The organism is Marinobacterium sp. LSUCC0821, assembly GCF_012848475.1.
Taxonomy (GTDB): domain Bacteria; phylum Pseudomonadota; class Gammaproteobacteria; order Pseudomonadales; family Balneatricaceae; genus Marinobacterium_E.
Genome location: NZ_CP051666.1, coordinates 5,001 through 62,671 on the forward strand (window position 1 = coordinate 5,001; position 57,671 = coordinate 62,671).

Sequence of the window (57,671 nt, forward strand, 5' to 3'; positions counted from 1 at the left end):
TCGGGTAAGTTCCGACCTGCACGAATGGCGTAACGATGGCCACACTGTCTCCACCCGAGACTCAGTGAAATTGAACTCGCTGTGAAGATGCAGCGTACCCGCGGCTAGACGGAAAGACCCCGTGAACCTTTACTATAGCTTCACACTGGACTTTGACCTTACTTGTGTAGGATAGCTGGGAGGCTTTGAAACTTGGACGCCAGTTCGAGTGGAGCCAATCTTGAAATACCAGCCTGGTAATGTTGAGGTTCTAACTCTGGTCCGTAATCCGGATCGAGGACAGTGTGTGGTGGGTAGTTTGACTGGGGCGGTCTCCTCCCAAAGAGTAACGGAGGAGCACGAAGGTACCCTCAGCATGGTCGGAAATCATGCAATGAGCGCAAGAGTATAAGGGTGCTTGACTGCGACACAGACACGTGGAGCAGGTACGAAAGTAGGTTCTAGTGATCCGGTGGTTCTGTATGGAAGGGCCATCGCTCAACGGATAAAAGGTACTCCGGGGATAACAGGCTGATACCGCCCAAGAGTTCACATCGACGGCGGTGTTTGGCACCTCGATGTCGGCTCATCACATCCTGGGGCTGAAGCCGGTCCCAAGGGTATGGCTGTTCGCCATTTAAAGTGGTACGCGAGCTGGGTTTAGAACGTCGTGAGACAGTTCGGTCCCTATCTGCCGTGGGCGTTTGAGATTTGAGAAGAGTTGCTCCTAGTACGAGAGGACCGGAGTGAACGAACCTCTGGTGTTCCGGTTGTTTCGCCAGAAGCATTGCCGGGTAGCTACGTTCGGACGGGATAACCGCTGAAAGCATCTAAGCGGGAAGCCTCCTTCAAGATGAGATCTCACTGGGGCCTTGAGCCCCCTAAAGAGCCGTTCAAGACTAGGACGTTGATAGGCTGGGTGTGTAAGCGTTGTGAGGCGTTGAGCTAACCAGTACTAATTGCTCGTGAGGCTTGACCATATAACGCCAAAGCTGTCTGAGTGCATAACATCAGATGAACAGCTGAATGGTAACGTAAGATCGCAAGATCAGATCGATCCGGTTGTAGCTTGTATGATCGATACAGACAATTGATTACAGTTTCAAGGTTAACGTGAAAGCGGTAACCAACCAGTTTTGCCTGGTGACAATAGAGACATGGAACCACCTGATCCCATCCCGAACTCAGTCGTGAAACGTGTCATCGCCGATGGTAGTGTGGGGTTTCCCCATGTGAGAGTAGGTCATTGCCAGGCACCTAATAAACAAAGAACCCCAGTACCGAAAGGTCCTGGGGTTTTTTGTTTATCATGGGCAATGCCCCACTCTGCACTACAACGGGTCCATGTGACAAACCGATGCTCTGCAAGAGCAGGTTTGGACGTTGGCTATGCCAACGCCCGTAGGGTCAGAACCAACGGTTCTGATCATTGTAGGTCATTGCCCACTCCGTAAGATAAACTCGGCACCTGTCCAAAACACAAACACCGCTGCGCGGTGATCGCGGCTTCAGCTACGCTGAATGCGCTCCTACGTCCGTGCGAAGTAGGCAATCTCTGCAAATGGCTCCAGCGGTTGACAGGATAAATCCAGTCACGATCGCACCGTTGCTAGGTTCATACACCAGTGGCTCAAATATTGCTTCTGTATTTCCAGCATACACGCCATCCGTGGCGATAACAGGCATTCAGCCTGTCATCTGCATTCTAATTACGCTCGATTTATTTACTCTCAAATCTTCCCACAATGATCAACAGGCTCGGTCTCAGGTGTAAAGATGATGTAGTCTGCAATCGGATTATCTTGATAGCTCTCAGGTATATATTTCCCTGGATCCATCTCTGGTCCAGCGCTCACCATCAGAATTGTTTTACTATTTAACTCGCCTAGTAGGGGTATCCCTGTGTCGTAGCGCGTATGCATAGTCCCAGCTATGAATACATCTAGCTTGTTGGTGCGGTTGTTTATCAAGGCACTATGCATCGCTTTATCGCGTGCTATCTGGACACGGAGCATATTCGATAGCTGTGATTTGGGTAACTTGCCACAGTGGCTCTCGTACAGAATAGCATCCATAAATTCACGGTAAGGGCCGGTTGGTAACTCTATCTCACTATCCATGTAGGCTTGCATCTGCTGATCTCTTGTGAGATCTGTAGCTATAACGCGTTGTGCCTCTGCTAGTGCAGTTTTAACCAGTTCTCCATACCAATCCCATGGCCAGCCGCTACTCCAATTCAGCGCCTCTTTAGTAACCTCCTGATTGTTAAGGTGATTATCGAGTACATCTTGTTGCTTCTGATTTGCCATCTCTAAGGCTACATTGCCTAGCTTTTTTGCATCTGAAATCGCCTCTATTAGATTCTGCTCGATAGCGTGGTGCTCTTCATTCTCGTGATTCTCTCCTAAGAGGACCCAATCACTTTTAGCTATTACAGAAACTAATACCTCCTCGGTTATGAAGTGGCGATTGTTTAGGTCCCATATCTTCCCTGCCAACGTAGTTGAACTCTCAAAATTGGGGATGATCGACTGTTGTTCACGGGCTAGTGATGTCGAAGAGTGAATTAAAATTTGGAACAGAAATAGTAGGCTGAATATTTTCTTTCGTAGCTTCACGGTGGTTCTCAAATACTGACTCTATTTAATTTCTCATTTTTTACGCAATATGCAGAGCTATGGAGCTATTCTAAGATGCATCACACTTTTTAAGCTGGCATACTTCTCTGATCTATCGGTATTAGGAAAGCTTTTAGATGGAAAATCTAATCGACGATAACATAGAGACGCTACCGCTCAAGACATTTACTGAGAAAGCGTATCTAGACTACTCAATGTACGTCATCCTTGATCGTGCACTGCCTCACCTGGGTGATGGTATGAAGCCCGTTCAACGTCGTATTGTCTATGCGATGTCTGAGCTTGGTTTAAAGGCATCCGCCAAGTATAAAAAATCTGCTCGTACTGTCGGTGACGTACTAGGTAAGTTCCATCCACACGGTGATTCGGCTTGTTATGAAGCGATGGTGTTGATGGCCCAGCCGTTTAGCTATCGCTATCCGCTTGTAGATGGGCAGGGTAACTGGGGTTCGCCTGATGATCCTAAGTCATTCGCTGCTATGCGTTATACCGAATCAAGGCTCTCGAAATATGCTGAGGTTCTGCTTAAGGAGCTTGGGCAAGGGACTGTTAATTGGGTGCCTAACTTTGATGGCACCATGGATGAGCCTGAAGTGCTACCAGCGCGCCTTCCAAACGTGCTTCTTAACGGCTCGACCGGTATTGCTGTTGGTATGGCGACTGACATTCTGCCGCATAACCTTAAAGAGGTCGCTAAGGCGTGTATCTACCTATTGGATAATCCGGATGCGAGCGTGGCTCGACTCTTCCAAAAGGTTAAAGGCCCAGATTTCCCAACAGCAGCAGAGATTATTACAGCAACAGAAGACCTTAAGAAGATATATGAAACGGGTCGTGGTTCTGTCAAAGCCCGTGCAATCTATGAAATGGAAGATGGTGAAGTTGTTATAACGGCACTGCCTTACCAGGTCTCTGGTGCAAAAGTACTTGAGCAAATTGCAGCTCAGATGCAGCAGAAGAAGTTACCTATGGTGAGTGATCTTCGTGATGAGTCTGATCACGAAAATCCAACTCGCCTGGTTATCGTGCCTCGTTCTAATCGTATTGATGTTGAACAGCTCATGGCACACCTTTTTGCCACGACTGATTTGGAGAGAAGTTACCGCGTTAACTTTAATATGATCGGTATCGATGGTCGTCCTCAGGTTAAAGATCTACGTCAGATTCTGACCGAGTGGCTCACCTGGCGAACACAGGTCGTGCGTCGTCGTCTTGAACACCGTTTGCAAAAGGTTCTTGATCGTTTACACATTCTCGAAGGTTTGATTATCGCCTACCTCAATATCGATGAGGTGATTGCGATCATTCGTAACGAGGATGAGCCTAAGCAGGAGCTGATGAGTCGGTTTGGCCTCTCGCCTGTTCAGGCTGATGCAATCCTAGATCTTAAACTTCGTCATTTAGCGAAGCTTGAAGAGTTTCAGATTCGTAGTGAGCAGTCTGAGCTCGACGAAGAGCGCCAGAAACTTGAAGCAATTCTGGGTTCTGACGAGCTGATGCGAAATCTCATTAAAGAGGAGATTGAAGAGGCTGCTGCTGAGTTTGGTGATGATCGCCGCTCACCAATTGTTGAGCGTCAGGAGTCGCAGGCATTCAGTGAGAAAGAGCTACTTACCTCTGATCCAGTCACTGTTGTTCTCTCTAAACAGGGTTGGATTCGTGCCGCGAAAGGTCACGATATCGATCCTGCGGGTCTGAGTTATAAAGCGGGTGACGGGTTCAAACTAGCCTTTGCTGGCAGAATGAATCAACCGACTATCCTGTTAGATAGCGAAGGTCGAGGTTACACCTTAGAGACGCATAATCTGCCGTCAGCTCGTGGTCAGGGTGAACCTGTCACAGGCAGTATATCGTTGCAGAAAGGCGCTTCTATCGAGGCGCTTACTGGTGGTAAGGATGCAGATCAAGTGTTGCTAGCTTCTGATGCCGGTTATGGTTTTGTTGCTAAATTTGGTGATCTGACCAGTAAAACTAAGAATGGTAAGGCAGTACTCAGTCTTCCTAAGGGTGCCAATGTCGTAGCCCCAACGCCAATTAGTGATGCTGCGAATGGCCTCATCGCTGCAGTAACAACCGAAGGTCGACTGCTTGTATTCCCTGTCTCTGAGCTGCCTGAATTGGCAAGAGGTAAGGGGAACAAGATTATCAATATTCCATCTGCTCGCGCACAGTCTCGTGAAGAGTTGATGGTTGCTGTTGCTGTCCTAACTGAAGGGCAATCTCTGCTTGTTCATGCAGGCAAACAGTACTTGAAGATGTCGTTGGCAGATCTAGAGCACTACAAAGGCGAGCGTGGTCGCCGTGGTAACAAACTGCCAAGAGGATATCAGCGAGTTAGTTCGTTAACAGTGGAGTAATGATACTTAACTGAAACAGATAATCCGAAAACGTAAAAAGGAGCCTAGGCTCCTTTTTTTTTTGACGTTATTTGTTCGCTGTCTCTAGAGCTGTTTTATCTGAGAACTACTGCTGTTGCGCCTGTTGAGCAAGTTTAGCTAGTAGGTATCGAGCCTGTTTATCGAGTAGTTCTTGATAGCTCTTACCTAGGCCCATAATGAGTACCTTATCCTCATCTTCACGCTTAATCTCGCCCTCTTCTAGTACTGAGGCTTTCAGGTCTGGTACCTCTGTCAGAGCTGTATGGCTGATTAGACGATCGCTCTTGGTTGAGCGAGTTAGGAAGCGAGCTTCATCAGAAGTGCGATCTAAGCGATTTACTTGGCCACGCACTATTGCGGTGTGTACCTCTAGAATTGGGACTTGTTGCGCTGCTCTGCTGCGGTTGTATGAGCGTACCAATGAGGCAAAGAGCATGGCAGCACAGATTGCATTGACTCCATGTTCATCATCTTCACGTGCCTCAGTAAAGAGAATCTGAATATCTTCACCTAGGGATTCAACCTCACCACCATAGATATTGGCCACTGAGTTGGCGAGCGTTCGATAGGTCCTTCTGATCTGTTGTGCAAGCTCAAAGGAGACGATACCGGAATTTGGACTGGTCGCATCAATCAATACAAGGTAACCCGCTTCATGAGCTGGTAGAACTAAATCTAGCTCCTGTTCGATCGTGTAAAGATCGAGCTGCTCTTCGGTGATGATCGGTAGCTTTCTTGCACGGCGGTGAATTGCGTCGATATCAACTGTCTCAAAGCGTGGCTCACGTCGCTCATTGAGATCAGTCGGCTTGCTTGGAGTAAATCGAGGTATGGTTGGCTCGCGACGCTCAGGCTTCAGAAGATCGACAATGTCGACTTCATCATCAGCCTGGGTGTTAACTGCCATTTTGATTGTGGGGATCTGCTCTTCATCCACATCTTCATCGATTGCCTGTTCGCCATTCTCTAGCACAGACTCTATCTCTGACCGTTGAGTCTCTTCTGGTTGCGCTAGATCTTCCCAAGGAGGGGTATCATCAATAGCATCTAGATCTGGTGCTATTGGCTCCGCTTCATCATCTGAATAGTGCTCATCTTCAAAAGATTTTGCAGGGTATTCATCATACGCTGAGCCAAGATCGATGTGTGGCTCTTCAGCTACATTGTCTCGATCATCGATCTCTTCTTCATACTCTTCGGACTCATCCTCACTTGGATCGCCTAAGTGTTCGTTCTCATCAATGTCATCATCTGATTCGTCATCAATAGCGTCGTCATCTAGCTCTCCGCTTGGTAACTCGTTTTCATCAAATGACTCGTCATTCTCGCTATCTAGATCGAGCTCGTCTCGAGTATGTTCGTCGTCTTGTTCGTACTCTTCGTCATACTGATCTTCATCGGGTAGAAGTTGTGTTTGGCGTCTGTAGATGAGTATTGAGAAGAGCAGGGCAACTAGGGTGCCTGCAACCATTAAAACAGTTTGGTAGTTAAGTTGTTGTTGGACAGGTTTTGGATCTATCCATACCTCAAGCTGTGCGATCTCTTCGCCATTAGGTGCAATTTTATAGGCAGCATGGACACCCTCAGTTTTTCCCGCTGCAGCTATGCGCATCTTGTGTTGGTCGGTTATCTGAATACCTGCAACAAAGGGGTCGTCTGCGATCTGATTGGTGACGAAGTTCAAACTGACAAGATCTTTAGAAAGAATTAGAGGTGTCACTAGCACCGAAGCGCTGTTGGTCCAAATAGCTGCCTGCTTTTGAGCATCAATTAAAGCTGCGCGCTTAGCTAACAGATAGGAACCAGCTAGGGTAATAGTTAGCAATAGGCCGAGCGCAGCTACCGCAGCAAGTGCAGGGCGTTGGTACCATCTAAGTGGGGAAGGATGTTTAGAGAACCGCTCAAACATCGATTGAGTATCCAGTCGATTAAAAATTATCGCCCAATCATACCAGCGCAGGTCTGATCGGGCGATCTTTCAGCTGTTTTTTAATCAGTTTCTTTTGCTTGCTCCATTTGTGCCTCAAGCTCTCTCGATACCCTTTCTGGTGACCCAGCGTTGCGAGCGAGTAGGTTGTAGGTGAGAGGCGTCACAATGAGAGTTAAAAAAGTGACCAGCGTTACACCAGAGAAAACTACGATACCAATCGCCTGACGACTTTCAGCACCGGCTCCTGATGCCATTATCAGCGGAAGTGCGCCCAGTATGGTTGTCAGTGCAGTCATCAATATTGGGCGTAAGCGGCGAACAGATGCGTCAATGACTGCGTCATCGAAGCTTTCGCCTCGGTCTCGCAACTGGTTAGCAAACTCGACAATTAAAATGCCGTTTTTAGCCCCCAGGCCTATCAGCATGATCAAAGCGAGTTGTGCATATATAGTTAGCGCCTCACCCATGTAGAGAAGCCCTAAGAGTCCACCTAAGATTCCAAGTGGGACTGTTAGCATCACGATAAACGGGTTAACGAAGCTCTCAAACTGTGCAGCTAAGACAAGGAAAACAACTAGGAGGGCAAAAAGGAATACCATCTCAATTGAGCTGCTGTCAGTTTTATAGTCCAGTGATTCACCTTGGTAGTCGATAACCGCTTCAGGTGGAAGCACCTCGGCCGCGATTTTATCTAGATAATCGATCGCTTCACCAAGGGTATAGCCTTTAGCGAGCCCCGCTTCGATTGTGATGGCACGGGTCCGGTTGTAGTGGGGAAGACGTGGTGCTTCGCCCACAGTTTTAAACGATACGATGTTGTCGAGAGGGATGAGTTCGCCGGTTGTGCTTGAACGAACAGTCAAACGAGAAAGTTGTTCAATACGGGATAGCTGGTCAGATTGCCCTTGCACCCATACATCATATTGGCGGCCACGCTCCATAAATTGGGTAACAGTTGAACCACCCAGCATCAGCTCAAGTGTGGCGCCTAGTGATTGTGCCGAAACGCCCAATGCTGCAGCACGCTCACGATCAAATTCGGCTCGAATCTGTGGCTGGTTGCGTCTGAAATCGATATCCAAATCAGTTAATCCGGGATTCTCCTCAGCTTTTGCAATAATCGCTTCAGTCCACTGCTCCATCTGCTCATAACTGCCGCCACCCACTACAAACTGCACGGGAGTTCTCGAACCCACACGAAGAGCAGAGCGAAGAATAGGTACAACGTTTACATCTGGAATTCCGCCAAACTGCTTACGAAGATCGCCAACCAGTTCTGACGCATGAACAGAGCGTTGATCCCAGGGTTTTAGGGTCAAGATCATAAAGCCTGAGTTGTCGCCATTAGTGCCAAAGCCAGGTGTGCGCAGCAGGGTGCTTTCAACTCCGTTTGCCTCTAGCCAAGGCTGAATGCGCTTCTCAACCTGAAGCATGGCGCTTTGCATGCTTTTTGCACTGGCACCCTCTTGCCCCTTAACCAATACGAAAATAGATCCCCTATCTTCTGTCGGCATCAATGTGCGTGGCAGGAACTGCATTGAGTAGTAGATGCCACCAAAAGCACCCGCGATGATGACAACAGCCAGCCAGCGATGATTGAGTGCTCTTTTAAGGAAGCGCCCATAGAAGTTTTCGACTGGATGGAGTAGGCGTGCCAACCCAGCTTCAGGGTGATTTTTGTCGTGTCTGTGGAGCAGTTTGGCACTGAGTACAGGGCCAAGTGTCAGCGCCACAACGCTAGAGAATATTACGGCTGCTGTTAATGTAAGCGCGTACTCCCTGAAAAACTGCCCAATAGTTCCTGGTAGGAAAACGATCGGAACGAAAGTCGCTACAAGAACTAGGGTGGTAGCGATGACAGCAAATCCAACCTCACGAATACCATCCCAAGCAGCCAATAGAGCGGGCTTTCCTTTGTTGAGATGACGGTGAATATTCTCAACCACCACAATGGTGTCATCGACCACTAGGCCGACTGCAAGCACCATCGCTAAAAGGGTGAGTAGGTTTATCGAAAAGCCAAAGGCCAATACAGCGGTACATGCTGCAATGAGAGAGATAGGAACAGTCACTGCAGGAATTAGAGTCGCTTTAAAGTCCCCTAGGAATGCCCAGATCACAAGTACTACAAGCACTGCGGCAATCGCGAGTGTTGAGTAGACCTCAGAGATGGCACTCTTGATGAACACAGAGATGTCGTAGGAAGTTCTTAGGTCAGTCCCCTCCGGAAGAAACGGACGGAACTGCTCTACCTCACGCTTTACAGCGTCAATGACAGTTAATGGGTTTGCAGTTGATATTGGCTCAATACCGATCGCGATAACCTCTTCACCATCTGCGCGGAACATCTCATCGGTGTCCTGTGGGCCAGTAAAGATATTGGCTACATCGGATAGGCGGACTAACGGACCTGGCGCTTGGCGGATTACCAGAGAGTTAAAGTCAGCAATCTGGTTGTAACTGCGTGGAATCTGTATCTGCAGTGTGCGTTGTGGACCACTTAATTCACCACCACGCAACTCAAGGTTCTCCCGTTTAAGGGCGTTAACAACCTCGGTGGGGGTAAGGTTTAATGCATTTAAACGATCGGGATCTAACTCGACACGCAGGACATAATCGCGTGCACCTAAGATCGATACTGCACTCACTCCATCGACCCGTTCCATGCGTTCTTTAAGTGTGCGCTCTGCATAGTCGGTAAGCTCTACACCGTTCATTTTGCTTGAGCTTGCGATGATATAGAGAATCATATCTCCGCGTAGGCCGCTTTTAGAAACAAGTGGTGTGGCTGCATCATCAGGCAAATTACGTGCGGCACGTGCCACCGCTTCTCGGACATCATTTGCAGCATCATCTAGACTGCGGCTTGTATCGAAAGTGATTGTGATGCGTGAGAGGTTGCGAGCACTTGTAGATTCAATGAATCGAACCCCTTCAATACCGCTTAAACGATCTTCGATAGGTGATGTAACCCTCAACTCAACCACCTCAGGCGCTGCACCCGTATATGAAGTGGATACGTTGATTTGTGGTCTTGATACGTCTGGGTATTCACGAAGCGGCAGGTTTAGCCAGGCTAAAATACCAAACACCACAAGTAATAGACTGATAACCGCCGCAAAAACGGGGCGGCGAACTGACACTTCACTTAGGATCATGATTTAGACCCTTTGCCGCCAAGCTCCTTAACCGGTTGGTTCGGCTTTGCTTTAAGGCGCCCGCGATCGATAATTTTATCGCCAGCGTTCAGTCCTTTTGTGACTTCAATCCACTCCTCAAGCTCTGTACCAATCGAGACAACTGCTGGTTTCGCTTTTCCCTCGGCGTCTATTCGCATGACGGTCGCTTTGTCGCCCTGGTAGGTGATGCTACGAGCGGGCACAAGTAGTGCGTTTTCATTTTTCGTAATTGCGAGTGACACCTTTACGCTCATGCCTGGGCGAAGCAGTTGCTCGCGATTGTCGATTGCAGCCTCAATATCGATGGTGCCTCGATCTTGATTAATACGTGTACCGATGTAGTTAATGTTTCCGGTGAATAGTTTGTCCGGCCAGGCAACGCTCGATAGTGAGACCTCAGATCCAGAGTGAATCGCGGCGAGGTGCTTTTCTGGAACCGCAAAGCTCAGGGTCAGCGTATCTGTTGCATCCAACGTTGCGATAGTTGAGTTGGAATTTAACCACTCGCCAACCACAACTGCGCTTGAGCCGATGTGGCCTGTGAATGGTGATTTAATCTCTAGTTTCTCTATATCGATTTTAGCAATGGCGATAGAGGCCTCTAATCCAGCGACCTCAGCTAGGCGAATGTCACGCTGCTCCATCGACGCAGCGCGGTTTTTTATTAGCTGTTCTTGGCGTTGAAGTTGCTGTTTTGCCAGAGCAAGTTGCGCTTCTAGTTTGGCGAGTAGTGCAGAGGCTTCACGTTTATCGAGACGAGCAAGAGTGTCGCCTTTTGATACCTTTTGCCCGGCAGAGAAGAGAATTTCCGTCACTTTGCCTGCTACATCAGTTCTTATTTGTGTGGCTTTTTCTGATTTTAGAATGCCACTGGTATAGAAGTGTGTATCAAGCTGTTGGGCCTTTACTTCGTAGGTTGTGACTGCAGGAGCGGGTCTGCCTGCAGCAATAGTTTGGTGGCTTATGAACGCTGAACTTAGGGTCAGAATTGCGATTGCGTATCTCTGCATTTGGCTGTTCCAAACTTATTTGAATAAAAGCGTAATATCCTCCAAAGCCATGACTTTGCATAGATCTAAATAATAAGATTTTTAATTTTAAAAAGGCGCTAAAAATCACCTTCAGAACGTGAGATAAAGTGACTCTTCAGGCTATAATGAGCGGCTTAGATTTAATTAGAGTTATTGCGACATGAATGTAGCTGAATACATGCAAAAAATGGGTGCTAATGCCCGCCAAGCATCACGCGTTATCGCTCGCGCTTCAACCGAGGTTAAAAACCGTGCGCTGCTTGCAATGGCTGACGCTTTGGATGCCTCGCGTGCTGCTGTCGAAGCGGCCAATCAGATAGATCTTGCTGCAGGTAAGGAGCGTGGTTTAGATGATGCTATGTTGGATCGTTTGGCACTGACTCCCGCTCGTATCGATGGAATGATTGAAGGTCTGCGTCAGGTTGCAGCGCTTCCTGATCCAGTCGGCGACATCTCTGATATGCGATTTATGCCATCTGGTATTCAGCTAGGTAAAATGCGTGTTCCTCTTGGTGTTATCGGGATTATTTATGAATCACGTCCGAATGTGACCATGGAAGCGGCAAGCCTCTGTTTAAAATCGGGTAATGCCACTATTTTGCGTGGTGGTTCTGAAGCAATTCACTCTAATCAAGCCATCGCTAAAACAATTGCGGTTGGACTTGAAGCTGCAGGTCTCCCTGCTGAAGTTGTTCAGGTAGTTGAAACGACTGATCGTGAAGCGGTTGGCCAGCTTATTACGATGCCGGAGTTTGTAGACGTTATCGTGCCGCGCGGTGGTAAAGGTCTGATTGAGCGAATCGCTAACGATGCACGTGTTCCTGTTATTAAGCACCTAGATGGCATCTGTCATGTATACATCGATGCGGAAGCCGATTTAGGTAAAGCTGTAAACATCGCTATTAATGCGAAAACCCACCGCTACGGAACCTGTAACACGATGGAGACTCTGTTGGTTCATGAAACTGTCGCGCAGGAAGTGCTCAAAGAGCTGTTGGTTGCATACAACCAAGCAGGTGTTGAGCTGCGTGGCTGTGAAAAAACCTGTGTGCTTATACCATCCGCTAAAGCAGCGACCGAAGAGGATTGGGCAACTGAGTATCTTGCGCCAATTCTGTCGATTAAGGTTGTCTCTGGAATCGATGAAGCTATCGAACACATCAACCACTATGGCTCGCACCACACGGATGCCATCGTGACTGAAAACTACACGCTATCGCGCCAGTTCCTACGTGAAGTTGATTCAAGCTCAGTGATGATCAATGCATCAACGCGCTTTGCAGACGGTTTTGAGTATGGTCTGGGTGCTGAGATCGGTATCTCCACAGATAAGATTCATGCACGTGGCCCGGTAGGTCTTGAGGGGCTTACTTCACAGAAATATATCGTGTTTGGTGAAGGTCAGGTTCGTCGTTAATGACTAAAGCCCCCGTTGTTATCTTTGGCGGTACCTTTGATCCTATTCATATAGGGCATCTAAGAACCGCGATTGAGTTGGGGGATTGGTTACAGGTTCCTGAAGTTAGGTTGGTCCCTTCGGGTGACCCTGTGCATCGAGTTGGAACTCAGGCGAGCGCCCAGCAGCGCTTGGCGATGGTTTCGTTGGCAACAGAGTATGATGACTGTTTAGTTGCTGACGATATTGAGGTGAACTCTGAGAGTGCCTCATACACAGTAGTAACACTTGAAAAAATTCGCCAAAAGGTTGGGCCGTCGCGCCCCGTCGTTTTGGTTATGGGGATGGATGCATTTATGCATCTCACAAGCTGGCATCGTTGGCAGGAGCTTTTTGGTTTGGCTCACCTCTTAGTGGTGGCTAGACCAGGTTACTCCCCAGAGATGAATTCAGAACTCAAAGAAGAGGTTGGACCTCGAGTTACTGAGTTCAAAGATGAGCTTAAATTAACCCCCTCAGGAAGTGTGGTGTTTCACCAGTTAACCCCTTTGGGTGTTTCTGCAACTCAAATTAGATCCCTCATTGTAAAAGGGCAAAACCCAAGATTTCTTTTGCCTGAATCAGTGTGGGAATTTATTAAACTAGAGAAACTTTACGGTTTCAAAGAAGGATAGAAAACCTTTGATGCAAGATGATCAATTGATCGCGTTGGTGCAAGATGCACTCGACAATATGAAAGCGAAAGAGATAGTTGTACTGGATGTTCGTGGCCGTTCATCAGTCACTGATTACATGATTGTGGCCAGCGGTACCTCTAAGCGCCAGGTCTCATCAGCAGCTCAAGAAGTTGTTGAAAAAGCAAAAGCGAGTGGCCTTCAGCCTATGGGTGTAGAGGGTGAGCAGGTTGGTGACTGGGTACTTGTTGACCTTGGTAGCGTCATTGTTCATGTGATGATGCCGGATGCCCGCAGCTTCTATGATATCGAACGCCTCTGGTCACCGGAGTTGGACGCTTAATTATGCGTATTAGGCTGCTTGCCGTTGGAACCAAAATGCCTAAGTGGGTAACTGATGGCTTCCAAGAGTACTGCAAGCGCCTGCCTAGTGATTTCCAGTTGGAGCTTGTTGAGCTCCAGCCTGGTCATCGCGGCAAGGGTGCGGATATCAGCAGGGCGATGCGTTCTGAAGGCGACGCAATGCTGGCGGCGATTCCAAAGGGCGATCGTATTATTGCGCTCTGCGTTGATGGCAAAAACTGGTCAACTGAAAAGCTGGCAGAGCAAGCGGAAGATTGGCGAATGGGTGGTTCAAACATTACGCTGCTGGTCGGTGGGCCTGATGGTCTAGATCCTCGCTGTATTGCTGCCGCTGATCAGCGCTGGTCTCTTTCAGCACTCACTTTGCCACACCCGTTGGTAAGAATTATTCTAGCAGAACAGATCTACCGTGCTTGGACGCTACTCCAAGGTCACCCTTATCACAAGTAAGCTGAGGCTAGATCAAATTTAATGAAACAGAATCGCTTCAACGACTATAAACAGGAGAATCGATTTTTCCTGAGTCGAGCTATCATCGCCTTTCTATTTGTATTGGTGTTGATGGGCGTTCTGATTTCACGTATCTACTATCTGCAGGTTGTAGAGCACGATCGCTTCAAGCTGATGTCAGAGAATAACCGTATTCAGCTTCAACCTGTCGCGCCACGTCGTGGTCTTATTTACGATCGTAACGGTGAAATTCTTGCCGATAACCGGCCGAACTTCAGTTTGACGCTCCTCAAGGAGGAGGTTGAAGATCTAGACCTTCTGCTTGCTGAGATTGGTACGATTGTTGAACTCTCTAATGATGAGATTGAGAGTTTTAAAAAACGGCTCAATCAGCGTCGTCGTCCACATACTACCGTTGCCTTAAAAGCGCGCCTAACCGAAGAGCAGATTGCTCAGTTGTCGGTTAACTTATACCGTTTGCCGGGTGCTCAGATTGAGGCTGATCTAGTACGACACTATCCAAAAGCTGATTCACTTGTGCATGCTTTGGGGTATGTTGGGCGAATAAATGAGCGTGAGCTTCGTTCCGTTGATCCTGAAAACTATGCGGCGACAAACTACATCGGTAAGTTAGGTGTTGAGCGTTATTATGAGCCGCTATTGCATGGCCAGGTGGGTCTGCAGAAGGTTGAAACTAACGTGCGTGGGCGCGTTATGCGTGTATTGGAACAGCAAGATCCCGTCCCAGGCGTTGATATTCAACTCAGCCTAGATCTTAAACTGCAGCAGTTTACGGGCACGCTGATTAAGAATAAGCGCGCGGCTGTCGTTGCCATCGAACCGAAAACGGGCGAGATTTTGGCGCTGGTAAGTAACCCCTCTTATGATCCTAATGAGTTTGTAACGGGCATCTCGTTTAAAGACTACAAGTCACTGCAAGACAACCCGGACCTGCCCCTATACAACCGAGCAATTCGTGGTATGTATCCCCCTGGTTCGACTCTCAAACCTTTTACTGCGTTAGCATCTATTGATAGTGAGAGTGTATCTGTCGATCATAAAGTTTGGGACCCTGGTTTCTACCAACTGACAGATGGTGGGCGTAAATACCGAGATTGGAAAAAAGGTGGTCACGGACGTGTTGATCTAAACCACGCACTAGCTGAGTCATGTGACGTTTGGTTTTACGATACCGCCAGCAAAACCAGTATCGACGTCTATTCGGACTACCTAGGCCGTTTTGGATTTGGTGAGGTGACCTCACTTGATCTACCTGAGGCCTCGAAAGCGATACTGCCATCAAGAGATTGGAAGCAGGCGCGTGAAAAACAGCCATGGTACCCAGGTGATTCACTTAACCTAAGTATCGGACAGGGTTTTATGGTTGCGACCCCTCTGCAGTTAGCTACGGCAACTGCGGTGCTAGCTAACCGAGGTAAGTGGGTTAGACCACAAATGATTCGCAGTTTCATCGCAGAGAATGGCGTAACTCCTGAACAGCAAACTCTAATGGAAGAGCTGCAGCAAAAAGCAACGCCGCCCAATGTTGAGTTGAACCATCCTGAATATTTTGAAAAAGTGATTCAGGGCATGGTTGATGTGGTGAACTCCTCTTACGGTACTGCCCGAAAAGCCGGCGCTGGTGCACAGTATAAGATGGCAGGTAAAACGGGTACTGCTCAGGTTGTTGGTATCGCTCAAGATGCAGAGTATGACTCTGATGCGCTACTTGAGCGTCAACGTGACCATGCGTTGTTTGTTGCATTTGCTCCTTACGACGACCCTAAAATTGCTGTTGCTGTCATTGTTGAGAATGGGGAGGGTGGCTCTAGAGCTGCAGCGCCTGTTGCGCGTGAGGTGATGGATGCTTGGTTGTTGGGTGATTACGAGAGTGAGCTTGGAGATGATTGATGAGTAGATTCAATGACTTCTCACGCACTGTCAGTTCTCATCAAGGGATTCGACGAGAGAACTCCTGGTGGAGCTACACCCATTTAGATCTGTCGCTACTGCTTATGTTGCTGGCGCTCTGTTCTGCGGGCTTGGTGATTCTCTACAGCGCCTCCGGACAAGATATTGGCTATGTTGAGAGGCAGATGGCTCGTATGGCAACAGGTTTTGTTGTTATGGCCTTCATCGCGCAATTTCCCCCACGAACAATTATGCGTATAGGTCCTTGGCTCTATCTCCTTGGCGTATTGCTGCTTATTGCAGTACTTGTCGTTGGTGTCGGAGCTAAGGGTGCTCAACGTTGGCTGCCGCTGCCCGGGTTTAGGTTTCAACCCTCGGAAATACTCAAGCTGGTTCTACCGATAATGATTGCTGGATATCTAGCACGCTATGCACTCCCCCCCTCGCTAAAGCAGATCGCCATCAGTTTGATTTTGATCGCGGTTCCCTTCGCTTTAATTATGAAGCAGCCGGATTTAGGTACTTCTCTTCTTATAGGGGCATCTGGTGTGTTTGTGTTGCTCTTTTCAGGTATCTACTGGCGCTGGATCTTTTTAGCCTGTGGTGTTGCTGCAGCTTCACTTCCAGGGCTTTGGATGATTATGAAGGATTATCAAAAGCAGCGTGTACTCACCTTCTTAGATCCAGAGAGTGATCCTTTAGGGTCCGGATGGAACATCATTCAATCGAAAACTGCGATAGGGTCAGGCGGCCTCTCCGGTAAGGGATTTATGGCAGGTACCCAGTCGCAACTCGATTTCCTACCTGAATCACATACTGACTTTATCGTTGCAGTTATTGGTGAAGAGTTAGGCATGACAGGGATTATTGTGCTGTTGGCACTCTACCTATTGATCATTGGGCGAGGTCTTGTGATCGCAGTTAAGGCCCCTGACAGTTTCTCACGTATGCTAGCAGCTAGTGTCACTTTAACCTTCTTTGTCTATGTATTTGTAAATATAGGCATGGTTAGCGGCATCCTGCCGGTGGTCGGTGTTCCTCTACCCATGGTAAGTTATGGTGGAACATCTATAGTGACCTTGATGGCTGGTTTCGGCATATTGATGTCAATTCAAACTCACCGACCCATGTTGCGTCGATGAGTATTAGGAGAGTAAGTGTGTTAAGTCTATTGAAGCATCTCATATTAGGTACCACGCTAGTGGCTTCTTCCTCTGTGGCTCTCGCTGGGTATGAAAACCATCCTGATGCTAAGTTGCTGATTGAAGAGTTGACCGCCGAAGGCTTTGATGAGGCCTATATCTTAGAAACCCTGTCTCAAGCTCGCCGTCAGGAGAGCATTCTGAAAGCGATCAGTAGACCTGCTGAAAAACGCTTAGACTGGGGCGGGTATCGAGGGATTTTTATTGAACAGCGTCGCGTTAATCAGGCTGTTGAGTTCTGGAAAGAGAATAGAGCTACTCTTGAGCGTGCAGAGGAGACCTTTGGCGTTCCTCCTGAAATTATTCTAGCTATTATGGGGGTCGAGACTCGCTTTGGTCGCGTCACAGGTAGCTATCGTGTTCTTGATGCTCTTGCAACGCTTGGATTTGATTACCCTAAACGCGCTGAGTTTTTCCGAGGTCAGTTAGCAGACTATTTCCGCTTAACACGTCAAGAGGAGGTTGCTCCCGGTACGCTGAAAGGTTCATACGCTGGCGCTATGGGATATGGTCAATTTATCCCATCAAGTTACCTATCATATGCTGTCGATTTTGATGGTGATGGCAAGCGAGACATCTGGTCAAACCCTACCGATGCTATTGGAAGTGTTGCCAACTACTTTGCTAAACATGGTTGGAAAGCAGGTGAGCCGGTTGTCGCTTCTGTCCTCATCGGTGATTGGCCTAAAGAGGAGTGGGTAAACCAGAATCTAAAGCCAGAATTTACACTTGCTGATTGGGCTGGGCGCGGTGTAGTGACCAACGATCCGATTGATAAAGAGCAACTGGCCACTTTGATGTTGATGAAAAGTGAACAGGGTGATGAGTATCTGTTTGGTTTGCATAACTTCTATGTGATTACTCGATACAATCACAGTCGCCTTTATGCCAATGCAGTTTACGAGCTGAGTAAACTGATTCGCACTGAGATCAATAAGGGGAGCTGATTTGATTTCGATGCTACATAAAGCACTGTTGGTCACTACGCTTGTTGCTATGACGGGCTGTTCGACTCTTTCTGATTGGGATAAAGAGACGGCTGGCGGTCGATATACTGTTAGACAAGATTTTGCCCCTGAGACACCACCTGATGTATCAGCTGTCCCTGATGCTACGCCAGTTGATATCCCCTACAGCCGCGGTGGTAACCGCTCAACCTATGAGGTTTGGGGGAAACAGTATTCTGTACTGAATACTCACGTCGGCTACAGCGCAGAGGGCACGGCTAGTTGGTATGGCTTAAAGTTCCATGGTCACAAAACCTCGAACGGTGAGATTTATGATATCTACAAAATGTCTGCTGCTCATAAGTCACTGCCGATACCCAGTTTTGCTAAAGTGACAAACCTAGATAATGGCAAATCGGTGATCGTTCGAGTCAACGATCGAGGCCCATTTCATGACGATCGACTCATCGATCTAAGTTACGCGGCTGCTTCACGTCTTGATATCCTCCAGCGTGGAACAGGTCGTGTGCGGGTTGAAGGTATTGATGCTACTGGGTTTGCTGAACACTCGAATGTTGATAATACGCCAGCTAAACTGTCTTCTAGCTTAGTTGATGCTCCAGCTATCTCTACCGGAAGCTATCTCCAAATCGGGGCCTTTAGTAATGAGAACTCAGCCCTGGCAGTTCAAGCTAAGCTTGCTGAACTTGAAGGAGTTGAGACGACTATCCAAAAGCTAGAGCGAGCTGACCTTACACTTCATCGAGTAGTTGTCGGTCCGCTATCAGCAGGTATCTCACCAGAAATTTTGATAGAACGTATCGAGTCATTGGGCTATTCGAAGCCAATCCTGATAAAATCGCTTAATTAATTTTTAGTTTAAAAAAGAGTCGTAATGCTTACTAATATTCGTCCATATCTCATATCCCTTCTTGCGATCCTTGCCTTTTCAGTAAAGGCAGCCGTGATTCCAGCACCCCCTCAACTGGCTGCTTCAGCATATGTATTGATGGATGCCGCTTCAGGTGAAGTTGTGGCTGAATCAGGAGCAGATGGCCAGTTTGCACCAGCCAGTCTCACCAAGATGATGACCAGTTACATCGTAGAGCATGAGGTAGCTGCGGGTAATATTGGTATGGATGATATGGTGCCAATTAGCGTTAAAGCATGGAAAACAGAGGGTTCGCGTATGTTTGTACGTGAGGGTACCCAAGTTCGCCTTGAAGACCTTCTGCGCGGTGTCATTATCCAGTCAGGTAATGATGCATCGGTTGCATTGGCAGAGTATGTTGCCGGCAGCGAAGAGGCATTTGCAGAGTTGATGAATCAGCATGCAGAGCGTTTAGGTCTTAAGAATACTCACTTCATGAATGCTACGGGTCTACCTGCGGAAGGACACTACTCTTCGCCACGTGATTTGGCCTTGATTGGGCGTGCGCTGATTCAGGATTTTCCTGAACAGTACAAAATCTATAGTGAGAAGTACTTCACCTATAACGATATCAAACAGCCAAATCGTAACCGTCTACTTTGGCGCGACCCAACGGTTGATGGTATTAAAACAGGTCACACCAATGAAGCTGGCTTCTGTCTGGTTTCCTCTGCTCAGCGAGAAGGGATGCGTCTGATCGCTGTTGTGCTTGGTACCACCTCAGATAATGCTCGTGCTCAAGAGAGCCAAACGCTGCTTGCTTACGGTTTTCGTTTCTTCCGTAACTTCCCAATGTACGCAGCTGGTCAGGAGTTGAACCGTCCACAGGTTTGGAAGGGTGAGGTGGACACTGTAGGTATTGGTTTGACGAGTGATCTGTCGATGACAATCCCTCGCGGTTCTGAGGATAAATTGGCAGCAAACTTAGATCTGCCACCAGTCTTAGAGGGGCCTATTGAAGCAGGTCAGGTGCTGGGTTATTTGTCAGTATCTTTGGATGGCAAAGAGTTACGTCGTGAACCACTGGTTGCACTGTCTGCTGTTCCCGAAGCGGGACTGTTAAAATCGATTTGGCACTCGATTGTGCTCTTCTTCAACAGTATGTTTGGTTAAGGGAGTTACACTCGTATGAATCAAGAACCACCAAAAATTGAGTTTCCCTGTCCAAACTACAAAATCATGGTCGTTGGCGATAGCGCACCTGATTACAAAGAGTTTGTCGTGGCGACAGCAAAGATTTATGACCCTGAACTTGATGAGTCGAAAGTTGAGGTAAAGCCGAGTAGTAAAGGACGCTTTACCTCTGTCAGAGTGTTGATTACAGCCACAAGCGAAGAGCAGTTAGCGCAGCTTCATACCGACCTGAAGGCATCGGGCCGCGTTAAAATGGTGATCTAGTGCCTTCAGAACTACCTTTGATTGTTCGGTATCTAGGGCAGCAGCCCTATGCCCATGCGTTTGAAAAGATGCAAGCGTTTACCAACAATCGTACTGCTGACAGCTGTGATGAGATATGGGTTCTAGAGCATGAACCTGTATTTACCCAAGGTCAGGCTGGTAAGGCTGAACACCTCATCAATACCGGTGATATTCCGGTTGTTCAGGTTGATAGGGGCGGCCAGGTTACCTATCACGGACCGGGGCAGCTAGTGATCTATCTTTTGCTGGATCTGAAACGCAACAGTCTCGGTGTGAGGGATTTAGTAACCCTTATGGAACAGAGCGTTGTGTCAGTTCTTGCAGATCATCAAGTCGATTCAGCCCCTAAAGCAGATGCACCTGGCGTCTATGTTGCTGGTCGAAAAATCTGCTCGTTGGGTTTGCGCGTAAGACGTGGCTGTAGTTTCCACGGTTTAGCACTCAATGTAGATATGGATTTAAACCCTTTTTTACGAATTAACCCCTGTGGGTATGCGGGTCTTGAAATGACCCAGTTAAACGAATTTGATAAAGCCGCTACCGTTGAATCGGTAGCTCCAGCCTTGGTGAAATACCTTGCAGAGGCTGTGGGCTACAAGCAGTGGCAAAGCACTCAAGGATGGGAGTGAAGATGTCTGAGAGCACAAAAACAGTGAAAGGTGTTGCCGAGCAGGGCGTAAAGTTACGCGGTGCTGAAAAGGTAGCGCGTATTCCTATCAAGGTTATCCCAACAGAAAAAGAGGATATGCCACGTAAGCCAGAATGGCTGCGCGTCCGTATGGGTAATAATGCTGAAGTTAAACGTATCAAAGAGAAGTTACGCCACCACAAGCTAGCAAGTGTCTGTGAGGAGGCGAGCTGCCCAAATCTTGGCGAGTGTTTTAGCCACGGTACGGCAACCTTCATGATCATGGGTGATATCTGTACCCGTCGCTGTCCATTCTGTGATGTTGCCCACGGTCGGCCAAACGCGTTGTCCCCAGATGAGCCGCGTGAGCTTGCTGAAGCGATTACCGACATGGGACTTAAATATGTGGTTATCACGTCAGTCGATCGTGATGACCTTCGTGATGGTGGCGCTCAGCACTTTGCAGACTGTATTCGTGAAACTCGAGAGCGCAGCGATACCATACAGATTGAAACTCTAGTACCTGATTTCCGTGGTCGTATGGATATCGCTATCGATATTCTTAAGGATAATCCACCGGATGTCTTCAACCACAATTTGGAGACAGTGCCTCGTCTCTACAAAAAAGTACGTCCAGGTGCAGACTATGCTTGGTCACTTGAGTTGTTGAAACGCTACAAAGCCGTGCGTCCAGAAGTTCGTACCAAATCAGGTCTGATGGTGGGCGTGGGTGAAACCAACGAAGAGATTATTGAAGTGATGCACGATCTCCGTGCACATGATGTAAACATGATTACGATAGGTCAGTATCTACAGCCAAGCCGTGATCATTTGCCAGTCGATCGCTTTGTGACACCTGAAGAGTTTAAAGAGTTTGAACGGATTGCCAAAGAGCTGGGCTTTAGCCATGTGGCGTCAGGCCCATTAGTTCGCTCTTCATACCATGCCGACCTTCAGGCGAAAGGCGAGAAGGTCGGGTAACGGCTTTATTCAGACGCAGCAGTTTTTGGGCGTGGTTTACGCTTGAAACGCTGTTGACCTGAGGGGCGCTCTGCGGAGTTAGCCCCTTTTTCATTTCTAGGGCGATTCTGATTTGAGCGGTTGTTTCTTGAGTTGCCGCGGCTATCGTTTCTGCCAGAGCTGTTCTGCTGATTAGCTTGAACCTGATGCTCTTTCGGTTTCTTTGGCTTCTTAGGTTTTTTCGGTGCGCGCAGAGTTGTTTCTGGAATTGGATTGTTAGGTTCAAATCCTTTCAGTGTGCGACGCTCGAGTAACTGTTGAATGACAGTCTCAATAGCTCTCAACTGATCAAATTCATCAATCGAAACCAGAGATACCGCTTCACCAATGGCTCCCGCACGGCCAGTGCGGCCAATTCGGTGTACATAATCCTCTGCAACCTGCGGAAGATCTAAGTTGATAACGTGAGGGAGCTCTTTGATGTCGATGCCGCGTGCCGCAATATCAGTAGCGACTAGCACTTGAATATCACCATCCTTGAACTGCTGAAGGGCTCGTGTTCTTGCCCCTTGGCTTTTGTTGCCATGAATAGCGGCAGCTGTGATTTCAGCTTTCTCTAAAAGTTGCACAACCTTGTTCGCACCATGTTTAGTGCGGCTGAAGACGAGAACCTGAAACCAGTTGTTTAACTTAATGAGATGGATCAGTGCCTTGACCTTAGAGCTCTTATCGACAGGAATGATCCACTGCTCCACAGTGTGGGCTGTTGAGTTCTCTGGTGATACTGAAACTTCTACGGGGTTGTTCACAAACTCTTTAGCTAGCGATTTAATCTCTGCTGAGAAGGTGGCAGAGAAGAGTAGGTTCTGACGCTGTTTTGGTAGCAGGGCTAGGATCTTACGGATATCACGAATAAAGCCCATATCGAGCATTCGGTCAGCTTCATCAAGAACTAAGACTTCAAGCTGATCAAAGCGAACCGCGTTCTGGCTGTATAGATCTAGCAGACGCCCTGGTGTTGCGACAAGTAGGTCTGCGCCTGAGCGAAGTTTCTGCATCTGAGGATTAATCTTAACACCACCAAACACTACGGCTGTTTTAAGCTGTGTGTGTTTTCCATAATACTCAGCGTTGTCCTGTACCTGTGCGGCAAGCTCTCGAGTAGGTGTTAAAACTAAGGCACGTACAGAGTTGGCCTTTACCCTATTTCCTTTCTCTAACATCTGCAGGATAGGCAGTACAAAGCTTGCAGTTTTACCTGTGCCTGTTTGTGCGGCGGCCATTACATCTTTGCCGCTAAGCACTGCTGGAATCGCTTCTGATTGAATTGGAGTCGGTTGTTGGTAGCCTTTATCGCTAAGAGCTTGGAGCAGTTGGTCGTTTAGACCTAGATTTGCAAATGACATAGAGCCTGCTTTCATAAAATGGTGACGCACGATACCACACTTTCTACTCCGGGGTCAGAGTAGTCTATATAGACTACTCTGACCCCGGAGTATGGGATTGATTTATCAAAAGTTAGTTTTGATTATCTCAGTAGTAAGATTGGGGTTGGGGATTTGCGCAACAGCGTTGAGGTTGTACTCCCTACAAGCATCTGTCTGATACGTGAGTGGCCATATGCTCCCATGACCAGAAGTTCAGCGCCTACTTCCGCTTCGCGCTCTAGAATAACCTCTTCTACATCACCTGCCGTGAGGGTTGTGTTTACGCTGAAGCCTGCATTAATCAGTGATCTCTCAGCTGCTTCTAACTCTTTCTTAAAATCGAAAGTGGCAGGGCCAACCATCAATAGTTCACACTCAGCACCTTTGAGTAGAGGGCTTTTAGCGACCATATCTAACGCTTTGCGTGCAGTGCTGCTGCCATCGTAAGCCATAAGGAATTTCTTAGGAGCGATGAGTGCACGGTCTGTCACTAAGATAGGGCGGTGCAGCGCGCGAATGACTGGCTCAATATGAACACCAAGCGGATCACCATGTGACCCTTTGCCCAGTACCAGTAACCGAGTGGAGTTTTGCTCCTCTGCTAGTGTCGAGAGTAGGTCGCCATGACGCTGTAAGGTGGTAGGCTCAAAGGCGTCATCTTGCTGTGCACGTTCGAGGGCCGCTGCAAGCATTAAACGACCCTGTTCACGTGCAAGCTTACCACGTTGCTCATCAAGTGAAGCGAGCTGCTCAAGCAGGGTTTCGCGTGCTCCCAAACCGATTGTGCCGCTTAATGGCGCACTCTCTTCGCTCGTTGGGTACTCGCGCTTGTCGAGAACATGAAGTAGTTTGAGTGGCGCTTGTAGAGCTCTGCTTGCCCATGCACTGGTATCGCAAATAGCTTCAACACGTTCACCAATGCCATTAATACATGCAACAACCTGAGTCATTAGCTTCTCCTTAGTGGCCCATCAGTTCATCGATTTGGTCGGGTTTATCATGTACGGCAAATCGGTCTACGATGGTGGCGCTCGCTTCGTTTAGCCCTAGAGTATCGACGCTAATACCTTCGCGACGGAATTTCAAAATGACCTTATCTAATGCGCCTACAGCGGTTAGGTCCCAGAAATGGGCTCGACTTAGATCGATCGTCACCTTGTCGACATCCTCTTTGAAATCAAAAGCAGCAGTGAATTTATCACTAGAGCTGAAGAAGACCTGACCGACAACGATGTAGCGAGTGTGATTTTCACCCTCACCCTGCTCTTTGCCGATGTAGAGGAACTGTCCAACCTTGTTAGCAAAGAAGAGTGATGCAAGTAGAACACCTGCAAAGACACCAAACGCTAGGTTATGGGTCGCTACTACAACAGCCACGGTGGTGAGCATGACTATATTGGTCGACATTGGGTGTTTACGAAGATTGAAGATAGATTCCCAACTGAAGGTGCCGATTGAGACCATGATCATCACGGCAACTAGAGCCGCCATTGGAATCTGAGATACCCACTCATCGAGGAATACGACCAAGATCAACAGTACAACACCCGCAATCAGTGTTGAAAGGCGTGTGCGGCCACCTGACTTAACGTTAATCACAGACTGCCCAATCATTGCACAACCTGCCATACCGCCAAATAGACCAGCGAAGATGTTTGCAAGGCCCTGGCCTTTACACTCACGGTTTTTATCGCTTGGGGTGTCGGTTAGATCATCGACGATGGTTGCTGTCATCAGAGACTCTAGAAGACCTACCACAGCCAATGGCAGTGAATATGGAAGGATGATCAGAAGCGTTTCAAGGTTTAGAGGGACCTCCGGCCATAGGAAAAATGGTAGGTCGCTTGGCAGTTCACCCATATCGCCTACGGTACGGATATCTAAACCCAAAGCCATTGAAACTGCTGTCAGGAGCAGAATACATACGAGCGGTGATGGGATTTTGTTTGTCAGAAGCGGGAAGGTGTAGATGATAACCAGTCCAGCAGCTGTCATAGCATATACGTGCCAGGTGACATCAATCAGCTCAGGTAGCTGCGCCATAAAGATGAGTATAGCGAGCGCGTTGACGAATCCTGTAACAACCGAACGCGATACAAATCGCATCAATGAGCCGAGTCGTAGGTAACCAGCAATTATCTGGAATAGACCAGTTAATAGAGTGGCTGCTAGAAGGTATTGCAGGCCATGCTCTTTAACCAGTGTGACCATCAATAGCGCCATCGCTCCCGTGGCGGCAGAGATCATACCTGGGCGACCGCCAGCAAAGGCTGTGACTACGGCAATACAGAAGGAGGCATAAAGGCCTACTTTAGGGTCAACACCTGCAATAATTGAGAATGCAATTGCCTCGGGGATCAGGGCAAGTGCTACAACAAGGCCAGAGAGGATATCGCCGCGGATATTTGAGAACCAGTTGTAGTGTAACGTTGGATTCATTGTCGCCTTCGCAAATCTAATTTGAAAGCGGGCAATGTTACCATTTTTACTGGTCGATTGTCGTATCTGCTTACTTGGCTTTAATCCACATTAGTTTGCGGATTTTTCCTATTCATTGGTCTCTTTTGGAATGTAGTTCTGAAAAAAACTGATGTGGGTGTTGAAACCACGGGAGAGAGATAGCGCTCGTTTGTGGTTCATTGGCAATTCTCCGCGTAGAATTGCATTGAACTCATCTTCGGGTAGCTTGCAGAGCTCGGCAGCTTCTGACGCTGACATACCAGTCGGTTTTAGGTAGAGCTCCTCTATAAGAAGACCAACGCCTGCGTTTGAATCAAGAACTAACATTGTAGATAGACCGTACAACTCAATATGAACGAATCACTAGTATACACACTGATCGCACTTTGCTGCCTAGCCATTTTAGGGCTCTCTTTCGTTATCTATCGCCAATTACGAGCAAGTAAACAACGTCTGAGTGAGCAGAAGGCGAAAGAAGAGGCTTATGCTGCTGGCGCGGCAGAGCAGAAACGCTACCTTGTGGAGAGTATCAAGTTGATCTCTAACGCGATCCTTCACGATGACAAAATCACCATGACAGAGGGGTGTATGCGCCTAAAAGTGATGATTGATAATCTAGATCCAACGCTGCATCAGGTTCCTGAATTAGATGTTATTGAAGAGGTCTATCAGCGCACCTCACATATCCCTATTCTAGCTGACTGGAAGGCCTTGGATCGAAAGGAGCAGCGTCAATATGAGAAGTTGATCGCAACCACTGATGCTGAGTGTTTCGATCGCATTCAAAAAGCTGCCAAATACCTCTACGAACACCCGATGCACAAGGTGCACTGATAATTCCGATATGATCGGAAAGGTGTGGAAAGGTGCTTAAGGAGCGGTGATGGAGTTACTTATAATATTTCTCATTACCCTCCTTGTAACCCTCACGTTAGTGTTTGCACTCCTATTCGGTAAAGCCCCTACCTATCGCCCCTCACGAGAGAGGGTGATCGAACTTCTTGAATCGGTGCTTTCTGGGCAGGCTCAGCCTTCCCAATGGGATCTATTTATCGGTATGCCTATTCAACACGATGAACTCCTTGAGCAAACAAGAGTGAGAGCAGTCATGCTGCACGAAGGACTCAACGGAGTTGCACGAGCACGAGAGGGAATAGATGGCTATATCTATGACCGAGCCGGGAGAGAACAGATTGCTGAGATACTGTCAGAGCTCAAGTTCGCGATACAAAATGAACCTGTGACAAGAGAGTTTTGAATTCTGTGCGGTTTTATTAAACTCACTCTAAATAAGACAAAAATGCTAAGTGGAGCATCAGTGTGATTAACTTGGAAACCAAACTGCCATCTGTTGGTGAGACGATCTTTACTACCATGTCAGCACTGGCAGCTGAAAAGCAGGCTATCAATCTCTCTCAGGGATTTCCTGACTACCGAGGTCCCGAAAAGCTGTTGCAGGCATTAGGTGAGGCGGTCGTTGCTGGCAATAATCAGTATGCACCGCTGGCTGGTGTTCCTAAGCTAGTCGAACAGATTGCCTTGAAGGTGAAGAGTTACTATGGACGTGATCTAGATGTCGCCAATGAGATCACGGTGACCCCTGGAGCGACAGAGGCGATTTACTCAGCTGTTTCTGCGACGGTTCGTGCCGGTGATGAGGTGATTGTTTTTGACCCTGCTTACGATAGTTACCAGCCAGCAATAGAACTCAATGGTGGTATACCTGTTCATATCCAGCTATTGCCACCAACGTTCGAGGTGGACTGGGAGCAGGTGCGTGATGCTATAACGCCGCGTACACGTATGATCATCATAAATACACCGCACAACCCTACAGGGACTGTTTGGAAGGCTTCCGATCTAGATGCCCTCGCTGATGTTGTAAGAGATACCGACATCTTAATTATTAGTGATGAGGTCTATGAACACCTTGTATATGACGGGCAGATTCACCAAAGTTTGAATCGCCATCCTGAATTGGCTGCGCGAGCTTTTATCGTTTCATCTTTCGGTAAAACCTATCATGTGACTGGCTGGCGCACGGGTTACTGTGTTGCACCTGCTGCCCTCACCAAAGAGCTGCGTAAGGTCCATCAATATGTCACATTCACCAGCCACACCCCCATTCAGCACGCATTGGCAAGCTATATGACGGAAGAGCCAGATTATCCTCGAACCTTGCCTGCATTCTTCATGCAAAAGCGTGACAGGCTTGCGAATGGCTTAAAAGACAGTGGTTTTAAATTGTTGGACTCCAACGGCACCTATTTCCAGTTAGTTGATTACACTGCAATTTCTGATCTGCCGGATGATCATTTTGTTTTAAAACTGGTCGATGAGATCGGAGTGGCAGCCATTCCGCTATCACCTTTCTATGCTAATGGTCAGCAAACGGGTTGTATTCGTCTATGTTTTGCTAAAGCTGACGAGACCATCGATAAAGCGGCAGAGCGCCTATGCAAAATTTAAACATCTATTACCTTCAGGCTGATCTTGCTTGGCAAAATCCTGAAGCAAACCAGGACTATTTCACTACTAAGATTCGTGCTTCAAAAGGGGCTGATCTAGTCGTTCTTCCCGAGATGTTTTTAACGGGTTTTAATATGTCCCCAGAGGTGTGTGCTGAACCAGATCCTAGTCCAAGGCTTAATTGGTTGTTGGAACTAGCCAAGGAGCAGCAGGTAGCGATTACCGGTAGCGTCTGCGTTAAGGTTGGGGATGAGTTTCGCAATCGCCTAATTTTCGTAACACCAGAAGGTCGTTTAGCACGCTATGACAAACGCCACCTATTTAGAATGGGAGATGAGCCTAACCATTATGTAGCCGGAGATCAGCGAACGGTGATTCATTGGCGGGGTTGGCGAATACTGCCAATCATCTGTTACGACCTTCGCTTCCCTGTTTGGTGTCGTAATCGTGGTGATTATGATTTGATGATCTGTGTTGCAAACTGGCCTGCTGCTAGAAGCGATGCATGGTCAGCACTATTAAAAGCGCGTGCTATCGAAAATCAGGCTTATGTCGTTGGTGTGAATCGGGTAGGTAAAGATGGCAATGAACTTGCATACTCAGGAGACAGTGCCGTATTTGATTTCAAAGGAGCTGCAATAAGTGCAGTAACGCCTAATGAAGTGGCTGAGGCCTCCGCGGTTTGCTCGCTTGACGCATTAAACTCTTTTAGAGAGAGCTTCCCAGCTTGGGCTGATACAGATCACTTCTCAATTAGTGATATGACAACTCGAGTTGTTGAATTGTAATGAGCTTGATTAAAGCCCTAGTTCGGCGTCATAAAATTTAAAGGACGGATACAGCGATGCTCTGGTAATCCAGCTCCAGTTGAAACTATCGCACTTAAGCGCAAAGCATCCTCTAACTGCCCCTCCAGCTCCTTCGGAATTTTGTCAGCAAAGGGGTCTTTGCTCTCAAAATATTTGAAAAGAGGGTGCTTGAAGTAGAAGACAGCCATCTCATTGGTGATCTTTTCACAGAGATTTTTTGCTTGATTAAGCGAGCGATCAGAATCAAAAGCCCCTTTTAAACTCGCCTCTATGACTAAAACCATATCGGTCGTTTGACCCACTGTTAGATAGTCCCTAACTGCAACCTGTTCAGTACGTGTATTTAAAAGATCGGCCAAAGCAGGGCGTAGTTGCTCATTAATATCTAACTCCATCCGATAGAAGCCCAAATCTAAAGCAGTTAAGGGACGATCTGAGAGCTGATAGAAAGCACGTGAAGAGCTGTCAGCAAAAACTGTTCCAGATAGTGAAGCAATAATAGATAAAACGATGAGAAGAGATGTTTTAAGGGATAGTTGCTTGAGCATTAATTTCGCCTTGAGTCTTAATGCTGTGCATTTTATAACCAACTAGCGGCGAAAAAAAGAGAGGCTCTAATTGGCCTCTCTTGGTAAAGCTCAGTGAAGCTGTTATAGCTCGCCTTCAACAGTCGTTAGACCATGAATGGTCCACTCTTGGTATCCGCCACGGTAGTAGTAGATTAGGTTTGCTGGGTAGCCTTCACGAATCATTGCACGAATACCGGATGGGCTCTGTGGACAGGTGCTTGAGTTACAGAATGCATAAACCTTAGTTGTCGCATTAGCACAGTCCCAGCCTTCTCCCTTTTTAGCACAACCAAACTGGTCCATGTGCATAGCAACTTCAGTGTAAGGAATGTTGATTGAACCTGGGATCGTACCAAGTTGAATAACATGATCTTTCATGCGCATATCGACAATAAGAGAGTCTTTTTGGCCGATAGCCTGTATCAGTTCAATTTCACCGACTGGTGTAACGCCTTCGGCAGGAACCATAGGTTGTAAGTAGCCTTTAATAAGCGCTGGAGGTGTTTTAACGCGAGTAATAGTGAACGGACCATCTTCAAGCTGAACGGTAACTTCGTTCATCTTGTCCCACATTTGCAGGTTATCCGTTTCAGCTTGTGCGGCAGATGTACCGATAGCTAAAAGTGTTGTTAGAGCAGTTATGATAAGTTTGTTCATGGTTTCTCCAGAAGAGATATAACTCAATTGAATGATGATATAGCTATTATGCTACTAGAGTTGAATGAACGCTCTAGATTTTTAGTCTAACTCTGATAACAATAGTGATTCGATAAGTAGGAGTATTTTATGAAACGCACTCTATGGGTTGGCTTGGTAGCTCTAATTTCCACAGCCGTCGTTGCGGAAATGAAGCATGGTCACAATATGGACGATGGGCATTTTGCGATGCATCATCCGGGACAGACAGAAGCTGCAGTGCCTAATATGGAAGAGAAACGTGAGTTAGTTCAGTTTCCCCGTAATGAATACCTACTCACTCTGCAAAATATGCGAGATCACCTAAGAGGGATCAACCTCGCTACCTTTGAAATATCAAAGGGAAATTACGAGGGTGCTGCTGAAATAATTGATACTCACTTAGGCTTTGGTAACTTACATGGCGCAAACGGTATGCACTCTGCTCGTGATTTGATGCCTGCTGGTATGCAGATGCTAGGTCACGGAATGCATACCAAAGCTAAAGAGTTATCTATGACCCTTCGTGATGCTGCAATTACTGAAGATTCCCAAGCTATTTTCGCAAAAATGGCTGATCTAACTTCACAGTGTGTTGCCTGTCACGACAGCTACCGCCTGGCACCAAAATAACTCTTACACAAATACTAAACTGCACTACTCGACAACATAGGAAGTTGATCAATGGTCGATCTAAGTCGTTATGATGCGCTGATTTTCGATATGGATGGAACCTTGATCGACTCTATGGGGGATCACGGTACCGCTTGGGTTCGTGCTGTCGCAGAATTTGGCTACAACAAGGTGCAACCCAACTATTTTGATGTGATGGGTGGCGTGCCAAGCTACCAGATAGTTGTGCAGCTCAATGAGATGCATGGCCTTAATCATGACCCTCTTGAGGTTGCAGGAAGAAAGTATGAGATTTGGGAGGAGATAAAATCACTTCCAGCACTCATTCCTGCCACTAACGCTATTTTGGACCAAAACCAAGGCGTCAAACCTATCTCAATTGGCACGGGTGCGCGCCGTCCAGATGCGATCCAAACCCTGACAGACTTAAACCTCCTTCACAAATTAACGCATGTCGTAACATCGAGTGATGTTGAGAGAGGAAAACCATTCCCTGATACCTTCTTAAAAGCAGCCGCACTAATGGGCGTTGATCCAAGTAAATGCGTGGTCTTTGAAGATACTGAGATAGGACGTCAGGCTGCAACAGCCGCTGGTATGGACTGTATCCTTGTGGAGCGTGGTGAGCTGGTACATTACCCGCTCAAACTATTAGATGAGGTGTAATTAGTTTGTTGCGTTAGCTGTTACAGCAGACGGTATTGCGCCACCCACATCAATTGAACCCAACGCGATGTTGATTGCTGTATTCGTTCCCACATCTGCAAGGATCTTCTCCTCTTTGAGGGGCTCTTTGCCACACGCCTCCATCATATTTGAAGCATTCTTCCGGTCAGCATAATCAAGGGCTGCATTTGCACCAACGATCACCGGTAGAAGCCCAGCTGTGGCGATAGATAGAATAGGGGTGGCAACAAGGCGTCCAAGTTTAAGGTTTTCGTGTGTCTCCACCGTCTCTACCGCTGAAGCGCACTCAACACTGGCAGTCGCTGAACCATCAGACCACATCGTCCATGCAGTATCTTTCGACACGCTCGAGCAACCGGTTAGCGTGATTCCGAGAAGCAGTGCAGTGATGGCTTTAATAGATGAATTCACTCTTTTTACTCAAATATCGTGTGTGGTTTTTGTTGTTCTTGTGACATTTGAGTCAGGAAATTTAAAAAAGTTCCCTAAAATTAGGGATTTATTAACTGTCTCTGTAGAGGGTCTTGATTAGGTGAAAACCAAATCGAGTTTTTATGGGACCGTGAACTTTTAAAATTGGGCGTTTGAAAACAACGTCATCAAACTGTTTCACCATATCGCCGCGACGAAACTCCCCTAAAGCACCACCCCGTTTACCGGAGGGGCAGATCGAGTGTTTCTTAGCCAAGGAAGCGAAATCTTTCCCCTTTTTGAGTTGCTCTAGAAGGTCGAGTGCCTCTTTCTCACTTTTAACGAGAATGTGAATCGCTGATGCTGTTGCCATGACTGTCTCCTTTGCCCTCAATAGTATAGCAATTACTTAAAGTTAAATGAGATCACTTGTTTAAAAAGTGTATGATGCGATCTACAAAATGAACATTTTAAAGTTTTGAGACCTATATGATTTTTACTCGTCAAGATTTCATCTCTTGGGTTGATCTCGTTATAAATACGCTTTTGGAATGGTTTTCCAGTCCTGGCTTTTATGGACAGTTGGCAATCATGTTTTTGGCGGGGGTTATTGCATTTGCTGTTGCTCATTTCTTAAAACAGCGCTCCATTTTTCAGATTGCACAGACTGAAGAGACCTCGCAGGGTTTCAGAGGGCTGTTATTTGCTCTTGAGCCCCTCGTGTTTCCATTCGTACAGATCCTCGTTTTGGCCCTGAGTGTTGATATTAGTCAGGAATTAGTTGGTGAAAGTCAGCTTCTACGGATTTCAGAAAGTGCTGCAGTTATCTTTTTGCTCTACTCGATAATCTCAAATTTTGTCAAAAACAAGCTGATTAAAAATTTAATCATTTGGGTAGTGATTCCTGCTTCAATTTTGCATGTTTTTGATGCCCTCGAAGATGTCACACATTACCTAGATACAATCGCACTTCAGATCGGAAATATTAAAGTATCTGCATACGGCATCTTGCGCATGATCGTATTCGGCACTCTTCTATTTTGGTTAGGTCGACTCTCGCGCTCTGCCGGAAATAGAATTATTCGGCGTCAAGAGGAGATCGATATTGGTACAAGAGAGCTGTTCGCTAAGTTATTTGAGGTGGCGCTTGCGATCATCATTTTTGTTCTTCTTTTGCAGCTTATGGGTATAAACCTGACAGCATTGGCGGTCTTCGGTGGTGCTTTGGGGGTTGGTTTAGGTTTTGGTCTCCAGTCGATAGCTACTAACTTTATTTCAGGCATCATTCTGCTCCTAGATCGTTCGCTGACAGTGGGCGATTTTATTGAGCTGGAAGATGGAAAGAAGGGGACTATCAGGGAGATGAATATGCGGTCAACAACCGTTGAAACCTATGACGGTAAGGATATCATGGTGCCAAACGAGCGCTTCATGAATAGCACATTCATTAACTGGACGCACAAAAACCCCAGACAAAGATATTCTATCGATATCTCCGTTGCTTACAGCACAGATCTTGATCAACTATTTCCACTTCTTAAAGAGGTTCTTAAATCCCACCCTAAAGTTATTCACGGCCCAGAGTTTGATTTGGATGAACAGCCCGATGCAGAGATTAAGGGGTTTGGAGATTCTGGTATCGATATCTTAATTGAGTTTTGGATGGAGGGGATTGATGACGGTGAGAACCGCGTGGGCGGCGACCTGCTGTTAATGATTTGGCGAGCCCTCAAAGAGCACAATATTCAAATACCCTTTCCTCAGCGCGAAGTTACAATTATAGGGCACAGACCTCTTGAATAAAAAAACGGAGGCGATGCCTCCGTATTTGATCAATCGTAACAGGCTTTGCACTCATCTTTGAAAATGCCAACTTTGACCAGCATCGAGTGAAGCCAGCATCCTGCACACCAGCCTGCGGCAGCTTCAAGCCACATAAATGTTAAGCAGAGTGGAATTGTGACAAGAGGAGTCCAGCGAGGCATCCAGTTATCTACTGTAGATAATAGTTCACTCCCCGCGATGCCATTCACAGCCTCTGCGATAGGGACTGGGTTGAAGAAGCATAGACAAGCCAAAACAAGTGCAGTGCCGATCTTCCAAGCAAATTTCTTAGGCTGGTAAGGACGGTAGACTGGTTTATGGTGGCGGTTCATTGCACCAGCAATCCAGAAGAGAGGACACATCCATGCAGTCTTATGGCTTTGGCCTAAAATCATCTCCCATAGAACATAAAGAAGCACGAAAGATTGCGGAGTCCAGTCATAGACCTGACGCACCATTTCTGCAGAGTAGATTATTTGGCCTGCAAAGTTTGTCTCCCAGGTATCCTCTATCGTACTCGAATCTACTATCCAAGCTGAGCCGTTGATGGTGTTGTAGAAGATGACAAGAATTGAGACTGGGACTAAGAAAAGAAATGCAGCACGTGTTCTTACCACGTTATCGTTGACCATTTCATAGGTCATTGGGTGGAAAAGCGGGTTTCTCATTGTTGTACCCCTAAGGTTCCCTAATATTTTTATTGGCCTAAGCTAAGGCTTAATCCATATTAAGTGACGCTTAATGCCTATTCCAAGGGGCTGGTTAGAGTATTTTAGATGTAAAAAAATGAGGGATAGGCCTAAATGTTATTGAACCCTTGTGGTCTATAACAATTAAGCCTAGTTGTCTGTCGCTTGCTGGGATTATTGATGCCCTTCAATAGCTTCAATAATTTTAGCCTTTCTCCAGCTCTTCTTAACTTCGACGCCATGTTTGGCTGCATATTCAAGCAACTGATTAACGGTCATGCCGTTAAAATCGGAAGCTGGCGCTGAACTATTTTTTTCAGGCTTAGTTGCAGCTTGTTCTATCTCGGCTTTACTAACTGTACTTTCAGTAATTGGAGATTCTGAAACGTTCTCTTGTGCAGCGGTTCTACTATTAGCAGGTGCTGCAGCCGCCTCAGATTTTATGCCAAAAAGTCGTTTGATGAAGTTAAGCATTTCTATCCCTTTTTATTTTTTATTGCCTGGGAATCCTAACATACTTTGATCAAATTTTATCCAGTTGTAAAAGTTAAGCGAAATTGAGTCCGGCGAGTAGCAGTTTAGGGAGGGATTTTGGCATAAAAAAACACGATCCTTTCGGTATCGTGCCTCTTCAAATCAATCTGCTTCATATTCCTAGCACCACTAAGAGTGGTACCGATGGTCGGACTCGAACCGACACGCTTTAAGGGCAACGGATTTTGAATCCGTCGTGTCTACCAATTCCACCACACCGGCGAAATATGAAGGTGCGAATTATAAGCGGGTTTTAGAATAGGTCAATCTTCTCTGACCTTTTTCGCTCTTTTTTGTTAACATTTGCCACCCAATTTTTTAGGTTCTCTCTTTCATGAAACTGAGTGACTTCGATTTTGCCCTTCCTGAAGAGCTAATTGCTGCGTTTCCGCTTGAGAATCGCACGGATAGTCGTCTCCTGCGGTTGGATGGAAATAGTGGTGATTTAGTCCACGGCTCGTTTCGTGACATTCTAGATCTTGTTGAGCCAGGCGATTTGATGGTTTTCAACAACACGCGTGTTATCCCAGCTCGTCTCTTTGGTGAAAAGGAGAGTGGCGGTAAGGTTGAGCTATTGGTAGAGCGTGTTACCGGTGAGAAGCGTGCTTTGGTTCATTTGCGTGCAAGCAGAACGCCGAAAGAGGGTGCTAAGCTATTTTTCGAAGGCGGTATCAATGCAGAAGTGGTTGGGCGTCAGAATGGGCTGTTTGACCTTGAGTTCGATATTGACCAACCTCTGATTGCCGCACTTGAGCAGAGTGGTCATATGCCTCTGCCGCCCTACATAAAGCGTGAGGATCAGTTATCTGATCGTGAGCGCTACCAAACAGTCTATAACAGTAAGCCAGGTGCGGTGGCTGCCCCTACAGCGGGTCTTCACTTTGATGAGCAACTCCTAGCAGAGCTTGAAGCTAAGGGTGTGAATCGTGCGTTTGTTACCCTTCATGTTGGTGCGGGGACTTTCCGTCCTGTGAAGGTTGAGGATATTGAGACGCATGAGATGCATGCTGAATATATCGAAGTTCCCGAAGAGACTTGTGAGGCGGTTAAGGCTGCTAAAGCTGCCGGCAAACGTGTGATTGCGGTAGGAACTACAAGTGTCCGCTCGCTTGAATCTGCTTCTGCCTCCGGTGAGATTGAGCCTTACTTTGGTGATACCCAGATTTTTATCTACCCTGGCTACCGCTATCGTTTAGTGGATGCGTTGGTGACCAACTTTCATCTACCAGAATCGACTCTCTTAATGCTTGTGTCAGCGTTCGCCGGCTATGATGCCACGATGGCTGCATATAAAGAGGCTGTTGAGCAGGGTTACCGCTTTTTTAGTTACGGAGATGCGATGTTTTTAACGCGTCGCACTGCTGAGGTATAGAGGTTTTATGAGCCGTCAGTGTTTTATGAAGTTTGAGACGATCACTAGCGAAGGTAAAGCGCGCCGTGGTCGTTTGAGTTTTCCGCGTGGTGAGATTGAGACTCCCGCGTTTATGCCAGTAGGCACCTACGGTACAGTTAAGGGTATGCTTCCGCGTGATGTTGAGGCGACAGGTGCGCAGATTTTGTTAGGTAACACCTTTCACCTGATGTTGCGTCCGGGTACTGATATTGTTGAGCTACATGGTGATCTGCATGACTTTATGGATTGGCAGAAACCTATCCTTACAGACTCTGGTGGCTTTCAGGTGTTTAGCCTTGGCAAGATGCGCAAAATTACAGAAGAGGGTGTCTCTTTCCAGTCTCCAGTTGATGGCTCGAAAGTTTTTCTAAGCCCTGAAGTCTCAATGGAAGTGCAGCGTAAGCTGGGTTCAGACATTGTCATGATCTTTGATGAGTGCACTCCTTATCCTGCGACGGAAAAGGAAGCTGCTGACTCAATGCGCATGTCGATGCGTTGGGCGAAGCGATCTAAAGATGCGCATGGCGATAGTCCATCAGCACTCTTCGGGATTGTTCAAGGTGGTATGTATGAGCATCTTCGCGACGAGTCACTTGAGGGGCTGACTGAGATCGGCTTTGATGGATATGCCATTGGTGGTCTATCAGTTGGTGAACCAAAAGATGAGATGATCAAAATTCTGGATCATCTTGCCTACAAGATGCCAGAAGATAAGCCGCGTTACCTGATGGGTGTCGGCAAGCCAGAAGATCTTGTTGAAGGTGTGCGTCGCGGTGTCGATATGTTCGACTGCGTCATGCCGACTCGCAATGCGCGTAACTGCTTCCTGTTTACGCGAACAGGGGTTGTTAAGATACGAAATTCTGCAAATAAAACGGATATAGGGCCGGTGGATCCAGAGTGTAATTGCTACACCTGTAAGAACTTTAGCCGTGCCTATCTGCACCACCTAGATAAGTGTGGTGAGATCCTTGGGTCGCAATTAAATACGATTCACAATTTACATTATTACCAAGACTTAATGGCCGGTTTGCGAAGCGCCCTTGAACAAGGTAAATTGAGCGCCTTTGTTGATGAGTTCTATCGTCTGCGTGGGCAAGAAACACCGCCGCTGGCTGATAATACAAACCCTTAAATTTGACTACTATTTGGAGTGCTTTAAATGAGCTTCTTTATTACCCCTGCTTACGCTGAAGGTTCTGCTGCTGGTGCATTGGATCCTGGTATGTTTAACCTTGTGTTCCTGCTTGGTTTCGGTCTTATCTTCTACTTCTTCATGTGGCGCCCACAGGCTAAACGCCAGAAAGAGCACAAGAATCTAATTGGTGGTCTTGCGAAAGGTGATGAAGTGATCACTGCAGGTGGCATCATCGGTAAAGTTGTTCGTCTAACTGATGATTACGTTGCACTTGAAGTTGCTGACGGTGTTGAGATGAAGTTCCAGAAATCTCACGTTGCTGCTGAACTACCAAAAGGTACTATCAAAGGTATCTAATTCGATACCTGATAAGTCTGTTAAAACGCCACCTTTAAGGTGGCGCCTTGTTTTCGCTAAGGATGGGCCCCATGCTCAATCGCTTCCCGCTTTGGAAGACGTTGTTAGTCATTATTACGTTGGCCGTTTCAACGTTATATGCACTTCCAAATCTCTACCCTGATGACTTTGCTGTTCAGATCTCTGGTACACGCCAAGAGGTAAAAGTCGATAACCGAACTATTGATCGCATAACGCGTGCTCTAGATGAGAGTAAGATCTCTTATAAAGCGGCAGAAGCGGCTGACGGCGCAGGTCTGATTCGATTTGTTGATGGTGAAGCTCAGTTAGTTGGCCGTGAAGTAATTGGTCGCACTCTTGGCGAAACATACACTGTAGCTCTAAACCTCGCGCCAACGACGCCTGACTGGTTAACATCAATCGGTGCCGGCCCAATGAAGCTAGGTCTAGATCTTCGCGGTGGTGTCCACTTCTTGCTTGAAGTTGATATGGTGACCGCCGTTTCGCAGCGTCTAGAGGTTTACGTTAGTGACATCAAAGGCAACCTGCGTTCTGAGCGTATGCGCTACCGTCAGGTAGAGACAATGGGTGACGGCACACTTGCTGTTCGTTTCGCTGATGTGGAAACGCGTGATAGTGCCGCGACGATGCTGAAAGGCAAGTTCCCTGAATTTATGATCACCAATCTTGATGAGGCTAACTACTCAAGCTTGAAGATCAATCTTAGTGAGCAGACGCTTCGCGAGATCGAAGACTACGCGATCAAACAGAACCTCACGACCCTGCGTAACCGTGTGAATGAGCTGGGTGTTGCCGAGCCTTTAGTGCAGCGCCAAGGTCGTAACCGTATTGTTGTACAGTTGCCTGGTATTCAAGACGCTGCTGCCGCTAAACGTATTATCGGTAAAACTGCTAACCTTGAATTCCGCCTAGAAGCTAAGCCTGATGCATCTCGCGCGACAACTGAAACCTACCCATTCCGCAGTGAAGAGGGACGTACCGCAGTCCTTGAGCGTGACGTGATCATCACAGGTTCGAGCGTGGCAAATGCACAATCTAACTTTGATGAAAACGGCCAGCCACAGGTGTCGATCAGTCTCGACTCTAAGGGTGGTCAGTTGATGAGTCGTGTGACGCGTGATGCGATTCAGCGTCGCATGGCCGTTCTATTCGTTGAGCACAAAGCGCGCACTGTGATGGAAACTGTCGATGGTGCACAGGTCGCTAAACGAATCCCTTACGTTGAGAAGAAGATCATCTCTCTTGCTACCATACAGAGCACTCTAGGCAACAGTTTCCGAATTACCGGTTTGGATAGTGCGCAAGAGTCTTCAGAGCTTGCTCTCCTATTGCGTGCTGGTGCATTGGCAGCTCCAATCTACTTTGTAGAGGAGCGTACAGTTGGTCCAAGCATGGGTGCCGAGAACATTGAGCTGGGTATGATCTCTGTTCAAATCGGTTTCGCTGTCGTGATGCTGTTTATGTTGGCGTACTACCGTGTATTCGGTTTGATTGCCAACATCGCTCTTGGATTTAACCTGGTTATACTAGTCGCTGTAATGTCGATCCTTTCGGCAACTCTAACACTGCCTGGTATTGCAGGTATTGTTTTGACCGTAGGTATGGCGGTGGATGCCAACGTTCTGATCTTTGAACGAATCAAAGAGGAACTGAAAAACGGTATGCCGGTTCAATCGGCAATCAATGCCGGTTTCGGACGTGCATTCACAACTATTCTTGATGCCAACATCACTACCCTATTGGCGGGTGTGATTCTATTTGCGATGGGTACAGGGCCTGTTAAAGGTTTCGCTATCACGCTATCTGTCGGCATTGTTACTTCAATGTTTACCGCAATCCTAGTGACTCGCCTGATGGTGAATCTAGTGTACGGCGGCAAGCAACTTAAAACGATTAAGCTGTAAGGGAGGTCTAGTGATGTCTGCAGATGGCAAAATCTACAATTTCATGGGCCTTCGTAAGGTCCTAGCTGCAATCTCAATTGCTTTGATGCTCGCTTCAGTAGCTTCGTTAGCAGTTAACGGTCTGCGCTTTGGTTTGGACTTTACTGGCGGTAGCTTGGTGGAAGTGGGTTACCAAGAGTCAGCTAATTTGGGTCAAATTCGTGAGCAGCTAGTAAAAGCCGGCTACCTTGATGCTGTGGTACAGACCTTTGGTTCAAGTACTGATGTATTGATTCGATTAGGTGAAACCCACGACCCGAAATTGGGCGATAAGATCGTTGAAGCATTGAAAGTTGATGGAGCAGAGCTTGAGCTGCGTCGTAACGAATATGTGGGTGCCCAAGTGGGTGAAGAGCTTCGTGAGCAGGGTGGTCTAGGCATGCTGTTGGCGTTGGGTATGATCATGATCTACCTTGCGTTCCGCTTCCAGTTCAAGTTCTCGCTTGGTGCGGTGCTGGCGCTTGTTCATGACGTGACAATTGTCCTTGGCTTCTTCTCGATCATGCAGCTTGACTTCGATCTGACTGTATTGGCTGCCGTGTTAGCAGTGATAGGTTACTCGTTGAACGATACCATCGTTGTCTATGACCGTATTCGTGAAAATTTCCGAATCATGCGTACCGATAACACGGTTGAGGTGATGAACTCTTCGCTATCGCAAACGCTCAGTCGTACGATTGTGACTTCGTTAACAACTGCGTTGGTTTTGGTTGCATTGTTGGTGTTTGGTGGCGAGACAATTCGTGGTTTCTCTATCGCACTGCTTGCCGGTATTGTGATTGGTACTTACTCATCCATCTATGTTGCGGCTAACTTGTTGTTGGCGCTCAACGTTTCTCGTGATGATTTGATACCGCCACCGAAAGAGAACGTCGAAATCGACGAGATGCCTTAAATCCTTATCTCTAGAGCCGGCTAAATAGCCGGCTCTTCTTTTTCGGGTTAGTATTAAGTAATAAATAATTATGGAATTAAAAGTAGATGGCTAAGTATTGGCAAGATAATGATCCTAACGCGACAGAAGAGGCGGGTAAGTACGAACGCCCAGTGCCTAGTCGTGAATATATTGCTGATTTCTTGCGTCGTTGGGGCGCGCCAATTAGCCATCCACATCTCTGTGCAGAGTTAAAAATCACCCATCCGGATGATATTGAAGCGATTCGTCGACGCTTAGGGGCTATGTGTCGTGATGGTCAGCTAATTTCCGATCGCCGCAATAACTATGGCTTGATCGATAAGATGGATCTGATTCCTGGTCGCGTTATTGGTCACAGAGATGGATTTGGTTTTGTGAAGCCTGATGCCGGTGGTGATGACCTGTTTATCAACGCTCGTCAGATGAAGGAGTACTTCGATGGAGATCGGGTGCTTGTTCAAAAGGTGGGTGAGGATCATCGAGGCCGGCCTGAAGGTAAGGTGATTGAGCTTCTAGAGCGCACATTGAAGAAGGTTGTAGGGCGTTTTGATGGCCAAAATGGCTTTGGCTCACTCATTCCTGAAAATCAGCGTATCACCAGTCAGATTATGGTGATGCCGGATCCCGACAAAGCGCTTAAGTATGAAGATGGTCAACTGATCGTTGTTGAATTAGTACAACAACCGACTAAGCGACAGCCTGCGCGTGCTAAGGTAGTTGAAGTCCTAGGCGACCATTTGGCGCCTGGAATGGAGATCAAAGTAGCGATCCACAATCACGATATTCCGAACGAGTGGAGTGATGCGATTCATCAAGAGATTGGTGATCTTACCCCTGAGGTGCGTGAAGAGGATAAACTCAATCGTGTCGATCTGCGTGATCTTCCGTTCGTGACTATTGATGGTGAAGATGCGCGTGATTTTGACGATGCGGTCTATGCTGAAAAGAAACGTCTCGGCGGCTGGCGCTTGTGGGTCGCAATTGCAGACGTCTCCTACTATGTGCGACCGGGTTCAGCGTTGGATAAGGAGGCTCTGAATCGAGGTAACTCGGTCTACTTCCCAGAGTTTGTTGTACCGATGCTGCCTGAGCTGCTCTCCAACGGTTTGTGTTCATTGAACCCGCAGGTCGATCGCCTTGCGATGGTGTGTCAGTTGAACATTAAGCGTGATGGTTCGATTGGCGATGCCGAGTTTTTTGAGGCGGTTATCAACTCCAAAGCGCGTCTTACCTATACCAAGGTTGGGGCGATGTTGAGCATCGAAGATTCACGTGAAGCAGAACTATTCCGTGATCAGTACAAAGAGGTCTTGCCACACCTTAAAACCCTACATGGACTCTACAATCGTTTACGTGAAGCGCGTGATGATCGTGGTGCAATCGACTTTGAGACAACTGAGACGCGCATCCTATTCAGTGAAGAGCGCAAGATTCAGGCAATCGTTCCTATCCAACGTAACGACGCTCATAAGCTAATTGAGGAGTGTATGTTGGCGGCGAACGTTGCTACCGCTAAGTTCCTAGCGAAGCGTAAGAAGCCGGCGATTTATCGTGTTCACGAGGGGCCTAAAGAGCAGCGTCTCACAAACCTACGTGCATACTTGGGTGAGTTGGGTCTTAACCTACCTGGTGGCGATACCCCAGACCCTAAGGACTACCTGAAACTCGCGACGATGATCGAAAATCGTCCAGATCGTCATCTAATTCAGACGATGATGTTGCGCTCTATGCAGCAGGCTATCTATACACCGGAAAACCATGGTCACTTTGGCCTCGCATATGGGGAATATACGCACTTCACATCGCCTATCCGCCGCTACCCAGATCTATTGGTACACCGTCTTATTCGCTCTGCAATACATGAGGATAAGAAGGTTAAGGGTGTGGTAAGGCCTGATAAATTTAAGCAAAACCCTGCCTTTGCCGTGAACTACAGTGCTGAACAGATGCTCCATTTTGGCGAGCACTGTTCAATGACCGAGCGCCGAGCTGATGAAGCGACTCGAGACGTTGTCTCTTGGCTCAAGTGTGAATACATGCAAGGGCAGATTGGCGAAGAGTTTAAAGGCGTTATCTCCGCAGTTACTGGCTTTGGTGTCTTTGTTGAGTTGGATGATCTGTTTGTTGATGGTCTGGTTCATATCACTTCATTGCCCCGTGATTACTACCAATTTGAGGCGGGTAAACAGCGTCTAGTGGGCGAAAGAACGCGTCGTGTCTTTAAACTGGGCGATCGTCTTGAGGTGCGTGTTATTAGCGTCGACCTAGACGAGAGAAAGATCGACTTTGAATTGACTGATTCAGAGAGCAGTAAGCCAACCAAGAAACCATCAGTTCGAGAGCGCCTAGCAATGGGGTTGTTTGAGAACAAACCTAGTGGCGGCAAGGCTGATGATAGAAATGGTCCGGCTAAAAAATCTGGAGTACGCCGTACCATCTCTTCTGGCAAGAAAAGTTCAGTTAAAGCGGTGAGTTTAGCAGGCAAAAACCGCTCAAAGTCATCGAGTAAGAAGCGTAAATAACACGAGTTGCGTATAATGTGCGCCACAAATTCAGTTTAGGACTATCAGCAAGACCATGAATGAACTCATTCTGCTCACACTTTCAGGATCAGACAAGCCGGGCGTGACCGCAGGTATAACGAGCATCCTCTCAAAATACAGTGTGGATGTGCTCGATATTGGCCAGGCGGTTATTCACGACACTCTATCCTTAGGTCTGCTAATAAAAGTCCCAGCATCGGCTGAATCCTCGCCGATGTTACGTGATCTTCTGTTCAAGGCGCATGAGCTCAATATGGTGCCGCGCTTCGAACCCATCACAATTGAAGAGTATGAACGTTGGGTAGAGGGGCAGGGTAAGTCACGTCATATCATTACCTTACTAGCGCGTCGCATTAGCGCTGAGCATATCGCTCGAGTGACAGATATTGCTGCTGCACACGGTCTGAATATCGATAACATCTCGCGACTTTCTGGCCGCGTCTCTGTCGATGAAGAGAGTAATGAGAGCGCTAAAGCCTGTGTTGAATTCTCTGTGCGAGATATGCAGGCTGATGAGTCGGATGTTCGCACTGCACTCCTAACGCTCGCCTCTGAGCTTGGCGTAGACATCGCGTTTCAGCGTGACGACATCTATCGTCGAAATCGCCGCTTAGTGGTGTTCGATATGGATTCAACATTGATAGAAGCTGAAGTTATCGATGAGCTTGCGAAAGAGGCGGGAGTTGGTGAGCAGGTCTCTGAGATCACGGAGTCTGCTATGCGTGGTGAGATCGATTTTAATGAGAGCTTCAAACGTCGGGTTGCACTTCTGAAGGGGCTTGATGAGTCCGTCTTAGAGCGCGTTGCAGCGCGTTTAAAGATGACCGAGGGTGCAGAGCGTCTTGTCAGTCAATTGAAGCGTACAGGCTATAAGACAGCGATTCTATCGGGCGGCTTTACCTATTTTGCTAAATACCTACAAAGCCGTTTGGGTTTTGATTACATCTACGCAAACGAGCTAGATATTCAAGATGGTAAGGTGACTGGTGAAGTTGTGGGTACCGTCGTAAATGGTGAGCGTAAAGCTGAGCTATTACGAGATATTGCGCAGCGTGAAGGGCTCTGTCTTGAACAGACCATTGCCGTAGGCGATGGTGCAAATGATCTACCGATGCTATCGATTGCCGGCCTCGGAATCGCATTCCGTGCTAAACCACTTGTCCGTGAAAATGCAAAGCAGTCAATTAGTACGCTGGGACTTGATGGGATTTTGTATCTTATTGGGTTCCGAGATCGGGATGTGTGATCGGTAATATGACTATTAAACCTCGCTTCGGCGGGGTTTTTTGTTTTTGAATCGCGAAGCGATTCAATCGGGGTATTCCTCTTCGAGGCATATCCCTCCCACAGTTTTACAATAAACCTATTCAGGTGCACGAAAGTAGGAGTGACCTGCCGCGTAGCGGAAGGCCGCGAAAAACGGAATTTGCCATTACTTCGGGTAGCAGGATTATTCGGCTCTTTGAGCCTCACCCCTTCGGGGCCATCGGCATAGCCGATGTTTGTCGCACACACGTGTGCTCGGATCGACCCTGCTGCGCAGGTTCGAGTTTGCTTCGTAAGAAGAGTTTAGCAAGATTTAGTTTTAGAGCTTTGTTCTAGAGATGGCAGGGGTAGCAGGATTATTCGGCTCTGTGAGCCTCACCCCTTCGGGGCCATCGGCAAAGCCGATGTTTGTCGCACACAAGTGTGCTCGGATCGACCCTGCTGCGCAGGTTCGAGTCTTGATGTATCAGTGCAAGAATATTGATTGGTTACTTTGTAGATGGTCTGGAATAGCAAGTGGCAGGGGTAGCAGGACTCGAACCTGCGCATGCGGGAATCAGAATCCCGTGCCTTACCAACTTGGCGATACCCCTGGAATGGTGGCAATGACGGGATTCGAACCTGTGACCCACGCATTATGAATGCGTTGCTCTAACCAACTGAGCTACATTGCCAACAAAAGTCATGAAAGTAGATGGCAGGGGTAGCAGGATTCGAACCTGCGCATGGGAGGATCAAAACCTCCTGCCTTACCGCTTGGCTATACCCCTAGATGGTGGCAATGACGGGATTCGAACCTGTGACCCACGCATTATGAATGCGTTGCTCTAACCAACTGAGCTACATTGCCATCTTTCAAGGCCGCGAATTATTCCCTCTATAGGCCTCTATGTCAATAGATTCAAAGGGAAAAACCTAAAAAGGCGTTTTCGCGGACCTTTAATTTACACGTTGAAACGGAAGTGGATTACATCGCCATCTTTAACGATGTACTCCTTGCCCTCTAGGCGCGCTTTACCCGCCTCTTTTGCACCTTTCTCACCCTTGAATGCGATGAAGTCATCGTAGCTAATTGTCTCGGCACGAATGAAGCCCTTCTCGAAATCGGTGTGGATCACGCCTGCCGCATTTGGTGCGGTTGCGCCGATCTTGATCGTCCAAGCGCGAACCTCTTTAACACCTGCAGTGAAGTAGGTCTGTAGGCCCAGTAGTGAATAGCCGGCACGAATTACACGGTCAAGACCCGCTTCTGACATGCCCATCTCTTGAAGGAATTCGAGTTTTTCATCGTCATCAAGCTCAGAAATTTCAGACTCTAGCTTGTTACAGATCGCCACCACTTCTGCGTTCTCTTTAGCTGCGAACTCGCGAACAGCGTCAAGGTGTGGGTTGTTCTCGAAACCATCTTCAGAGACGTTTGCGATGTACATCGTTGGTTTAGTGGTTAGCAGGTGAAAGCCTTTAGCAGTTTTCTGCTCATCTTCAGACAGATCAAGCCCGCGAACTGGTTGTCCCTCTGACAGATGAGGGATTAGTTTTTCAAGTAGATCACGCTGTTTAACAGACTCTTTATCGCCGCCTTTAGCTGTACGCTGGACACGCTGAAGTTGTTTCTCACAAGACTCAAGATCCGCCAGGGCAAGCTCTAGGTTGATAGTCTCGATATCTTCAATTGGGTGGATGCGGTTAGCGACGTGGATGACGTTATCATCTTCAAAACAACGAACTACGTGTGCAATTGCGTCGGTTTCACGGATGTTAGCGAGGAACTTGTTGCCAAGGCCTTCACCACGAGATGCGCCTGCTACAAGACCAGCAATGTCCACGAACTCCATGGTCGTTGGTAGAATGCGTTCTGGCTTAACAATCTCGGCAAGAGCATCTAGGCGAGGGTCGGGCATTGGAACGATCCCTGAGTTTGGCTCAATAGTACAGAAAGGGAAGTTCTCTGCATCAATGCCTGCTTTTGTCAGAGCGTTGAAAAGCGTTGATTTGCCGACGTTGGGAAGACCAACAATGCCACATTTGAAACCCATGGTTCTGTCCTATTTATGCTGAAGCGTTAAAGCTATGTAAGTTATTCATCGCTTTGGCTAAATCCCCTGAAAGTACGGTAGGAAGATAGCGGAGCGACTCCTCAATCGCCTGTTGGGTTCTATCACGCTCTGCACCAGGTGCTTTTTTAAGAACGAAACCCGCAACCAAAGAGGCGTTTCCTGGATGGCCTATGCCAACTCTCAGGCGGTAGAAATCTTTGTTATTACCCATCTGGGAAATAATGTCGCGAAGTCCATTATGACCACCATGGCCTCCGCCCTTTTTCAAGCGAGCAACACCGGGTGGTAGGTCGAGCTCATCGTGAGCAACCAAAATGGATTCCACTGGAATCTTAAAGAAGTTAGCAAGCGCTGCAACGGCTTTGCCGGAGCGGTTCATAAAGGTGGTGGGTACAAGGAGATGTACAGGATGACCATCAATTATGACTTTGCTATAGAGCCCAAAATAGTTCTTGTTGGGCGAGAGTGGTGAGTTGTGTTGAGCAGCAAGCTGCTCAACAAACTCAGCACCGGCATTGTGTCGTGTCTGGTCATACTCTGCGCCAGGGTTACCCAGGCCGACTATGAGGCTGATACGATCCATGCCAGTGCGTTGCTAGGCTATTAGCCCGCTGTTTTAGCGCCGCGTGGCGAGTAACAGTAGCCGATACCCTGGTCGTGGTCTTCACCGCGACGTAGAGCAACGATCTCAACACCTTTTGGCAGATCGATATCTGACAAGTGAGCGATCTGGCCAGACTGGATCTGAGATAGGTCACAAGTAACGAACTCAGGTAGGTCTTTAGCAAGACATGTTACTTCTACTACAGCAGATTCAGCTGCGAATTTAGCAGATGCTTTAGCAGCAGCTGATTTTTCGAAGTTGATGAACTGTAGTGGAACGCGGATCTTGATGCGCTGCTTATCGCTGATGCGCTGGAAGTCTGCGTGAAGAATCACTGGCTTAGATGGGTGGCGCTGAAGATCCTTAAGGATAACAACGTTATTCTTACCATCTAGCTCAAGATTGATTGGAGATGAGTAGAACGCATCATCCTGCAGAGCTTTGTTTAGTTCGTTAGCGCTTAGGCTTACGCTTAGTGGTGTAGTTGAACCGTAAACGATTGCTGGTACTAGACCTTCACGACGCAGGCGGCGGCTCGCACCTTTCCCCTGGTCTTCACGTGCGGTAACGATCATTGTGTATTTAGACATTTTATATACCTATATAAGTTAAAAACTGCATTGATCCGCGACCAGATCAATACAGTTTGTCTGCCCGTTGGGCTCTAATTGGTGGATAAACCACCGCAATCAGCTATTCCTTAACGGAACATTGCGCTGATCGATTCTTCGTTGCAGACACGGCGTACCGCTTCTGCCAACATCGGAGCAAGCGAAAGCTGGCGGATTTTTCCACAAGATTGCGCTGCTTCGCTAAGTGGAATGGTGTCAGTAACAACCATCTCATCTAGCACTGAATTCGAAATATTGTCGATTGCAGGACCTGAAAGTACTGCGTGTGTTACGTAAGAGACTACGCGCTTAGCACCTTTCTCTTTAAGCGCTTTAGCTGCTTTGCAAAGCGTGCCAGCGGTATCACACATGTCATCGACAAGAATACATGTACGGCCTTCAACATCACCGATCAGGTTCATTACCTGTGACTCATTCGCTTTTTCACGACGTTTGTCGATGATTGCAAGGTCTGAATCTAGCTGTTTTGCAACGGCACGAGCACGTACTACACCACCCACGTCTGGTGATACAACAACGATGTCGTCGTAGTTCTGGTCAATGATGTCATCAAGCAGAACAGGTGAACCGTATACGTTATCCACTGGGATATCGAAGAAGCCCTGAATCTGGTCAGCGTGAAGATCGACTGTCAGTACGCGGTCAACGCCCACTGTTGTAATCATAGTGGCAACCACTTTCGCACTGATAGGTACTCGAGCCGAACGTGGACGACGATCCTGGCGTGCGTAACCAAAGTATGGGATTACAGCAGTAATACGCGTTGCAGAAGCGCGACGAATCGCATCGATGAAGACCATCAACTCCATGAGGTTGTCGTTAGTCGGTGCACAGGTAGACTGAATAATAAATACGTCTTTACCACGCACGTTCTCTTGGATCTCAACGCTAACTTCACCGTCACTGAAACGGGTCACGTTTGCTTTGCCAAGCGGAATATCTAGGCGCTCAGCTACTTTTTCAGCCAACACTGGGTTAGCGTTGCCTGTAAAAACCATCATCTTAGACACGGCGAATACCTTCTCGTAATCTACGGGGTTAGTGGATGAAGTTGTTGATAGAGGGTCTGTCATCATCATATGGCAGGGGTAGCAGGACTCGAACCTGCGCATGCGGGAATCAGAATCCCGTGCCTTACCAACTTGGCGATACCCCTAAATCTTCTTTTCTGGTGGCGTCCCACCTGTTTTAAGAGGCGCGAATTATAAATTAGAGGGCGCTAAATTCAAACCCCTAGTGGTCGTTTTTTGCCCAGTTTTATTGCGGGAATTGCCAATCAGTGAGTATCAGAGTGAGTGAGAGCTGATCTTTACTCAGTTTGATCTTTCGAGGGGCAGTTTCTCCAGAGGAGAGAAGTAGCTGGTCAAGTGTAGAAACTTGCCAGTTGGATTGTTCAAAACTGGTGGCATTAAGTCGCGTGAATAAACTGTTTGGGTCTGGCTGACCTTGTATCCAGAATAGAGCGTGTTCAACAGGAACCTCCCAGCCAAGTAATTGGTTCATCAGTTCTGATGCAGACTCTGCAAGGTAGGTCTGCTCTTCGCTCTCCAATTGAAGCTTTGCAAGTCCCGGTTGGCCCGTAAGGTGCATCACCTGTCGTCCAAAGGGATCGTGTAAAGCGATATCATAGTTCGCAACCTGTTGATCCCAAGTGAACCGTGCGCTTTCACTAATATTAGGTGTGCGTATGCCTATCTTACCCTGGGTGGTAAATGCAGACTTTACCTTCATGGTTGTAGCCTGATCTGGCGCTTGTGGCTTGCTATCTAAACAGCCCGTAATTATTGGGGATAACAGGGCGATAGCGAGAAATTTTAGATACCTAGCCACTCTTTTGCCTCAATCAAAAACTTATTATCTGGATGCTGCTGTTCCATTTTCTGGAGAAGCTCGACAGCCTTCTCTTTTTCGCCGGAAGCAGCGAGTGCCTGAATCAAATGGCCAGCCACCTCTGGATCAGGATGTTCGTCAAATGCTCTTTGAAGATAGGTTATCGCCTCATCAAATCTCTCTAACTTGAAGAGTGCCCAACCGTAAGAGTCGATCGTTGCTGCATCATTCGGTTGGGCTTTAAGCGCTGATTTGATGAGCTCAAACGCCTCATTAAAACGAGTGCTGTGAATTAATAGTGTGTAGCCATAGGCGTTTTGTAGGCTTGGATTCTCCGGATCCAGAGCCAGTGCTTTCTCAAATGTATTCAGCATTTTATCTGTATCTATGCCGTCATAGGCCATCGCGAGCGCATAGATGAGGCTGGTTGAACCCGGCACTGCCTTTAATTGAGTATCGAGAAGATCAACGGCGCGACTGCGCAGATCTTTCTCAATCAACCAATCACTTGCGATATGTACGAGTGTTTCAATTCTCTCTGGGTCTTTGAGAATTGCTGCGTTCATTCGCGCTAGAAGGTCATCAGCATCGTCTCTGCTTTCAAGTAACTGGCTGGTGCGAGTAAAAGCGTTGATTAGTGCATCGCCGCTTGGGACTGATGCAAAATCTGCAAGCGCACCCTCTTTGTCATTGAGCTGTTGCTTAGCTATCCCTCTGTAGAGCAAAAGCTCTTTGCGCTCAGGATCTTGTTCAAGCAGTAGATTGGTCCACTTTAGAGAGAGAGTGGGTTGGCTGTTTTCTAACATCAAAACGGCGTAGTAATAAATCAATTGAGGGTCTTGATTTGCTATTTTTATAGCTTGATCAACGCGTTTTTCAACCTTTTGCGGCTCAAGTTCAAGCATTAATCGGATCTCAAAAGCGCGCAGCTCTCGATGGCCTGGGTTGGCTTTTAATGCAGCCCGAGTCAGTTTTAAAGACTCCTCTTTTTGATCTAGCTCAAAGCCAATAATTCTTGCTTTATCCAGCATCAAATTGGGGTTGTTTGGAGCTAACTCTAAGCCACTATTTAAGGTTTTTACGGCATCCGCTAACTTGTTTAGCTGACGCTCTATTCGAGCTTTAAGAAGAGTTAACTCTACCTGGTCGACTGCTGTTTTTGCAGATAGATAGTCGAGCGTTGTAAGAAGACCCTTTTCAGTCATGGTGGCGCGATGGCTATCAAGTAAATTTAGCGTTTCATCTGTGAGCGAAGCACGTTTCTCTAGCAGAGCAAAGGCTTCGTCATATCGTTGTTCATGTAGGTAAATGTTGAGCAGTATCTGTCCAGGTAGGGTGTTTTCAGTAGCAAGCTTCTGCCAAAGTTCAGCTGCCTCAATCACCTTGGGGGTGCTTCTTATGAACTGAGCTATACGAGTTGCTCGTTCGGCAAGTTCGGCGCTGCGGTTCAACTGTGCCTGCTTAAAATAGAGGGAATAAGATGATTCAAAGTCATGGTTCTGGCCATACAACTCCGCACTGAGAATATCTAGCAAGGATTCGCTGTTGAGTTGGCCAGGTTCATAGATTGGATTTTGCTGATTGCTTGTTGTATTTACGCCGCTTTTGACAGGGGTGCAGCCAGCCAATATGGCTGCTGAGAGAAGAGCGCTAAAAATATAAAAAACTCGCAACTTTGAGTCCACGTTAATAGTTACCTTAGCGTTAATACGGGTGGCAATAGAAAAACGACTCCCTGCACTATAGAAAAAGCTTGCATTGATGTCATGCTGAATCCCTAAACTTATGACATTTCTACTTATTACTGACAGGCTAAATGTGTATCATTAGCGACTTCGAATACACAGGATATTTTGCGCACAATGGCTCTGCTTGCCTTAGGTATAAATCACAAGACCGCCCCGGTTGAGATTAGGGAGCGCGTCTCCTTTGCTCCGGAAAAGCTTGTTGATGCCGTTCAGCAGGCTTGCCAGGCTGCTGGCCTCGAAGAGGCAGCTATCCTATCGACATGTAACCGCACTGAGCTTTACTGTAGCCTGAAAGAGGAGGAGTCAAAACGTCTCCTTGGCTGGTTGGCGCAGTATCACGGTTTAGATGTAGGGCAGTTAGAGAGCTGTATCTACGAACACTGGGACCTTGGAGCAGCCCGCCATATGATGCGTGTGGCGTCTGGCCTCGATTCATTGGTGCTTGGTGAACCGCAAATTCTAGGGCAACTTAAAAGTGCCTTCTCTGTTTCGCAAGATGCCGGTAAAGCGCATTCTGAGTTGGGTCGTCTTTTTAGACAGACATTCAGTGTGGCTAAGCAGGTTCGTACGGAAACAAGTATTGGTCAAAACCCAGTCTCTGTTGCCTATGCCGCGGTAAGTCTTGCCCAGCATATTTTCGCTGATCTTCGCGATTCACATGCACTGCTGATTGGCGCAGGCGAAACCATCGAACTGGTCGCGCGTCATTTGAAGCAAGCTGGTGTGAAATCAATCACCATTGCCAACCGTACACTCTCTCGTGCCTTAGCTCTGGCTGATGAAGTGAATGGTAAGGCGATTGAATTTTCTGATATTCCGCAAGCGCTTCCAAATGCCGATATCCTGATCTCATCTACCGCTTCGCAGTTGCCGATTCTTGGCAAAGGGAGCGTGGAGAGTGCGCTTAAAAAACGTCGTCATCGCCCTATGTTTATGGTTGATATCGCAGTACCACGTGATATTGAAACCGAAGTGGGTGAGCTCGAGGATGTCTATCTCTACACTGTTGATGATCTTACCGAAGTGATTGAAGAGAATCAGCGCTCGCGCATGGATGCTGCCGCTGAAGCTGAAGAGCTGATTGAAGCGGGCGCAGAGGCATTTATGCGTCAGCTACGTGAACTTGAAGCGGTTGATTCGTTAACGGCCCTGCGTAATCAGTATCAGTCGCTCGCGAATGATGAACTGGAAAAGGCACTGCATCAGCTAGCGCTGGGTAAACCTGCGGATGAGCTTCTTAAGCGTTTAGCAAATAACCTCACCAATAAATTTCTCCATGAGCCAAGTGTGCAGATGCGTCGCGCCTCTGCAGAGGGTCGCCAAGATCTTCAAGATGCTGCTCAAGAACTATTTCAACTGAACTCGCTGTCGAAAGATTAGCGTCGGAAAATCATCATGAAAGAATCGATACAGCATCGACTGGAATCGCTCGTTGACCGTTTTGAAGAGTTGGCAGCGCTATTGAGTGATCCAGGTGTTATCTCTAATCAAAATCAGTTTCGTGACTACTCGCGAGAGTACGCTGAACTTGAGCCCGTTGTTGAAACGTTTAAGCAGTGGCAGTTGGCGGTTGAGGATCAGGAGACTGCTCAGTTAATGATGGCTGAGGATGATGCTGATCTTCGTGAAATGGCACAGGAAGAGCTGAAAGAGGCAAAAGCAAAGGAAGCTCGTCTAGAGGATGAGTTGCAGATTTTGATGCTTCCGAAAGACCCTAATGATGGTCGCAACGTATTCTTGGAAGTCCGTGCAGGCACAGGTGGTGATGAAGCTGCTATCTTTGCTGGGGATCTGTTTCGTATGTACTCACGTTATGCTGAAAAAGTTGGCTGGCGCGTTGAAGTTATTAGCGAGAACGAGGGCGAACATGGCGGATATAAAGAGATCATCACGCGCATCAGTGGCGATGCTGTCTACTCGCGTTTGAAGTTTGAGTCGGGTGCGCACCGTGTACAACGAGTGCCTGCAACTGAATCTCAAGGGCGCATTCACACATCTGCATGTACCGTGGCGGTAATGCCAGAGATGGATGAGTCGGCAGCTATTGAGATCAATAAAGCTGACCTTCGTGTAGATACCTACCGTGCCTCAGGTGCGGGCGGTCAGCACGTCAACAAAACGGACTCCGCTATTCGAATCACCCACATTCCTACAGGTCTAGTGGTTGAGTGTCAGGAGGAGCGATCGCAACATAAGAACCGCTCTAAAGCGATGGCGCTTCTTGCATCTAGACTCCAGCAAGCTGAAGCGGATCGTGTCCATGCCGAACAGGCCAGTACGCGTAAGAGTCTGGTAGGTAGTGGTGATCGTTCAGAGCGAATTCGCACCTACAACTACCCGCAAGGGCGTATCACTGATCATCGAATCAACCTGACGTTATACAAACTCAGTGAGGTTGTTGAGGGTGATTTGGATGATGTTCTAAATCCGCTGCTGCAAGAGTATCAAGCAGAGCAGCTGTCGGCGCTCTCTGGGGAGTAAACGATGCGCATCGAGCAGGCGCTTGCTAAAGCGACGGAGTTGCCAAGTGAATCTGCTCGAGCTGATGTTGAGTACCTCTTGTGTGAGGTGCTTGGAAAGGATCGTACCTATCTGCGCACCTGGCCTGATCGAGAGCTCAGCCCTGATCAGCAAAGTCATTTCCTTGAACTGTTTAATCAGCGCCTTCAAGGGCGGCCTATCGCTCATATCACAGGTTCTCGCGGGTTCTGGAATTTTGATCTTGAGGTTAATCCATCCACCCTTATTCCGCGCTCAGATACAGAAGTACTTGTCGAAACAGCGCTAGAGCTGGTTGATAGTCTGGATGCCCGAGTTGTTGATTTAGGAACAGGAACCGGTGCCATAGCGCTGGCATTAGCGCTCGAACATCCAAATTGGCGTGTTGAAGCCTGTGATCGTATTCTAGAAGCGGTGCTGTTAGCCCGTAAAAATGCAGTGCGACTTGGTGCTGCGAATATGACTGTTTTTGAAGGTTCGTGGTTTGACCCATTATCAGGGCGCTACCAACTTATAGTCTCAAATCCGCCCTACATAGACCCAGTTGACCCTCATCTAAATCAAGGTGATTTGGTTTATGAGCCCTCATCTGCGCTGGTGGCAGATGAGCGGGGTTTGGCAGATCTCCATTACATAATCGATAACGCACCCAACTATCTAGCTGAAGGGGGTTGGTTATTAATGGAACATGGGTATGATCAAGCAGAAACGGTAGCTAAACGACTTGCAGAGCGTGGGTTTTCAAACCTAGTCATGCGAGAAGATTTTGGCGGTAACCCACGAGTCTCTGGGGGATGTTGGAGAAGCAAATGTTAACTGATGATCAACTTTTACAATACAGTCGCCACCTAATGCTGCCTGAGGTCGATGCAGCTGGGCAGGCGTGTTGGCTAAACTCTTCTGTATTAATCGTGGGTCTAGGCGGGTTGGGAAGCCCAGTTGCGCTCTACCTGGCAACAGCGGGTGTTGGTAAGTTGTTGTTGGTTGATGATGATCGCGTTGAGTTAAGTAATTTACAGCGCCAGATCATTCACACCCAAGCGCGTATTGATGAGTACAAAGTAGATTCAGCCAAACATGCGATCGCTGATGTTAATCCTCTGACTCAGGTAGAGGCCTTTCCAGAGCGTCTTGAAGAGTCACGAATGCAAGAGTTGGTCGCAAGTGTCGATTTGGTGATCGACTGCAGTGATAACTTTAAAACTCGTCATGCGCTGAATCGTGTGTGCCGTGCTCAGCTTAAACCTTTGGTCTCTGGCGCCGCTATTCGATTTGAAGGGCAGGTTTCGGTATTTGATCCAAGAGTGCCCGAAGCCCCTTGTTATGAGTGTCTCTACCCGCCTGATTCAAGCGTTGAGCAAAACTGTTCTAACTCAGGCGTCTTTGCACCACTAGTGGGTATCGTGGGCACTATTCAGGCTGCAGAGGCGCTGAAAGTGTTGGCGAACGTTGGACAACCTTCAGTGGGTAGGTTGCTCCTTATAGATGCACTGCGTATGGAGTTTCATACGGTAAAACTTCCTAAAAAGAGTAGTTGTGAGGTGTGTGGTGATTAACGATCAAGCAGATATTAACCGTCTACTCACTGAAGCGCGTGTCATCGCTTTGGTAGGTGCAAGTGCTAAGACGCACCGCGATAGTTATCGCGTCATGTTTGCTCTTAAAGAGCGAGGCTATCGAGTAATTCCCGTTAATCCGCGTATGGCAGGAGAGGATCTGTTGGGCGAAACAGTCTATGGCTCTTTGGCAGATCTGCCTTGTGCAGTCGATTTCGTCGACCTCTTTATCAATGCTGAAGCAGCTGGCGAAATTATTGATGAAGCGATTGCGTTGAATCTACCTGCTGTTTGGATGCAGTTAGGTGTGATCAATGAGGAGGCTGCAAGCCGAGCTGTGGCTGCTGGTCTTCAGGTGGTTATGAACCGCTGCCCACTGATGGAATTTGCAAAACAAGATATACCACTTCCGGTTTAAACCACGCGGTGGTTCTCTTCTTCTATATCCCTATCTAAGTCCCTGTATGAGCCCGCTTTTGAGTCTATTTCCTGATGATGTTCATTCAGCTCATCCTCGGGGCGTTGGATATCATCTTCAGCAGATTGACTCATCTCTTCTGGAAATAGCTCCTCGATAGGAATCTCTTCCTGCTCTTCAGAACGTGGGTCAAGCTCTGTCACAACCTGTGCTTCAGGGACGGTTACAACGAACTGCTCTTGATCTTCTACTGGTATCGGTGTCTGTTGATTACGTCTGTAGAGGGTAAAGATTGCTAGGCCAAACAATGTGCTGGCGAAACCTGCAAATAGCATCGGAGTGCCAATAAACTCCATTAACCAAGCGCCGCTTAGTGGCCCGATGATGCTGCCAATCCCGTAACTTAGCATCAACGCAGAGCTTGCAGGTACTCGCTCAGATGGGTCCACTAGATCATTGGTTAAGGCAACGGCTATAGAGTAGATGCTGGCAATTAACGCCATGAAGATTGAGAGTAGGATTGCGACAAGGGTAAAAGGCAACTCTGACGAAATAGTGACTAACAGAGCTGCAACACCTGCGACTATCGCTGAAACGAAAAGTACGCGACTGCGTTCTACGCGATCACAGATCCAACCAATCGGCCAAGCCAAGATCATTGCACTGAAGACTGAAGCCGACATAAGCAAACCCACTTGTGAAGTGCTAAAGCCAATGAGTGTCGCAAAGAGCGGGGTAAGGCTATAGAAACCACCAATCAATGCACCTGCTGACATGGCCGTTAGCACGCCAAGTGAGGTGATGTTCCAGAGCTTTTTAAGGCTCATGTTCTCAGAGGGTTCAATAGGCGGCGACTGCAGGCGTGAGATCGAGAGTGGGATAACGGACGCCATCAACAGTAGCGCTGCAAAGATGTAAGCCGCATTAGAGCCAGCATTAAGGCCTGGCTGAATGAGAAGCTGTCCGCCTGCTGATGCGGAGTATGCAGCAATCGAATACAAGGCTAAGAGCCTTGCACGGTTATCGTTTGATGAAACTGCACTAATCCAGCTCTCTATCGCAACGAACAGAGCTGCTACAGCAAAGCCGCCGATTAAGCGAAGGAGAGCCCATAACCATACATTGTCGATCAGAGGGTAGGTAATTGCCGCCATCGCTGTAATGCTTGCAAGGGCCGCAAAGCTTCGAATATGGCCGACTCGCATTAGCAGTTTGGGTGCAAAGAATGCTCCGCCCACAAAGCCCACCGAGTAGCCAACCATAATGTAACCAATGGTTGCTGAAGCGATACCTTGGATGCCTAGCTGCACACCAATCAATGTCATCAGATAGGCGTTGCCACTCATGATGAGGATCAGGCTTAAAAATAGCGAAAAGAGAGAGATAAGCAGTAATCGCACGCAGTAACCTAAACGCTGAATTTATTTATGGGAGCAGAATACATCAGATTGAGTGAGAAGGAAGTTTTACAGCCAGCTATCGCGAAGTTTTTTGTCTGAAAGCAATCTTTCGGTGTAGTCGCGTAGCGCCACATCCAGTTCAGCTA

General features: G+C 47.6%; 54 protein-coding genes, 6 tRNA genes and 2 rRNA genes (2 of these 62 cut by a window edge). 34 read left to right on the forward strand and 28 right to left on the reverse strand.

Annotation, left to right across the window (positions count from 1 at the left end):
• A 23S ribosomal RNA gene (locus HH196_RS00020) occupies positions 1–959 on the forward strand (it extends 1,928 nt beyond the left edge of the window).
• Between the two features lie 159 nt (positions 960–1,118).
• A 5S ribosomal RNA gene (rrf, locus tag HH196_RS00025) occupies positions 1,119–1,234 on the forward strand.
• A gap of 475 nt (positions 1,235–1,709) precedes the next feature.
• Here the strand turns inward: rrf and HH196_RS00030 are convergent.
• Positions 1,710–2,597, reverse strand: a complete 888-nt coding sequence (locus HH196_RS00030) for a ChaN family lipoprotein (RefSeq protein WP_169450079.1) — start codon at positions 2,595–2,597, stop codon at positions 1,710–1,712.
• Positions 2,598–2,734: 137 nt separating this feature from the next.
• On the opposite strand from HH196_RS00030, the gene parC reads away from it, so the two are divergent.
• The gene (gene parC / locus HH196_RS00035; protein WP_169450080.1) at positions 2,735–4,975 is read left to right on the forward strand and encodes a DNA topoisomerase IV subunit A; all 2,241 of its coding nucleotides are present in this window, start codon (positions 2,735–2,737) and stop codon (positions 4,973–4,975) included.
• Between the two features lie 106 nt (positions 4,976–5,081).
• Here parC and HH196_RS00040 read toward each other — a convergent pair whose 3' ends face one another.
• The 3 genes from HH196_RS00040 to HH196_RS00050 all read right to left on the reverse strand — a co-directional run bounded on the left by HH196_RS00040 (position 5,082) and on the right by HH196_RS00050 (position 11,115).
• Positions 5,082–6,905, reverse strand: a complete 1,824-nt coding sequence (locus tag HH196_RS00040) for a hypothetical protein (protein ID WP_169450081.1) — start codon at positions 6,903–6,905, stop codon at positions 5,082–5,084.
• Positions 6,906–6,985: 80 nt separating this feature from the next.
• On the reverse strand, positions 6,986–10,084 hold the full coding sequence (locus HH196_RS00045) for an efflux RND transporter permease subunit (protein ID WP_169450082.1): 3,099 nt from the start codon (positions 10,082–10,084) through the stop codon (positions 6,986–6,988).
• Positions 10,081–11,115 carry an efflux RND transporter periplasmic adaptor subunit gene (locus tag HH196_RS00050; RefSeq protein WP_169450083.1) on the reverse strand — a complete coding sequence of 345 codons (1,035 nt, stop codon included), beginning with the start codon at positions 11,113–11,115 and terminating at the stop codon, positions 10,081–10,083. The genes HH196_RS00045 and HH196_RS00050 overlap by 4 nt, the downstream gene beginning before the upstream one ends.
• A gap of 181 nt (positions 11,116–11,296) precedes the next feature.
• On the opposite strand from HH196_RS00050, the gene HH196_RS00055 reads away from it, so the two are divergent.
• From HH196_RS00055 to lipA, 12 genes are all read left to right on the forward strand, one after another.
• Positions 11,297–12,553 (forward strand): glutamate-5-semialdehyde dehydrogenase, encoded by a 1,257-nt coding sequence (locus tag HH196_RS00055; protein ID WP_169450084.1) that lies wholly within the window; start codon positions 11,297–11,299, stop codon positions 12,551–12,553.
• The gene (gene nadD / locus HH196_RS00060) at positions 12,553–13,206 is read left to right on the forward strand and encodes a nicotinate-nucleotide adenylyltransferase (protein ID WP_169450085.1); all 654 of its coding nucleotides are present in this window, start codon (positions 12,553–12,555) and stop codon (positions 13,204–13,206) included. The genes HH196_RS00055 and nadD overlap by 1 nt, the downstream gene beginning before the upstream one ends.
• Before the next feature lie 10 nt (positions 13,207–13,216).
• The gene (gene rsfS, locus HH196_RS00065) at positions 13,217–13,549 is read left to right on the forward strand and encodes a ribosome silencing factor (protein ID WP_169450086.1); all 333 of its coding nucleotides are present in this window, start codon (positions 13,217–13,219) and stop codon (positions 13,547–13,549) included.
• Between the two features lie 2 nt (positions 13,550–13,551).
• Complete coding sequence (gene rlmH / locus HH196_RS00070) at positions 13,552–14,019, forward strand: 23S rRNA (pseudouridine(1915)-N(3))-methyltransferase RlmH (protein ID WP_169450087.1); 468 nt, start codon at positions 13,552–13,554, stop codon at positions 14,017–14,019.
• 21 nt (positions 14,020–14,040) lie between these two features.
• On the forward strand, positions 14,041–15,930 hold the full coding sequence (gene mrdA, locus HH196_RS00075) for a penicillin-binding protein 2 (RefSeq protein ID WP_169450088.1): 1,890 nt from the start codon (positions 14,041–14,043) through the stop codon (positions 15,928–15,930).
• Entirely contained in the window at positions 15,930–17,072 is a 1,143-nt protein-coding gene (gene rodA / locus HH196_RS00080; RefSeq protein ID WP_169450089.1) for a rod shape-determining protein RodA, read from the forward strand. Before mrdA ends, rodA begins: the two co-directional genes overlap by 1 nt.
• Positions 17,073–17,131: 59 nt before the next feature.
• A complete protein-coding gene (gene mltB / locus HH196_RS00085) occupies positions 17,132–18,079 on the forward strand; it encodes a lytic murein transglycosylase B (RefSeq protein ID WP_248276861.1) in 948 nt (315 codons plus the stop codon).
• Positions 18,080–18,089: 10 nt separating this feature from the next.
• Positions 18,090–18,950 carry a septal ring lytic transglycosylase RlpA family protein gene (locus HH196_RS00090; RefSeq protein WP_169450091.1) on the forward strand — a complete coding sequence of 287 codons (861 nt, stop codon included), beginning with the start codon at positions 18,090–18,092 and terminating at the stop codon, positions 18,948–18,950.
• 24 nt (positions 18,951–18,974) lie between these two features.
• Positions 18,975–20,123: a D-alanyl-D-alanine carboxypeptidase family protein gene (locus tag HH196_RS00095; protein ID WP_169450092.1), complete on the forward strand. Its 1,149-nt coding sequence runs from the start codon at positions 18,975–18,977 to the stop codon at positions 20,121–20,123.
• 15 nt (positions 20,124–20,138) lie between these two features.
• Positions 20,139–20,408 carry a YbeD family protein gene (locus HH196_RS00100; protein WP_169450093.1) on the forward strand — a complete coding sequence of 90 codons (270 nt, stop codon included), beginning with the start codon at positions 20,139–20,141 and terminating at the stop codon, positions 20,406–20,408.
• Positions 20,409–20,476: 68 nt separating this feature from the next.
• Complete coding sequence (gene lipB, locus HH196_RS00105; RefSeq protein ID WP_248276904.1) at positions 20,477–21,058, forward strand: lipoyl(octanoyl) transferase LipB; 582 nt, start codon at positions 20,477–20,479, stop codon at positions 21,056–21,058.
• Between the two features lie 2 nt (positions 21,059–21,060).
• Positions 21,061–22,038 carry a lipoyl synthase gene (lipA, locus tag HH196_RS00110; protein WP_169450095.1) on the forward strand — a complete coding sequence of 326 codons (978 nt, stop codon included), beginning with the start codon at positions 21,061–21,063 and terminating at the stop codon, positions 22,036–22,038.
• Between the two features lie 5 nt (positions 22,039–22,043).
• On the opposite strand, the gene HH196_RS00115 is transcribed toward lipA, so the two are convergent.
• The 4 genes from HH196_RS00115 to HH196_RS00130 all read right to left on the reverse strand — a co-directional run bounded on the left by HH196_RS00115 (position 22,044) and on the right by HH196_RS00130 (position 26,231).
• Complete coding sequence (locus tag HH196_RS00115; protein WP_169450096.1) at positions 22,044–23,423, reverse strand: DEAD/DEAH box helicase; 1,380 nt, start codon at positions 23,421–23,423, stop codon at positions 22,044–22,046.
• Between the two features lie 122 nt (positions 23,424–23,545).
• Positions 23,546–24,394, reverse strand: a complete 849-nt coding sequence (locus tag HH196_RS00120; protein WP_169450097.1) for a universal stress protein — start codon at positions 24,392–24,394, stop codon at positions 23,546–23,548.
• A gap of 10 nt (positions 24,395–24,404) precedes the next feature.
• Complete coding sequence (locus HH196_RS00125) at positions 24,405–25,883, reverse strand: SulP family inorganic anion transporter (protein WP_169450098.1); 1,479 nt, start codon at positions 25,881–25,883, stop codon at positions 24,405–24,407.
• 108 nt (positions 25,884–25,991) lie between these two features.
• On the reverse strand, positions 25,992–26,231 hold the full coding sequence (locus tag HH196_RS00130; RefSeq protein ID WP_169450099.1) for a hypothetical protein: 240 nt from the start codon (positions 26,229–26,231) through the stop codon (positions 25,992–25,994).
• Positions 26,232–26,255: 24 nt separating this feature from the next.
• Here HH196_RS00130 and HH196_RS00135 point away from each other — a divergent pair, with 24 nt between their 5' ends.
• The 4 genes from HH196_RS00135 to HH196_RS00150 all read left to right on the forward strand — a co-directional run bounded on the left by HH196_RS00135 (position 26,256) and on the right by HH196_RS00150 (position 29,161).
• Positions 26,256–26,738 (forward strand): DUF2489 domain-containing protein, encoded by a 483-nt coding sequence (locus tag HH196_RS00135; RefSeq protein ID WP_169450100.1) that lies wholly within the window; start codon positions 26,256–26,258, stop codon positions 26,736–26,738.
• Positions 26,739–26,787: 49 nt separating this feature from the next.
• Positions 26,788–27,162, forward strand: a complete 375-nt coding sequence (locus HH196_RS00140) for a hypothetical protein (protein ID WP_169450101.1) — start codon at positions 26,788–26,790, stop codon at positions 27,160–27,162.
• A 62-nt stretch (positions 27,163–27,224) separates the two neighbouring features.
• A complete protein-coding gene (locus tag HH196_RS00145; protein WP_211160795.1) occupies positions 27,225–28,373 on the forward strand; it encodes a pyridoxal phosphate-dependent aminotransferase in 1,149 nt (382 codons plus the stop codon).
• Positions 28,361–29,161: an amidohydrolase gene (locus HH196_RS00150; protein WP_169450102.1), complete on the forward strand. Its 801-nt coding sequence runs from the start codon at positions 28,361–28,363 to the stop codon at positions 29,159–29,161. Before HH196_RS00145 ends, HH196_RS00150 begins: the two co-directional genes overlap by 13 nt.
• 17 nt (positions 29,162–29,178) lie before the next feature.
• Here HH196_RS00150 and HH196_RS00155 read toward each other — a convergent pair whose 3' ends face one another.
• Both HH196_RS00155 and HH196_RS00160 read right to left on the reverse strand, forming a co-directional pair.
• Positions 29,179–29,730 (reverse strand): hypothetical protein, encoded by a 552-nt coding sequence (locus HH196_RS00155; RefSeq protein WP_169450103.1) that lies wholly within the window; start codon positions 29,728–29,730, stop codon positions 29,179–29,181.
• A gap of 102 nt (positions 29,731–29,832) precedes the next feature.
• Positions 29,833–30,408, reverse strand: a complete 576-nt coding sequence (locus tag HH196_RS00160; protein ID WP_169450104.1) for a rhodanese-like domain-containing protein — start codon at positions 30,406–30,408, stop codon at positions 29,833–29,835.
• A 129-nt stretch (positions 30,409–30,537) separates the two neighbouring features.
• Here HH196_RS00160 and HH196_RS00165 point away from each other — a divergent pair, with 129 nt between their 5' ends.
• The gene (locus HH196_RS00165; protein WP_169450105.1) at positions 30,538–31,059 is read left to right on the forward strand and encodes a cytochrome c; all 522 of its coding nucleotides are present in this window, start codon (positions 30,538–30,540) and stop codon (positions 31,057–31,059) included.
• Between the two features lie 51 nt (positions 31,060–31,110).
• A complete protein-coding gene (locus tag HH196_RS00170) occupies positions 31,111–31,725 on the forward strand; it encodes an HAD family phosphatase (RefSeq protein WP_169450106.1) in 615 nt (204 codons plus the stop codon).
• On the opposite strand, the gene HH196_RS00175 is transcribed toward HH196_RS00170, so the two are convergent.
• Together HH196_RS00175 and ppiC are read right to left on the reverse strand one after the other, a co-directional pair.
• Positions 31,726–32,157 carry a hypothetical protein gene (locus HH196_RS00175; protein WP_169450107.1) on the reverse strand — a complete coding sequence of 144 codons (432 nt, stop codon included), beginning with the start codon at positions 32,155–32,157 and terminating at the stop codon, positions 31,726–31,728. It lies immediately after the preceding gene.
• A 91-nt stretch (positions 32,158–32,248) separates the two neighbouring features.
• Entirely contained in the window at positions 32,249–32,530 is a 282-nt protein-coding gene (ppiC, locus tag HH196_RS00180) for a peptidylprolyl isomerase PpiC (protein WP_169450108.1), read from the reverse strand.
• Between the two features lie 116 nt (positions 32,531–32,646).
• Here ppiC and HH196_RS00185 point away from each other — a divergent pair, with 116 nt between their 5' ends.
• Positions 32,647–33,960 carry a mechanosensitive ion channel family protein gene (locus HH196_RS00185; protein ID WP_169450109.1) on the forward strand — a complete coding sequence of 438 codons (1,314 nt, stop codon included), beginning with the start codon at positions 32,647–32,649 and terminating at the stop codon, positions 33,958–33,960.
• A 29-nt stretch (positions 33,961–33,989) separates the two neighbouring features.
• On the opposite strand, the gene HH196_RS00190 is transcribed toward HH196_RS00185, so the two are convergent.
• The 3 genes from HH196_RS00190 to HH196_RS00200 all read right to left on the reverse strand — a co-directional run bounded on the left by HH196_RS00190 (position 33,990) and on the right by HH196_RS00200 (position 35,426).
• On the reverse strand, positions 33,990–34,649 hold the full coding sequence (locus HH196_RS00190) for a DUF4395 family protein (RefSeq protein WP_169450110.1): 660 nt from the start codon (positions 34,647–34,649) through the stop codon (positions 33,990–33,992).
• 195 nt (positions 34,650–34,844) lie between these two features.
• On the reverse strand, positions 34,845–35,144 hold the full coding sequence (locus HH196_RS00195) for a hypothetical protein (RefSeq protein WP_169450111.1): 300 nt from the start codon (positions 35,142–35,144) through the stop codon (positions 34,845–34,847).
• A gap of 196 nt (positions 35,145–35,340) precedes the next feature.
• Positions 35,341–35,426, reverse strand: a tRNA-Leu gene (locus tag HH196_RS00200).
• Between the two features lie 112 nt (positions 35,427–35,538).
• On the opposite strand from HH196_RS00200, the gene queA reads away from it, so the two are divergent.
• The 7 genes from queA (at position 35,539) to serB (ending at position 44,761) form a co-directional block, all read left to right on the forward strand.
• On the forward strand, positions 35,539–36,576 hold the full coding sequence (gene queA, locus HH196_RS00205; protein WP_169450112.1) for a tRNA preQ1(34) S-adenosylmethionine ribosyltransferase-isomerase QueA: 1,038 nt from the start codon (positions 35,539–35,541) through the stop codon (positions 36,574–36,576).
• Positions 36,577–36,601: 25 nt separating this feature from the next.
• Positions 36,602–37,732, forward strand: coding sequence for a tRNA guanosine(34) transglycosylase Tgt (gene tgt / locus HH196_RS00210; protein WP_169452254.1), 1,131 nt, complete (start codon positions 36,602–36,604; stop codon positions 37,730–37,732).
• 27 nt (positions 37,733–37,759) lie between these two features.
• A complete protein-coding gene (gene yajC / locus HH196_RS00215; protein ID WP_169450113.1) occupies positions 37,760–38,092 on the forward strand; it encodes a preprotein translocase subunit YajC in 333 nt (110 codons plus the stop codon).
• A gap of 71 nt (positions 38,093–38,163) precedes the next feature.
• Complete coding sequence (gene secD, locus HH196_RS00220; RefSeq protein WP_169450114.1) at positions 38,164–40,017, forward strand: protein translocase subunit SecD; 1,854 nt, start codon at positions 38,164–38,166, stop codon at positions 40,015–40,017.
• Between the two features lie 13 nt (positions 40,018–40,030).
• Positions 40,031–40,951 (forward strand): protein translocase subunit SecF, encoded by a 921-nt coding sequence (secF, locus tag HH196_RS00225; protein ID WP_169452255.1) that lies wholly within the window; start codon positions 40,031–40,033, stop codon positions 40,949–40,951.
• Positions 40,952–41,037: 86 nt separating this feature from the next.
• Positions 41,038–43,494: a ribonuclease R gene (gene rnr / locus HH196_RS00230; RefSeq protein ID WP_169450115.1), complete on the forward strand. Its 2,457-nt coding sequence runs from the start codon at positions 41,038–41,040 to the stop codon at positions 43,492–43,494.
• Positions 43,495–43,549: 55 nt separating this feature from the next.
• A complete protein-coding gene (gene serB, locus HH196_RS00235; protein ID WP_169450116.1) occupies positions 43,550–44,761 on the forward strand; it encodes a phosphoserine phosphatase SerB in 1,212 nt (403 codons plus the stop codon).
• A 537-nt stretch (positions 44,762–45,298) separates the two neighbouring features.
• On the opposite strand, the gene HH196_RS00240 is transcribed toward serB, so the two are convergent.
• From HH196_RS00240 to HH196_RS00290, 11 genes are all read right to left on the reverse strand, one after another.
• Positions 45,299–45,374: transfer RNA gene (locus HH196_RS00240), tRNA-Gln, on the reverse strand.
• 4 nt (positions 45,375–45,378) lie between these two features.
• Positions 45,379–45,455 (reverse strand) — tRNA-Met (locus tag HH196_RS00245).
• Between the two features lie 21 nt (positions 45,456–45,476).
• Positions 45,477–45,551, reverse strand: a tRNA-Gln gene (locus HH196_RS00250).
• A 3-nt stretch (positions 45,552–45,554) separates the two neighbouring features.
• Positions 45,555–45,631 (reverse strand) — tRNA-Met (locus tag HH196_RS00255).
• A gap of 94 nt (positions 45,632–45,725) precedes the next feature.
• Positions 45,726–46,817, reverse strand: a complete 1,092-nt coding sequence (ychF, locus tag HH196_RS00260) for a redox-regulated ATPase YchF (protein ID WP_169450117.1) — start codon at positions 46,815–46,817, stop codon at positions 45,726–45,728.
• Positions 46,818–46,830: 13 nt separating this feature from the next.
• Positions 46,831–47,421, reverse strand: a complete 591-nt coding sequence (gene pth / locus HH196_RS00265) for an aminoacyl-tRNA hydrolase (protein WP_169450118.1) — start codon at positions 47,419–47,421, stop codon at positions 46,831–46,833.
• Positions 47,422–47,441: 20 nt separating this feature from the next.
• Complete coding sequence (locus HH196_RS00270) at positions 47,442–48,032, reverse strand: 50S ribosomal protein L25/general stress protein Ctc (protein WP_169450119.1); 591 nt, start codon at positions 48,030–48,032, stop codon at positions 47,442–47,444.
• 110 nt (positions 48,033–48,142) lie between these two features.
• A complete protein-coding gene (locus tag HH196_RS00275; RefSeq protein WP_169450120.1) occupies positions 48,143–49,084 on the reverse strand; it encodes a ribose-phosphate pyrophosphokinase in 942 nt (313 codons plus the stop codon).
• A 70-nt stretch (positions 49,085–49,154) separates the two neighbouring features.
• Positions 49,155–49,230: transfer RNA gene (locus tag HH196_RS00280), tRNA-Gln, on the reverse strand.
• A 101-nt stretch (positions 49,231–49,331) separates the two neighbouring features.
• On the reverse strand, positions 49,332–49,904 hold the full coding sequence (gene lolB / locus HH196_RS00285; protein ID WP_169450121.1) for a lipoprotein insertase outer membrane protein LolB: 573 nt from the start codon (positions 49,902–49,904) through the stop codon (positions 49,332–49,334).
• Entirely contained in the window at positions 49,889–51,532 is a 1,644-nt protein-coding gene (locus HH196_RS00290; protein WP_169450122.1) for a tetratricopeptide repeat protein, read from the reverse strand. The genes lolB and HH196_RS00290 overlap by 16 nt, the downstream gene beginning before the upstream one ends.
• Positions 51,533–51,766: 234 nt before the next feature.
• Between HH196_RS00290 and hemA the strand changes: the two genes are divergently transcribed.
• From hemA to HH196_RS00315, 5 genes are read left to right on the forward strand one after another with little or no spacing between them, the layout of a single operon-like run.
• Complete coding sequence (hemA, locus tag HH196_RS00295; protein ID WP_169450123.1) at positions 51,767–53,032, forward strand: glutamyl-tRNA reductase; 1,266 nt, start codon at positions 51,767–51,769, stop codon at positions 53,030–53,032.
• A gap of 15 nt (positions 53,033–53,047) precedes the next feature.
• Entirely contained in the window at positions 53,048–54,133 is a 1,086-nt protein-coding gene (gene prfA / locus HH196_RS00300) for a peptide chain release factor 1 (RefSeq protein WP_169450124.1), read from the forward strand.
• A gap of 3 nt (positions 54,134–54,136) precedes the next feature.
• Positions 54,137–54,967: a peptide chain release factor N(5)-glutamine methyltransferase gene (gene prmC, locus HH196_RS00305; RefSeq protein ID WP_169450125.1), complete on the forward strand. Its 831-nt coding sequence runs from the start codon at positions 54,137–54,139 to the stop codon at positions 54,965–54,967.
• Positions 54,961–55,707: a molybdopterin-synthase adenylyltransferase MoeB gene (locus HH196_RS00310; protein ID WP_169450126.1), complete on the forward strand. Its 747-nt coding sequence runs from the start codon at positions 54,961–54,963 to the stop codon at positions 55,705–55,707. Before prmC ends, HH196_RS00310 begins: the two co-directional genes overlap by 7 nt.
• Positions 55,700–56,125 carry a CoA-binding protein gene (locus tag HH196_RS00315; protein WP_169450127.1) on the forward strand — a complete coding sequence of 142 codons (426 nt, stop codon included), beginning with the start codon at positions 55,700–55,702 and terminating at the stop codon, positions 56,123–56,125. The genes HH196_RS00310 and HH196_RS00315 overlap by 8 nt, the downstream gene beginning before the upstream one ends.
• Here HH196_RS00315 and HH196_RS00320 read toward each other — a convergent pair.
• Positions 56,122–57,525 (reverse strand): MFS transporter, encoded by a 1,404-nt coding sequence (locus HH196_RS00320; protein ID WP_169450128.1) that lies wholly within the window; start codon positions 57,523–57,525, stop codon positions 56,122–56,124. The genes HH196_RS00315 and HH196_RS00320 overlap by 4 nt on opposite strands.
• Before the next feature lie 66 nt (positions 57,526–57,591).
• Positions 57,592–57,671, reverse strand: partial view of a hypothetical protein gene (locus tag HH196_RS00325; protein WP_169450129.1) — the 3' portion only. It continues 496 nt past the right edge of the window; the window shows 80 of its 576 coding nt (coding positions 497–576); the start codon falls outside the window, past its right edge; its stop codon occupies positions 57,592–57,594.

Bases quoted from the DNA above. Each gene is read 5' to 3' on its own strand.
- HH196_RS00165 (WP_169450105.1), top strand. From the start codon at position 30,538: ATGAAACGCACTCTATGGGTTGGCTTGGTAGCTCTAATTTCCACAGCC.
- HH196_RS00125 (WP_169450098.1), bottom strand. From the start codon at position 25,883: ATGAATCCAACGTTACACTACAACTGGTTCTCAAATATCCGCGGCGAT.
- HH196_RS00140 (WP_169450101.1), top strand. From the start codon at position 26,788: ATGGAGTTACTTATAATATTTCTCATTACCCTCCTTGTAACCCTCACG.
- rodA (WP_169450089.1), top strand. From the start codon at position 15,930: ATGAGTAGATTCAATGACTTCTCACGCACTGTCAGTTCTCATCAAGGG.
- HH196_RS00135 (WP_169450100.1), top strand. From the start codon at position 26,256: ATGAACGAATCACTAGTATACACACTGATCGCACTTTGCTGCCTAGCC.
- HH196_RS00130 (WP_169450099.1), bottom strand. From the start codon at position 26,231: ATGTTAGTTCTTGATTCAAACGCAGGCGTTGGTCTTCTTATAGAGGAG.
- HH196_RS00095 (WP_169450092.1), top strand. From the start codon at position 18,975: ATGCTTACTAATATTCGTCCATATCTCATATCCCTTCTTGCGATCCTT.
- prmC (WP_169450125.1), top strand. From the start codon at position 54,137: ATGCGCATCGAGCAGGCGCTTGCTAAAGCGACGGAGTTGCCAAGTGAA.
- parC (WP_169450080.1), top strand. From the start codon at position 2,735: ATGGAAAATCTAATCGACGATAACATAGAGACGCTACCGCTCAAGACA.
- HH196_RS00100 (WP_169450093.1), top strand. From the start codon at position 20,139: ATGAATCAAGAACCACCAAAAATTGAGTTTCCCTGTCCAAACTACAAA.
- HH196_RS00120 (WP_169450097.1), bottom strand. From the start codon at position 24,394: ATGACTCAGGTTGTTGCATGTATTAATGGCATTGGTGAACGTGTTGAA.
- mrdA (WP_169450088.1), top strand. From the start codon at position 14,041: ATGAAACAGAATCGCTTCAACGACTATAAACAGGAGAATCGATTTTTC.
- lipA (WP_169450095.1), top strand. From the start codon at position 21,061: ATGTCTGAGAGCACAAAAACAGTGAAAGGTGTTGCCGAGCAGGGCGTA.
- HH196_RS00155 (WP_169450103.1), bottom strand. From the start codon at position 29,730: ATGCTCAAGCAACTATCCCTTAAAACATCTCTTCTCATCGTTTTATCT.
- nadD (WP_169450085.1), top strand. From the start codon at position 12,553: ATGACTAAAGCCCCCGTTGTTATCTTTGGCGGTACCTTTGATCCTATT.
- HH196_RS00150 (WP_169450102.1), top strand. From the start codon at position 28,361: ATGCAAAATTTAAACATCTATTACCTTCAGGCTGATCTTGCTTGGCAA.
- HH196_RS00040 (WP_169450081.1), bottom strand. From the start codon at position 6,905: ATGTTTGAGCGGTTCTCTAAACATCCTTCCCCACTTAGATGGTACCAA.
- HH196_RS00270 (WP_169450119.1), bottom strand. From the start codon at position 48,032: ATGTCTAAATACACAATGATCGTTACCGCACGTGAAGACCAGGGGAAA.
- tgt (WP_169452254.1), top strand. From the start codon at position 36,602: ATGAAGTTTGAGACGATCACTAGCGAAGGTAAAGCGCGCCGTGGTCGT.
- secF (WP_169452255.1), top strand. From the start codon at position 40,031: ATGTCTGCAGATGGCAAAATCTACAATTTCATGGGCCTTCGTAAGGTC.
- HH196_RS00185 (WP_169450109.1), top strand. From the start codon at position 32,647: ATGATTTTTACTCGTCAAGATTTCATCTCTTGGGTTGATCTCGTTATA.
- HH196_RS00090 (WP_169450091.1), top strand. From the start codon at position 18,090: ATGCTACATAAAGCACTGTTGGTCACTACGCTTGTTGCTATGACGGGC.
- HH196_RS00190 (WP_169450110.1), bottom strand. From the start codon at position 34,649: ATGAGAAACCCGCTTTTCCACCCAATGACCTATGAAATGGTCAACGAT.
- HH196_RS00045 (WP_169450082.1), bottom strand. From the start codon at position 10,084: ATGATCCTAAGTGAAGTGTCAGTTCGCCGCCCCGTTTTTGCGGCGGTT.
- HH196_RS00170 (WP_169450106.1), top strand. From the start codon at position 31,111: ATGGTCGATCTAAGTCGTTATGATGCGCTGATTTTCGATATGGATGGA.
- serB (WP_169450116.1), top strand. From the start codon at position 43,550: ATGAATGAACTCATTCTGCTCACACTTTCAGGATCAGACAAGCCGGGC.
- lipB (WP_248276904.1), top strand. From the start codon at position 20,477: ATGCAAGCGTTTACCAACAATCGTACTGCTGACAGCTGTGATGAGATA.
- HH196_RS00115 (WP_169450096.1), bottom strand. From the start codon at position 23,423: ATGTCATTTGCAAATCTAGGTCTAAACGACCAACTGCTCCAAGCTCTT.
- HH196_RS00160 (WP_169450104.1), bottom strand. From the start codon at position 30,408: ATGAACAAACTTATCATAACTGCTCTAACAACACTTTTAGCTATCGGT.
- rnr (WP_169450115.1), top strand. From the start codon at position 41,038: ATGGCTAAGTATTGGCAAGATAATGATCCTAACGCGACAGAAGAGGCG.
- pth (WP_169450118.1), bottom strand. From the start codon at position 47,421: ATGGATCGTATCAGCCTCATAGTCGGCCTGGGTAACCCTGGCGCAGAG.
- yajC (WP_169450113.1), top strand. From the start codon at position 37,760: ATGAGCTTCTTTATTACCCCTGCTTACGCTGAAGGTTCTGCTGCTGGT.
- HH196_RS00310 (WP_169450126.1), top strand. From the start codon at position 54,961: ATGTTAACTGATGATCAACTTTTACAATACAGTCGCCACCTAATGCTG.
- HH196_RS00050 (WP_169450083.1), bottom strand. From the start codon at position 11,115: ATGCAGAGATACGCAATCGCAATTCTGACCCTAAGTTCAGCGTTCATA.
- ppiC (WP_169450108.1), bottom strand. From the start codon at position 32,530: ATGGCAACAGCATCAGCGATTCACATTCTCGTTAAAAGTGAGAAAGAG.
- HH196_RS00195 (WP_169450111.1), bottom strand. From the start codon at position 35,144: ATGCTTAACTTCATCAAACGACTTTTTGGCATAAAATCTGAGGCGGCT.
- rlmH (WP_169450087.1), top strand. From the start codon at position 13,552: ATGCGTATTAGGCTGCTTGCCGTTGGAACCAAAATGCCTAAGTGGGTA.
- ychF (WP_169450117.1), bottom strand. From the start codon at position 46,817: ATGGGTTTCAAATGTGGCATTGTTGGTCTTCCCAACGTCGGCAAATCA.
- queA (WP_169450112.1), top strand. From the start codon at position 35,539: ATGAAACTGAGTGACTTCGATTTTGCCCTTCCTGAAGAGCTAATTGCT.
- secD (WP_169450114.1), top strand. From the start codon at position 38,164: ATGCTCAATCGCTTCCCGCTTTGGAAGACGTTGTTAGTCATTATTACG.
- HH196_RS00055 (WP_169450084.1), top strand. From the start codon at position 11,297: ATGAATGTAGCTGAATACATGCAAAAAATGGGTGCTAATGCCCGCCAA.
- hemA (WP_169450123.1), top strand. From the start codon at position 51,767: ATGGCTCTGCTTGCCTTAGGTATAAATCACAAGACCGCCCCGGTTGAG.
- prfA (WP_169450124.1), top strand. From the start codon at position 53,048: ATGAAAGAATCGATACAGCATCGACTGGAATCGCTCGTTGACCGTTTT.
- rsfS (WP_169450086.1), top strand. From the start codon at position 13,217: ATGCAAGATGATCAATTGATCGCGTTGGTGCAAGATGCACTCGACAAT.